Genomic DNA, 43,937 nt, shown 5'->3' with positions numbered 1-43,937 from the left:
CTACAAAATTGGAAGGAGGGGGCAACCATCGATCCCTACCTCCCACACTCCGAGAATGATTATTATTCTTGAGAATGAATAGTTTATTTTTTGGAAGTCCCTAATGAGGAAGACTGCCAATTTAGAGGCAAAAAGTTCCGGTGAAGGAAATAATCTATTCACGGATTCATTTGTCAGTTTTCCCTTCTTTTGTAAATACAAGATGCAAGCAAACTGATAGAGCGGAAAAGAGAGTTTATATCCCAAGCGAACAGCATTGATTATTAACTGATTATGCAAAATCAGTAGCCCGTCGAAATTGTCTTGAGGTTGTTCTGGTCGCGATGACCTGGCTGGGGATTCAAAATCCAACAGTGTGGCTGGCACAAATTGAAAGTCACTTTCCCAGTCAGTAATTGTCTTAATAAACTCAACAATTTCAGGATGGGTTTTGGTTTTAAGTTCTGTCCAAGTTTCTAAAGGAAAGCGCTTGCAACAATTTTCCAATAAGAATTTCAGCAGCAGCGACTTGCCATTGCCACCATCCCCATAGAAGAATAGGATTTTATGGGGGTCAAGCTCGTCATCGTTGAGATATTCTGCAAATCGCAAGGTTAACTCGTGTCGGTCGGTAAAGTGCCGGAGAGCGCGATTTAGCTGAGTTAACGAGACTTTTTGGCTAGTGGGATCGCTGATGCTCATAGCCGTACTACTTAGAAAATGTAATTGCTATTAAAGTCTAAAATCTTCTCTAATTCTAGCCTTTCCTCTTGCCATGCGGACAATAAACTGCTCTTCCACTAAACCGCCAGACTTGAGGGTGCTGATTGGGTAGTATTGCTGAACTTCCCCCCCATACATATCTACTACAATAGCCGAAAACCCTTATCCATCAATGGATAAACCCATTAACTTTTCTTTATATACCCCGTGTTTATTGTAATATTCCTTAAATAGACAAATGGGGGAAGTTTAGGCTAAAATGGCGGCCGTGTATAGTGATTCAATTAGTATTATTCGATCGAGTGAACTTAGTGGAATTTGAGAGTGAAGATTATCCATCAGAAAAGTTAATTGCTTGTCAAAATCCCTTAATCGCTGAGAAAAATCAAAAACAAACAGAAGCCTTATTCTTTACAATACAATAAAAGTGTAATTAAGCTTGTTGGGAGCCTGAGCTATGACTAACCCGAATTCGATCGAACAGCTATCGCAGGAATTACTCGATCTAGACCAAGTAGATGCCGATACCGGGGCAGATTTGCGGCAAAAAGCCCAAGAAATCCTCGCTGAAACCAGTATTGACCTACCGATTCGAGAAGCGATCGCCGATAGTCTCAGTCAAGGCAATCAACTACTTACCCTCAAAACCGTCGGCAAGGAAGAAAGTTACTAGCACATTTGGGGTCAAAAGTCAAGATGAAAGAAAAAAATTTTTTTGTCTGGCTGGGGCGATTTTTGGCCTCTTTTGGGCTGTTATCGGGGATAAGTGGCTGTAATTCTCCTCTTTTGATCACTCCTCAAGTTCCCGCTGGTGGTTTAAATAGTTTTGCTCCCGATCAATTCCCCAGTTATAGTGCTGATGGTCGCTATTTAGCCTTCGCTTCCGATCGCTCCGGTCGTCGTAGTATATATTTATTCGATCTGCAAGAAAAGCGCTTAGTTAATCTTCCTAACCTAAATCGTGGCGATTCTAGCCAAGATCAGCCATCTCTGAATGCTGACGGTCGTTTAATTGCCTATATCTCCAGCGAACGCGGTAAAAGTGATGTCATGGTTTATGATCGTTCCCAGTCCCGTGCAACCCTATTAACCGCTAACCTGCGGGGAAGCGTCCGCAATCCCACCATTAGCGGTGATGGTCGCCAAATTGCCTTTGAAACCAACCAAGACGGTCAATGGAATATTGCGATCGTTAACGCCCAATTTTAAACTTGTTCTACTCGGTCTTAATCGTTAAAACCTGCGGAGGGGTCGCATCTGGTGGATATAAAAAATTTACCTGTACTACACGCCAATCCCCCGGAGGAATAGTCAGAGTCACTAAAGATTGCCCCTCTTGTCCGCGTCTTTGGACGAGATGGAAAAATCTGCTTTGTGCCTGTCCTTGGTCATCGCTATAATTGACGGCTACTGTTCCCCGAAAAAACACCTGTGGGGCAGCCGGATCGAGAAAACGCAAACCCTGACCGATAATATTCTCTTTAATCGGTGTTTCTAGCGCAATAGTCACCGTTTTCGCCTCATCACTTCGATTAAATAGAGGTAAACTTAACCGATATTCCACACCGTAATTACCATGAGCTTGATAGGCCGTATCGGGATAGCGAACTAACATACTAGCACTTTGATTTTGTTCCGTTCCCAGTTTGCCCCCGGGTAGGGTGCTAATCCCATAGGCTATAGATTGACCAGAATCAGGAATATTTAACCATAAAGAAGCTCGATCGACCAATCGGGCTGGCCAAGCTGAACCTTGGGACACCCCCGCTACCCGTCCATAAATTATCTGTCCTTGACTATGGGGAGGAGTGGGCGCTCGATCTCGCGGAGTCGATAAATCGCCTTTTTCTAGCAAATTTTGCCACTCTGTAAGATTTGGTGGTCTTTCCTGTCCATTTTCATCTAGGGGTGCATAAAGAGCTAAACTAGCAGCGTAGAGAAGACCGTCACTTTCCAGACGGAGATAAGTGGACCTACCGTTTAAAGGGGGAGTCAAATCGCGCACGGGAATCGCCGCATTTAAGACCATAAAACTCTCCCCAGGGGGAATAATAATCCTATCGGGAAAAATATCCTGACGCTGCCCCATTAAAATATCCCCCATTACCCGACTTCCCGGCCCAGCAAAAACCGTCCCCTGATTATTTTCCACTTGTGCGGGTAAATCGATAAAAGCTGCATCGGGTTGACTCAAATAACTGGCCCCCTGCAAAATTTTAACGGTCACGGGATTAGGACTGGGATTGTGGAGTAATATACCCAGATAAAGGGTGCGTAAATTATCGGGAAAACTCCCCCTCGCTACATGGTGGGCAAAAATATCAAAGCGTCCCTGAAAAGCATAATTTAAATGGGCCGAGGGAAACCTTTTTTCTTGGGGGGGAAAAGTCGAAAGTAAAATCCCTTCTCCTAGCAATAATTCGGGACTATTACTATTAAAAACGGGAACTTGATCTAGTTGATTCGGTAAAGGACGGACCTGCACCGGTCGAATTATTTCTACAATAGGAGGAGTTTGGGCAATGGGTAGTAAAAAAGGTAACATCACAGAAATTACCATCTCAAGATAATTAATTTTTGATCATAGCATTATTGGCTCGCTCAATTTAGATAGTATTCTGTTTGTCCATATCTAGAGGATTGTTTAATATTTCTTTCTGGTGTTAGCTGACATTTTTGGTTAAGTACAATCAAGAAAAATTATCAAATTTCCCAATCGTTATTGGCTCTTGCCATTGACCAAATCTATTGTCATCATAGACTAAAATCTAGATGTAGCCGTGGTTTTCTGGAAACTTAGCCCGATGTCTAGATATCGATCGAGCCAGAATTGTTATGATAAATTCATGAAGTTTTATAACAGTATTTCCCCGTGAACATGAACCAAATTGACTATCTCAGGATTAGTTTAATCGATCGCTGTAACTTTCGCTGTCAGTATTGTCTGCCTGAAGATGCAGAATTGGCCTATGTTCGACCGCAAGACTTACTCACCCGGGAGGAAATTCTTACTTTAGTCAAAAATGTCTTTATTCCCCTTGGTTTCCGCAAATTTCGCCTTACTGGTGGGGAACCTCTCTTACATCCCGAAGTAGTGGAGATTGTGCGCGATATCGCCTCTTTATCTGCTACTAGCGATTTAGCCTTGACCACTAACGGCTATTTACTTGACAATTTAGCCGAAATGTTGTATGACGCTGGACTAAGACGGATTAATATCAGTTTAGACTCCCTCGACCCCGACACTTTCGATAAAATTATCGGTAATCGCGGCCGGAGTCGTTGGCAAAAAACTTGGGCAGGTATTCAAGCGGCCCAGAGGGTGGGTTTTGACCCCTTAAAATTGAATGTGGTGGTAATTCCGGGGATAAATGAGGCAGAAGTGGAAGATTTAGCGGCTTTGACCATCGAGAAGCGTTGGCACGTCCGTTTTATCGAGTTTATGCCCATCGGTAACGGTGATTTATTTCAAGAAAAAGCTTGGATTGCGAACGAGGAATTAAGGGGGCGAATTCGGGCAAAATGGGGTTTAAATGAGGGTCAAGTGCGGGGAAATGGCCCGGCCGATGTTTTTCAAATTCCGGGGGCTAAGGGTACAATTGGCTTTATTAGTCAGATGTCGGAATGTTTTTGCGATCGCTGTAACCGCCTACGTCTTTCGGCCGATGGTTGGTTGCGTCCCTGTCTCCTCAACGAAACCGGACAAATTGACCTAAAAACTGCCCTCCGTCAGGGAATTTCGCCGGTAGAAATCAGGGAAAGAGTGCGGGAATTAATAGAACTGAAGGCAGAAATAAACTTTAAACTGCGTGATTCCGGCACATCAAGCGGCATTTATACCCGTACTATGTCCCAAATTGGCGGCTAAAAATCTACTGTCCGAATTCTATTCTAGCCTGTTCTACCATTTCCACGGTAACTCGATCGGAACCGGCATGACGAGCTAATTCTTCTATCCTTTGACGCGCTTGGGAACGAACAAAATAGGGAATATTTTTCAGTTTTGCTTTTGCTTCTGCAGTCCATTGTAGTTGATCGGAAAAATCTAGAGCGTCCATAGATTTAACATATAATAGTCCGTCTATTATACCAAAAAAGATGAGCTATTTTGAGATAACGATTTTCTTAACAGCGAGTCTTTTTCACCTTTCTTTTAATTTTAGGTTTCTGCTAGGTCGAAATTTACTCTTTGATATAAATCTTGCAAAGAAATCTGCCAATCCACCGACACCAATTGTAAAACCGCATTTTCCCCCATGACGAAATCAATTAACCATTGATCATCTTTTTGTTTATAGTAACGTTCCACACTATAACTAGATTGTTCAATCAGAATATATTCCTGAAAAGTTGGCAAGGAACGATAGAATTTAAACTTATCCCCTCGATCATAAGCTTGGGTAGAATTAGAGAGAACTTCGACAATAATTAAAGGATTGATCACGTTAGATTGACTATTCCCTTGATAGAGAGGTTGACCTTTAATCACCATCACATCGGGATAGGTGTAAATGCTATAATCTGACAGCCATAAACGCACCGTTTCCATGTAGGTATAATAATCTTGATTATTGATAGTCAGAGGAAATCTTCGATAGAAGTTTCCAGCAATCTGATTGTGATTAGTGGTAGCTCCTACCATTGGGATAATTTCTCCTTGACGATATTCATTTTTATCCTCGGACGTTTCCTCCAGAGCTAGATATTCTTCGGGAGTATAATATTTAGTTTCGGTAGTGGTTAACATTTTTGACTCTCCTTCCTATTCTATTTTCTAGGATACAGCATTTCCCTAAAAAGAGATAAAGTTATCCTTGAGCAAGGTTATCAATTGAGTTGCTCGGAAAAGTATATTTTCAATATCTCAGAAATCCTTTGACGCGCTTGGGAACGGACAAAATAGGGAATATTTTTCAGTTTTGCTTTTGCTTCTGCAGTCCATTGTAGTTGATCGGAAAAATCTAGAGCTTCCATATATTTAACAATAGTAGTCCGTTTTGAGATAATGATTCTCTTGACAGCGACTCTTTTTCACCTTTCTTTTAATTTTAGGTTTCTGCTAGGTCGAAATTGACTCTTTGATATAAATCTTGCAAAGAAATCTGCCAATCTACCGACACCAATTGTAAAACCGCATTTTCCCCCGTGACGAAATCAATTAACCATTGATCATCCTTTTGTTTATAGTAACGTTCCACACTATAACTAGATTGTTCGATCAGAATATATTCTTGAAAAGTTGGCAAGGAACGATAGAATTTAAACTTATCCCCTCGATCATAAGCTTGGGTAGAATTAGAGAGAACTTCGACAATAATTAAAGGATTGATCACGTTAGATTGACTATTCCCTTGATAGAGAGGTTGACCTTTAATCACCATCACATCGGGATAGGTGTAAATGCTATAATCTGACAGCCATAAACGCACCGTTTCCATGTAGGTATAATAATCTTGGTTATTGATATTTAAGGGAAAATTACGGCAAAAATTTAGACAAATCTGATTGTGATTAGTTGTTGCTCCTACCATTGGGATAATTTCTCCTTGACGATATTCATTTTTATCCTCGGACGTTTCCTCCAGAGCGAGATATTCTTCGGGAGTATAATATTTAGTTTCGGTAGTGCTTAACATTTTTGATTCTCCTTCCTATTCTATTTTCTAGGATACAGCATTTCCCTAAAAAGAGATAAAGTTATCCTTGAGCAAGGTTATCATTTTTTCCTTAATCTCTAGCAAAAAATGCTGAGAAATCCACAATTAAAAATCTAACTATCAAAATTGCTCACTTCAAAGGTTAAAATAAACTAGATAAATAGTTTTATGTTTAGTTTCTCCTATGTTTAACTGGTTCCGTCGTCAGAAAGTCCAACCCGAACAAGAACAAGCACCCCCCGCACCCGTAGAGGAAACCCCCAGCGAGGCAACCAGTCAGGAAGAGTATTTAGATTGGGCCAAAAAAGCCTTTAAAAATATTCAAGAGAAAAAAGCCACGGCCGAGGCCGTCGTGAGCGAAACCCCTGAAACATCTATTGCTGAAACGGAACCTCCGCAAGAGGAAGAACCAGTTAAAGAAGAAGAAACCGAGGATAATACCCCCGCATGGCTGAAAAAATCTGATCGCCTCGAAATTCTCAAAGAAACCGCCATCGAAACTCCCACAGAACCGGATGAAGATTTTATCTGGTCGGCCAAAGTTTTAGCCAATCAGGGACGACAAGCAGAGGACGTTTCGGAAGAAGAAATCACCTGGTTAAAAAAATTGCGTCAGGGTTTAGGCAAAACGCGCCGCAGCTTGGTCAATCAGCTTAAGGCCGTGGTCGGTCAGGGTCCCCTCAATCAAGATGCGGTGGAGGAAATCGAAGCTTTATTGCTTCAGGCCGATGTGGGGGTAGATGCCACCGATTATATTATCACTACCCTCCAAAATAAGCTAAAACAGGAAGCTCTGCCCCCCGAAAAAGCGATCGAATATCTCAAAGAAATTATCCGCGAGATTTTAGATGCACCTTTAGCCAATTATAGCAACCCCGGTTTTGAGCCAGAAAAAGGTAAATTAAATATCTGGATGCTCACGGGAGTTAACGGAGTCGGTAAAACGACGACTATCGGCAAATTAGCCCATTTATCTAAACAATCTGGCTATAGCTGTATGATCGCCGCTGCCGACACCTTTCGCGCTGCTGCCGTGGAACAGGTGAAAGTTTGGGGAGAGCGATCGCAAGTCGAAGTCATTGCCAACCCGGGCAAAAATACCGACCCGGCCGCCGTGGTGTACGATGGCATCGAAGCCGCTAAATCCAGGGAGATAGAATTACTCTTAGTGGATACGGCGGGAAGATTGCAGAATAAAAAGAACTTAATGGCAGAATTAAGCAAAATTCGCCGCATTATCGACAAAAAAGCCGAGAGTGCTGTGGTGGAATCGCTTCTAGTTCTCGATGCCACTTTAGGACAAAACGGCCTGCGACAAGCAGAGGTTTTCTCGGAAGCTGCCCAATTAAGCGGCGTGATCCTGACTAAAATCGATGGTACAGCTAAAGGGGGTGTTGCCCTTGCCGTAGCGCGTCAGCTTAACCTACCGATTCGCTTTGTTGGCGCTGGGGAAGGAATCGAGGATCTGCGGCCCTTTTCCAGTTACGAATTCGTGGAAGCTTTACTGAGTGGCGATTAATCTCACCCTAGCTATCTTTCATAATCTTTTCATGGTTGCTTCATAATTGTCTCATTTTTAGCTATGCTAGAAATGGAGACTCAGGGTAACAACTATGCAAACGACAATTACAGTTAGTCATCTAGGAGTATATTATCGCGGCGTGGAAGCCCTACGGGATATCACCCTGAAAATTCATCCAGGACGATTAACCGGTATTATCGGTCCCAACGGTGCGGGCAAAAGTACCCTGATCAAAGCCATGCTAGGATTAATTCCCGTACAACAGGGAAGCGTTAACTATCAAGGGCAATCTCTACAGCAACAACTGGATAAAGTCGCTTATGTTCCCCAAAGATCTCAAATCGACTGGACCTATCCCGTCACCGCTTGGGATGTGGTAATGATGGGGAGAGTCAGAAAAACGGGTTGGTTTCGTCCTTTTTCCCATATTAGTCGTCAACAGGCTTTAAATGCCCTAGAACGGGTGGAAATGGCTGATTTACGCCATCGTCCCCTCGGTCAGTTGTCGGGAGGACAACAGCAAAGAGTCTTTTTAGCCAGATCTTTGGCCCAAGAAGCGGAGATTTTCTGTTTTGATGAACCTTTCGTTGGGGTAGATCAAAAAACCGAGGGGGTTCTTTTTAATATCTTTGGTGAGTTAGCCCAAAAAAATAAAATTGTCCTGGTGGTTAACCATGATTTAGGCGAATCTATCACCCATTTTGCTGATTTAATCCTCTTAAATAAAGAATTGATCCTCGCCGATCAACGGTCTAAGGTCTTAACTGATTTTAATCTCCGGCGTGCATATGGGGGTAAAGTCTCCTTCTATGATGCCATGACACCTCCAGATCATCCCCGCTCGAGTCTCGATTATCTCGATCGCTTCTCGAAAAACAATGCGATAAACTAGAAGCGAAGATATTTTGGCTGACTGCCGATAGGGACACCGATGACAACTATTTCCCCGCAAGAAGTAACAGGAACGATCGAACTGGCTCCTAACTATCGAATTCCCCTGTTTTTGGTAATTTTATCGCTGCCTTTACTCTTTTTACAGGTCTGGCTCGGAATAATTTTCTCCCTGTTAGGGCTATTCTTGATGTTCCAGACTACCCGCATTCGTCTCCAGTTTACCCCCACCTCCTTAGATGTCTATCTGTCCGGGCAACAAATTCGCTCCTTTCCCTACCAAGAATGGCAAAATTGGCGGATTTTCTGGAATAAAGTCCCGATACTATTTTATTTCAAAGAAATTAACAGCATTCATTTTTTGCCCATTATCTTTGACAGCGCAACCCTGAGACTGTGCCTGGAAAAATACTATCCTTTAGCAGCATCGCAAGCGATCGACTCAGAAGCGAACTAAGATTGAGATAAAATTAGATTTGGCTAATAGCTTCTTAATTGCCTGCCTTGGCCCTCTGTTCGCTCTGCATTTCTAAAGCCGATGAATTCAGAAGATTTTAATGTTTTACCCCTTGACAAAATGACAGACTTACCCAATGAATCTGTCGAAGAATTTAGTTTTGATGATCTCTGGAACGATCGCCAGGTAGAGAATCCCCTGCCATCGGAAACCGCCCCCGAAGGCGAATTAGTTCCCGCAGCGCAGGCGCAACCCCTACGAGCAGAAATCGAGGCTCTAGAACGGCAAAAACAGAGCCTAGCGGCAGAAATCTCGGCGTTAAAAGCGGAAAGAGAACGCTTGATCGCCGAGGAACTAGGGGATATCAAAGCTCAAATCGAAAGAATGCTCAAGGAAGGCGTAAAAGACCTAGAACAACGCAAACAGGCTTTAGAATTGGCGATCGAACAGTTAGAACGCCGTCGTGAGCGGATTCGGCAGGAAATGCGGAGTAATTTCGCCGGAGTCTCCCAGGATCTAGCCGTGCGGGTTCAGGGATTTAAAGACTATCTGGTGGGCAGTTTACAGGATTTGGCCGCGGCTGCCGAACAGTTGGAATTACCCCGTTTTGAAACCCCCGAAAAATCCCCCCGACCTGTGGAACCTCCCCAGCGGACCGAACGGGAGGAAAACCCCCGTCCATCCCGTGGCAGTCAAGGCCGGGATGATCGCGGAGAAATTCCCCGTCCCCCCCGTACCAGTAACCAGGGCCGGGATAATTGGCAAGAACCCCGTCGTTCTAATCGTTCGGGTTATGAATCGGAACCGGTGGGACAATCCACCCCTAGACAGGGCTTTTCTGAGCAAAATCAGCGCATACAAACTCTTTTAGAGCGTTATCGCAGTCGTCCTGACTATTACGGTCCGCCTTGGCAATTACGGCGCACTTTTGAACCAATTCACGCCGAACGGGTGCAACAGTGGTTCTTTAAACAGGGGGGCCGGGGTACGGTTCGCGGTATGGGCAGCCGTCTCCAGAATATTCTGGTGGCTTCGGCAATTATCTCGATTATGGCGGAATTACAGGGCGATCGCTTCCGTTCTCTCGTTCTGGCTAATAGTCCCGAACGTTTAGGCGAATGGCGGCGCGGTCTCCAAGATTGTCTCGGCATTTCCCGCGCCGATTTTGGACCTGACCGCGGCATCGTTCTCTTTGAGTCTCCCGAAGCTTTAATTCAAAAAGCGGAACGTTTAATCGACGATAAGTATTCACCGCTCATTATCATCGATGATACCGAAGAACGGCTGAATTTCGCTCTTTTACAATTCCCCTACTGGTTAGCTTTTGCCCCTGAACCCCAACAAAGTTCTAGTTATTGGTATTAACTAATTAGGGTGTGCTGAATAAATCTAAAAACCTTGTTGGATAAGAATTTTAGACTTTTTTCCCATCAAAAAGTGCCAGACCTTGGGGTGATCGGGGGGGAAAATTGACCCCCTGAAAATCGGTAAAACCCTACACCCCACACCCCACACCCTACCCCCACGAAAAACTTTTTCAGCAGACCCTAATTAGTCCTTGAGTAGTGCGATACATTGGGCTAAAGAAGCGTTAGTTTTCACCGCTTGCGGGTTAATATGGGTGGCAGCAGCTCGATAACCTTGTTCTAGGAGAGCCGCAATTAAATCTTCCCTTTTAGGTAGATCTAATTTGCCCCTTCTACCAATTTCCCGAAAGCTATAAAAATAGGGAGGAAAATCGTTTTCTTCCCTCATTATTTCTAACAATTTAACTACCTTTTTCCACTGCCATTGATCGGCTAAATCTGCCATTTTTTCTAGATAAAGGCGATCATGTAAACTGCCTAACCACAAAGGTCCGGTTAAGGTTAAAGGTTGTCCGTCCCCAGAACAAACTATCTTGCCTAACTTCGGCCAAGGCACTGATTGATATTCTCCGCAGCTATGACAATAACCGAGAAAACCGTAGTTATGACTATTTAATTGTCTATTAGCCGTTAACCGCACCATCACCCGATAACTTTGACCAAAAAAGAAGGAAAAAACCGGCGTAATTCCTAAACCTAACCGGGCCGATTCTAATTGCAAACTGGCGATAATTAATCTTAATCCCTGTTCGTGGGCAGCCGGATGATTGCGAGCATAGGCTCCATAATCAGCTAAACTATTTTCTAGATTATGACCCGTCAACGTCCGTCCATCAGTATTAGTCAGATAAATTAAACCCCCGATTTTAGTGGCTAAAGGAATAGCACTAAACAGGGATGCAGGGGAACCAAAAGCATCAATATCAACTAGATCATAATGGTCTTTTTTAAGATAACATTCTCGGAGAACTTCTTGAGCAGATTTATAGGTTATTTTCCCTTGTTTCTGTTGTAATAAACTCTCTAAGTTAGCGTCTAAAGTTGGCTTAATTTCTGGATTTCCATCATTAACCCACAGCCAATCCGCACCACTTTCTAACCAATACCTGAGCGCTCGCACACCAGAGCCGCTCATTACTTCTAAAACGCGCAAACTGCCCCGCTCTTTTTGGGCAATTGCCGCCCCTAAAACTCCTAAATCTCGGACGATTTTACTCTCCGGTCGATAAAAAGTATTGTTGATATTAAATATCGCTTTTTCTTCCTGCATCGCTCATCTCATAATTAGCACTCGATCGCTTCTTTTTTTCTTTTCACGATTCCCTAGTAGCGAAAAGGGTCAACCACTGCCAAAACCGATCAGACATCAAGATAGAAGATAAATCTAAAGATAGTGTGAAATTAGCAAAAATTGCCGATTTTCTTAGTATTATATCTCTGAAAAGCGGATATTTTCTCCGTGGGAAGGGCAAATTAAAGGTAAAAAAACAGTTATTTTTTTACATCTTATAAGTAGTTAGATGTTAAAAACTATCAGTTCCCTCCTTATCAAGGGGGGATTAAGGGGGGATCGAACCCAACATCTATCTTAGATGCCGAGAGTTACCGCTAAAGTTTGATTGCTTAAAGAGTCAAGTGCCGATAGCGATTCCTGTGGGGTCGCTATTTTTTTCGTCCCCACCGACAAAATTGAGCAGCGCTCGTCGTCCCTGATCGCCTCGATCGAGTAAAGTAATCTCTAGATAATTTTCCGGCAAAAAAGTTAAACGTTCTGACCATTCGATCGCCACTATCCCTAAATCTACCTCGATTCCCTGCCAATAATTTTCTAGGTACAGGGCCTCGATATCTTGACCCTGCAAACGGTACAAATCCAAATGATACAAAGGAAGGCGGCCTTCGTTATATTCGTTAACGAGGGTGAAGGTGGGACTAGCTATAGGCTCTTGAATGCCCAATCCTAAGCCAATTCCCTGTACTAAGGTGGTTTTTCCCGCTCCCAAATCGCCTTTTAATAAAATTACACTGCCAGGGGCCAGGGTTTGCCCCAGTTTTTCGCCTAAATTGACAGTAGCTTCTCGATCGGGTAAGTCGATAATCATTTTTTTCCGCTAGGATGCCAATTAACCACTGATTCTAATATAGCGATCAGAGCAGCTTTCTGACCTTCTTGGCTCTGGGGGGCCAAATTTGGTCTTTTGATCGATAAAAATAGAAGCAGTTAAACTCATCTCTTATCTCTTAGTCTTGCCTTTGGTCAAATGGTCGCCATCAAGACAGAGATAAGCGATCGGCGAAACCTTCTGGTAGATTAGACTAAATGGGAATTGGTTAACTGCTTTTATAAAATTGATTGTTCCCTAACCATCAGCATTGTCTAGGGTCGAAGGGAATAAAACAACCGAAGTTTAGGACTTTAAGCTAGAAGTTAAGAAAAACAGTGAAATTATTATTTTTGAGTAATGGCCACGGTGAAGATGAGATCGCGATCCGGATTATTAAAAGACTGCAATCATCTCCCCACTGTCCGGATATTACTGCTTTACCCCTAGTGGGTAACGGTTATGCTTATACTCGTCTGGGGATTCCCCTTCTCGATCGAGGTCAAAAAATGCCCTCTGGGGGTTTTATCACTAGCGATCCCAAACAATTATGGCGAGATCTGCGGGAGGGTTTATTAGGATTAACCTCCCGTCAATACCGTCTGGTCAGAAATTGGGGCCAAGAAGGGGGAAAAATTGTCGCGGTGGGAGATATCTTACCCCTTGCCCTTGCTTGGTTAAGCGGGACACATTATGCTTTTGTGGGAACGGCTAAATCAGAATACTATCTCCGGGATGAGCAGGGATGGTTAGATAGTAGCTCGATGATCGATCGCCTCTGGGGTTCCTACTATTATCCCTGGGAACGCTGGTTAATGGCTCATCCTCGCTGTCGGGGGGTTTTTCCCCGGGATAGTTTAACTAGCAAAATTTTACAACAGTGGTCAATTCCCGTTGTCGATGGGGGTAATCCGATGATGGATGACCTTTTACCCTCGATAACGGGCGATTTTCCCCAAGATTGCCTAACTATTCTGCTGCTACCCGGTTCGCGCTTTCCCGAATCTCTCCACAATTGGCAGCAAATTCTCGCAGCTGTGGCCGCCATTATCGGCCGTTTTCCCGATTACAAGCTGGAGTTTTTGTCGGCGATCGCTCCTTCTCTCCCCCTAGAATCTTTTACGGCTGCTTTAATTTCCCGGGGTTGGCGAGAATATAGCACAAATAAGTTTATTTGTCAAGAGGTATTTATAACTATTTCTCAAAGGGATTACGCCGAATATTTAGGCCGTTGCCATCTAGCGATCGCCATGGCGGGAACTGCCACGGAACAGTTCGTCGGTTTGGGTAAACCGGCGATCACAATTGCGGGATCTGGACCACAATTTACTCCCCATTTTGCCAAACTGCAACAGCGTTTATTAGGCTGTTCAATTCTCTTAGGCGATAGTGCCGAGTCAGTGCCAGACAAGTTAGAATATTTATTACAAAATCCCCCACAGTGGCAAGAAATCGCCTTTAATGGTCGTCAGAGAATGGGATCGGCCGGTGCCTCTGATCGCATTGCCCAATGGTTACTAGGCAATTTTTGCCCTTAAACGAAAGTATCGGTCTGATTTTCGCCGCTAGTGGTCCCCTCAAAAATAGTTTCTAGGGCGATTTTTTGGGCGCTTGGTTGTTGTCCGTAGCTGAAAAGATAGGGAATGTCTCCGCTTTGTTGACGAAACCACTGGAAAACGTAGGGACTACCATAAACAATCAATGCTTGAATTTGTCCAGTTTTCAGCAAAGCTTGATAGATAGCTTTCGTTTCGTCCCTTAATCCGGCACTACCCCGAAAAGGATTACCACGGATAAATACTTGTAGGAGAGTCGTTTCTGGGGAGACGAGGGACTGATTAAAGGTGCTACGGTCGATTATTTGGGTTTGATAACCCCATTGTCGGGGAATTGTCACCGCCGGACAAGAGCGATCAAGAAAGTCACAGTTGAGTAAATCATCGATAATGATTAAATTGCGGCCTTGAGTGGCTTGAATCGGTAAATTAGCGCTAACTGTTTGGGAATCTTTTAAAATGTCGCTGACAATCTCTAGAGCTTGCGGTGCCGCTAAACTGCTTAAGGATTCTAAGGATGGCTGTCTTTGCCCCAATTTCTCTTTTGCTCGTTGAATACGTTGCCAAGAATCATTAATTCTCGCTTCGCTAATTGTACCCGCTTGCACGGCACTATACACCGCTTCGATCGCTTCGATCGGATCGGGAGGCATTAACAGTATATCAGCCCCCGCCTGTACCGCCCTCACTGCTATGGCGGCAGCACTGGCAATTTTAGTCACTCCTCCCATAATCAGGGCATCGGTGACGATTAAACCCTGAAAACCGAGATTTTGGCGCAGTTTTTCCGCGAGAATTTTCGAGGAAAGAGTGGCGGGAAATTCGGCATCCCAAGCGGGAATTAACAGATGGCCTGACATAATACTATCAACCCCCGACTCGATCGCTGCTTGAAAGGGCGGCAATTCGATCGCTTCTAGGCGATGATGATCGTGGTTGATAATGGGAAGATCGAGATGGGAGTCATTGCTGGTGTCACCGTGGCCCGGAAAATGTTTGGCCGTGGTCAAAACTGGATAGGAATCGGCCCCTAAAATAAAAGCTTGAGCTAGATTAGCGACGATTTCGGGAGTTTCAGCGAAGGAACGAATATTAATAACCGGATTGTCGGGATTATTGTTCACATCGACAATTGGGGCTAAAATCCAGTTAATCCCGATCGCTAGTGCTTCCTTAGCGGTAATTGCTCCCATTTCCCTAGCATATTCTGTGGCTTTTGTCAAGCTTTTTTCGGCTATTTTTCCTAAAGCCATTGGGGGGGGAAACCAAGTGGCGCCGGAAAACCTTTGGCCGACTCCCTCCTCGATATCGGCAGCGATGAGGAGAGGATTATCGCCGGACCAACTTTGTAATTGTTGGCTACGGAAAGCGATTTCGGCGGCGCTACCTCCCAACAGAATCACCCCACCGAGGTGGAGGGTTTCTAACCAATGTTTCAGGGTGGCGTTGACGGGTTCCCAAGCAGGATAGCGGATTTGTTGGTCAAAGAGATAGCCGGAAGCGCGGACTACTATCATCTGACCAATACGTTCTTTTAGGGATAAAATGCGATCGCTCACTATTCAGTTATCAGTTATCAGTTATAAGTTATCAGTTATCAGTTATCAGGTTTAAGTTTTAAGTTGCCAGTTTTGTCTAAATTTAGTTATCCTCTACTGATCACTGTTCACTGGTCACTGGTCACTGATATCGGAATCGTCATCTTCTGGGGGTCGATCGCTTTTAATATGATCAAGAAGGTGTAACATTTGATCGCCGCGTTCAAGAGAAGAATCTTCTAGGAAGACCACTTCGGGGGTACGTCTGAGACGGATGCGTTGACCCAGTTCACGTCGGACGAATCCCGCAGCCGCTTTTAAACCGGCCATAGTTTCGGCCTTTGCATCTTTGTTGCCGTAGATAGACACAAAAATCCTAGCGTGTTGTAGGTCGTGGGAGAGGTCCACATCGGTAACGCTAACCATACCCGCACCGACGCGATCATCTTTAATTTCCATTAATAACATTTGGCTGACCTCGCGCTTAATTAGCGAGGACACGCGAGATACTCGACGATCATTGGCCATAATTTTCGTCCCCTAAAAACAGCGAAACCCTTACCATTGTATCAAGCTAATCCGAGCATGGCTTTGAGGGTGAAATAAAGAAAGGCGAAAGTTCCCCCCAGAAAGCCCACAAGTGCGATCGCTGTGAGGGGATTTTTTAATAAAGGGGCTAACCAGCCAAAAAAGGCGAAGAAAATCCCTAAACTAAAGCTAATCAGATAGCGGGGGTAACGGCTCACGTTATCAAAAAAGTCGCCCATAAATTTTATTTATTATCTTTGTCCGTAAGTAATTATAGCAGTAAGCTTCGATGTTCAAGGGTAATTCGATAATTTCCCCGATTGAGTTTCACTGGGATTATGGGACATCTGGCGCGAGAATCATCAATTGTCCCTCCTTATCCTCGCGAATGGCTAGAATCGCCGGACGTTCATTTTCTGCCGACTGAGGGGATAACCCGCGAAAAATATAAGTCCAATTGTTATTTTGGATTAATAACCGCCAAACTCGCGGGGGATTGACTTTACTATCATTGGTTTCTTTTCCCCGCAGCTCTTCGAGTAATTTAGTCTCACCGATAATTCGATAACCTTTGAGAGAAGGATCGGTAAAAACATCCTCTGGATTCCGACCGATCGCTATCTGTTTTTCTGGTAAAACTAAAGTGATAACTGGTAAGGTAGAAGTATCATTAACTGCATCGCGACGGGCATCGATCGATCCCTGAATTCGAGCTAACCAAAAAAGTATAATTAATAGCCAAATAACAGCGATCAAATCTTTTCGGAGAGCTTCGGGAATTCCCCGGACTAATAAACCTAAGAACTGAAATTTTTGATGAAATTTCCGTTTAGATTGACTGACAATTGAATAGGATGGCAGGGGAGACAAAATCCAGAGAGTAAATTGAATCGCAAAGGCAACGGCAACCAGCGCCAGAAACGTTCGCAGCAACGCCCCGAAATCGCCACAGAAGACCTGTATCGGCACAAAAAGGAAGGAACGCAAGGGCAAGTCCAGACGGTTAATCTCAAGGCTAAACCAGCCGAAATAGGCCCACCGATAGATCCATCCCGTAAAATAGAGAAAAATCCCCAGCAAACCGAGAAGACTGGCGAAGGTTCCTAGTATCTGTGTTCCGGGAGGGGGCGAATTCGGAGCGCTCACGGTAAAATGTCCCTGATTGGCGTTTTCGATCGCTATCCTACTCGATCGATCGGGTTCTATCGCCAGTTCTTTGTATTTTATCAAGGAGAATAACCCATGTCGATCGACGATCCCCGCCAAGTTCGTTTGTTAATTGAGAAAATGGAAGCGAGTTTACCAATCCCTGTGCGTGCAACTCCCGAAACGTTAAAACTAGCTGAAACAAAAGGCGAGCGATACAAACCCGATCACCAGTTTTCGATCGATAAAATTTTCTACACGGGAGACGAGGGGGGAATTATTTGTTTCCTAAAAAATGAATTGGGAAAACAAACGGGTCTTATCTGTTCTTTAACCCATCTACGCATCGATAACGATCATCCGTTAGCGGCGGATATTCAATCCTACCAGAAAAAGCGATCGATGCGGATCGCACTACAGGATGGCAAAACCGGAAAAGCCCTCCGTATTGCCAAACAAAACCGCCCGAAAAAAGGTTTCGGAAAGTAAAAATATATTGACAAAAACCGCAGGTTGGGTTAGGAGTAGCGCTAACCCACCGCATCCAAGATCGAAAACAGAACCAACTAAATCCCGATCATTCAGGCAAGGTAAAGATGAAAAAACTCTACCCAATAATAACCGCAACTAGCCTAGTTTTTATCGCCTCTCTTGCTGGCTATCATCTACCAGCCACCGGCGATCGATCTCCCGTCAAGAAAATCCCCGTATTCATACCGGATAATACAAAAGTATCTTTAAAAAATGGCGCTTCTCTATCTGGGAGATTAATCAAGTTCGATTCCCAAGCAAAAACGATCGCTTTAGGGAGAGAATCAAAAACAAAAGAAGTGGCAATGAAAGAGATCAAACAGATAGAGTTTCAAGGGAAGGTTATTATCAAAAGCGGAACGCTTGTTATTCGTGGGGAAGAGAAATCAAGCAATCCAAACCAGAATAGACAACGCTGGCAGGAACCTTTACAGAATTTCAAAATTATTGATGTTAATGAAGGAAAAGCGGAAGTAACTATAACCTCGCTAGATCCTCTAGAAATAAGAGGGATCGAAGGGGTGGCGAGTAAGAGTTCCTACGTTGTCGAGGAAATTAAATTTAACCCCTCGGACAAAATTGAGATTCAAGTAAACCCCCATTAAAATTCACAAAAAAGAGGTCTATTTTTTAAGCAATTAAGGAAGACTTTAAATGGGAAAGTTGGCTGATGTATTGTTCGATTGTTTTTGGTGATAGTGGATCGTTTAAGGTCGGGTTAGCGAGGTCAAAGATGATGTCATTGATGAGATTTTCCTCATCTGTTTTATAGGCGATATCTTCTCTGCATTCGATGGCATCGGCCCAGTTTTCTAGGTCGGTGGCAGATAGAGCGTTATTGAGATAGCGATCGAGAATATCGATCAGATGCTCTTTTTTTAGGGTGATAATTGCTTCGCTACTGTCCCAAGGAAAGGTTTTTAGGATAGGGAGGATAGTTGATAGGGGTTGGTCAAAGTTGACTAAAGCGTTGAGGTATTCTTGTCTAGTTTTCATGGGTATTTTTGTTTGATGTGAACAATAGAACCGTTGGGGGCGTAGGTTGTTTTGGTGTAAAAGAGAGTGATTCCTTCCGCATCAATTTGTTTTTCATAGGTTGCATAGGAACCGGAAATATTTTTGGCGGGAACGTCCGCTTGAAATGCTTTGCCACCGTTGGGAAGATTATAAATCCGAATTGGGGTGGCATGACGGAGGAGGCGTTTTTGAAAGCGGTTGAGGTTGTCTAGTTGGGCTGGGGTTAAGGATGTCACCATATAGTAATTATAATCTTTATTGTCTTGGCGGTTGCTATATGAAAATAGACTATGATCGAGCCGCTAATGCCGCTTATATTCGTCGTTGTGAGGGAAAGGTTATTGATTCTGAGGAAGTAGCGCTGGGGATTATCTATGATTACGATGAGACGGATAGGATTGTAGGGATTGAGATTTTAGGAGTCAAACAGAGAACGGCCGAACAATTCAAAAATATTGATTTTCCGTTGGAAGAGAGTGAAAAACAAGAGATTAGACAATGGTTCGGAAAGTTAATACTAAATTGTTAAGTGATGTGAGAAATTCAGGAAATATGGGAGGTGCTATAATTGACATATTTACTCAGTCAAAAAACGATGATTAAGTTAAAAGTCACAACGGTAGGGAACTCTATGGGGGTGATTTTCCCGAAAGAGTTGGTGGAGAAGCTGCGCCTTAGTAAAGGCGATATGCTCTACGTCTTGGAAACGCCGAATGGCTTTGAGCTTACACCCTACGACCCCGAATTTGTCCAGCAAATGGAAGTGGCGGAGGAAGTGATGCGCGAAGACTGGAATATTTTAAGAAAGCTGGCAACTTAGGCTCATGAACCAGCTAATCTGGATAGCTGATGGGGTAGCTCTCGCGATTCATCACCGCCAAATAGCCGAGCATGGTGGATTAGAGGGTATTCGAGATGAGGGGTTGCTAGAAAGCGCACTTTCCCGACCGCAAAATTTTCTGGCTTATTCTGAGTCGCATCCTGACATGGCTTCTTTGGCAGCAGCCTACGCTTATGGGATTGTCAAGAATCACCCTTTTGTAGATGGGAATAAGAGAACGGCCTATGTAGTGACGAGGACTTTTCTGAGGCTCAATAGCTACGATTTTCAAGCTTCTAGTCAAGAAAAATACCAGATATGGATCGATCTTGCTGTTGGTAAGCTTTCAGAGGAACAATTAGGGACTTGCGCTTTGATAATGTACCTTTTGGGCGAACGCAGTTCGCCCCTACATTGTGGACAAAATCCGTTACTGTAGGGGCGCAAAGCTTGCGCCCTCCGATCGATTGGGATATTATTCCCACGCAAGTCCCTTAGCTGATTGGATTAGGAAACATTTATTAAAGATTCCTCTAATGTCGGGTTAGCGAGGGGAAAAATTATGTCATTGATCAGATCTTCGTACTTAAATAGGACTGTTATCGCATTAAATTTAACAAGGGAGTTCAATATGATTACCTTTGAAAACGCGCTGGAGTTGGTTAGTCAATTACCCAGGGAACAGCAAGAAATGTTAATCGAGTCAGGGGAGAATATCAGGAATTGAGAGCTTGTTCCTGTAGTTATGATTGCCTCATCATTTTCTATTTAGAACGAGACGAAAAAACTCAAACAGATAGAATAGTTTTGATTAACATTGGAACTCATGATGAGGTGTATTAACTAATAACTGATAGCGGAAATAACTATGAATCCCAAATTTTACGCCTTACTTACCCTTTCCCTAGTGGCTACCGTCACCCTACCAGTTGTTAACGGGAAACTCTCCTCTCTCGTCCCTGCGGTAATAGCGCAAAATACGGATGCGAGGAAAGCGGAAGCCGATCAGCTTTTGCAGCAACGGATTCAACAGGCGATTGAATCTCTTCAGGAGTCTTTAGCTACCAATAGAATGATCCATAGTCGCGAACGGGAATCCATTGACTTAGGCAACTTAGGAATCATTTTCGAGTCTCTCGGACAGTACCAAAAGGCGATCGATTTTTATCAACAGTCTTTAGCTATTGCGAGGGAGATTCGTGATCGCAAAGGAGAAGCCATTTCTTTGGGCAATTTAGGAGCTGCTTACCAATCCCTCGGACAGTATAAAAAAGCAACTGACTATCAGCAACAGTCTTTAGCTATTATCCAGGAAATCGGCTATCGAGACATCGAGTCTTATCGAAAGTATTTAGCTTTGACGAGAGAAAACGGTTATCGAAAAGAAGAAGGCATAATACTATTTGTGTTAGGGAACACTTATAACTTCCTCGGAAACTACCAAAAAGGGATCGAGTTTTATCAACAGTCTTTAGCTATCATGAAGAATGTCGGCGATCGCGCTGGGGAAGCTAATTCTTTAGGTGGCTTAGGACTTTCTTACTACTCCCTCGGACAGTACCAGAAGGCGATCGAGTACCTTGAACAGTCTTTAGCAATCTTGAATAAATACGATTCTAATGGTGATGGCTTATTCGATGACTTTATAAACATAAGACCCATTAATTTAAAAACAATAATACTATTTAATTTAGGAAATGCTTACTACTCTCTTGGACAGTACCAAAAGGCTATTGACTATTTTAGACAATCAGAATCACTGTATACGGCGATAGGAACCGCATCTCAACGAATTGATAGGGGGAGAGAATACGCCTTTATCCCGGCAGCAATCGCTCGAACCTTTACCGACCAATTCGATCTCCGTAGAGAAACTGACCGAATATTTAATGAAGCTCTAACAGCATTGTATTCGGAACCAGCAGAATTAATAAGGCCACTTTCAATCAATGAAAAGAGCAGAATTAAATCGGCTAGTGAAAACCTAAAAAAAGCACTCATTGGTTATCAAAAATTAGGAGATAAACCAAAACAAGAATTTATCTTTTCCACATTAGGAGATATTTGTATATATTCAGTAGGAAATGCTTACTACTCTCTTGGACAGTACCAAAAGCCTATTGAATCTTATGGAAATACATTAGAATGTCTTAATTTTTACCAACAAGCACTAACTATACATCAATCTCAATATCAGCCTCTAGTAAATCGTGTAACAGAATCAGCATATCTCGTTAAGATTGGCCGTACTTACGCTGAATTAGATGATAAAAAGAATTCGATTAGTTACTTGCAGAAGGGTATTCTTATTCTTGATCAATTGGCTATGGATAAAACTCTGTCGGAATTCACAAAATCCGAATATATTCTATTCATTAAAGGCAATTCACTTCAGGCTCTCTGTCAGGTATACGTCAAGTTTGATGAAAAGCAGAAGGCACTAGATTGTTATAATCAAATGTTTTCTTTACCGGTTAGATTCGCCGAAGTTACAAGAGTTAGAGGTAATTTGGAAGTTGGTGATTTGTATATGAAGGAAGGAAATAATGAACAAGCACTTACTTACTATCTATCGGCGTTATCAGAATTTATTAAAACTTATGGACAAGAATATAAAGGCAATAAGGAGATGGTTCTGAGCAAAATTGGTATAGCTTACAAGATGCTAAATCGTCCGAGCGAAGCCTTAAGCTATTTAGAGCAAAGTGCTAATCTTATTATTGAGTCACGTCGTTCTTCACCTCGTAAAGTCCGTAAAAAGTATTGGTCGGAAAAAAATTGGTCGAGTAATATGTATTTCTCGGAAACGTTTGCTCACCTGATTGACCTCCTCATCCAGCAAAATCAACCAGAAAAAGCTTTTGAATGGCTTAAACTCGCCACTACCGCCGATCTCGCCGATTACAATCGCCTGATTAATGCCAAAGTTGCTGATCCCGATGCACAAAAAGCACTTGATAACTGGAACACCGACAATCAACAACTCGAAGGAATGCGCCGACAACTACAGGATAAATTCTCTGAAGAACTGGCACAACAAATCCGACAATTCGAGGAGAAAGTGTATAAAAATGCGGAAACTATCGGAGAGAAATATCCAGAAATTGCTGAACTTTTTGAAACAAAACCCACTGACATCGCCCAACTCCAGAAAAATATCGCTCCTGATACCCTCGTTATTCAACCCGTTCCCCTCCGCGATAAAGTCGCTCTATTTCTCGTTACTAGAGAAAAATTAATCGTTATTCAAAGTGATGCAAAAGCCGATGATTTTAATCAACTTGTCAGTCAATACCGTACCCAATTAGCCGACTATCAAAATGCCGACTACCTCGTTACCGGTAGTAAATTATACGAGATTTTAATCCGTCCCATCGAGTCCCAAATCGCCACCAGTTCCCCGAAAAATATCGCTATTATCGCCACCGGACAACTGCGCTATATTCCCTTTGAAACCCTCTACGATAAGAAAAATGACCAAGTTCTCCTAGAAAAATATCCAATTTATTATTTAACTCGCATCTCCACATCTACTCCTCCCGCGACCGAAAGAAAACCCTTACAAGGTCTAGCATTTGCTAACCCTAAACCCACCCAAGAAGAACTTAAAGGCACAGAAATAGAAGCAGAAACTATCAGCAAAATCTTTCCGGGAAGTGAAAAATATCTCGGTACAAATGCAACTCTAGATATATTCAAAAAACAAGCCTTTCGCTTCTCGATTTTACACTTAGGAACTCACGGCTGTTTTGACCTCGCTGGCTGTCCTAATTTGGGTATGCAAGCTAATACTATTCTTTTCGCAAATAATCAACAATATAACATCGCTGATGCTGCATTATTAGGCTTAAAAAATACCGAATTAATCACCCTGAGTGCCTGTCAAACCGCCAAGGAAGCCAACGCAGACGGCCAGGAAATTTCAGGACTTGCTTACGTCCTAGAAAGAGCCGGCGCTAAATCAGTAATAGCCAGTCTTTGGAATGCTGAAGATAATACCAGTGCGGAAATTATGACCCAATTTTATCAGAATCTCAAGAATGGTATGACTAAAAGTGAAGCCATGCGACAGGCCAAACTGAGTCAAATTAAAAGCCACCCTTTCTTTTGGTCGCCCTTTATTTTGATTGGGGCTGCTAATTAGACCTCTTGCATAATTTTTTTATGGTATAGTGGAAGGTCTTGCTTTTTTCTCGATTTTTAGATGGAAGTGGAAAAAAGAATAAAATGTAATCTTAGGTCAGGAAATCATCCATACTTTTGCTATGTTTATTAGCAAAAATATGGATTATCAAAACTTATCAGATGAACAGTTCAAACGCCGTTTCGGTGTGTATAAACAAACCCATAGAAAGATGGTAGGATGGTAGAATCAGTAAAAAGTGTTGAAGCCGACTCTAATTCAGTATCTAAAAGCGGACCGAAACCTAAACTATCTATAGAAGAACAAGTTTTAGTAACGTTAGAATATTGGCGAGAATATAGAACATATTTTCACATTGGTACAAGCGGTCAAATATCAGAATTAACTATAGGCTGTAAATAAGACGGAAAAAATGCTTTCACAATCGGGAAACTTCCGTTTGTTTAAAAGGAAAAAAAGCTCTACTAAATCAAGCAGAGATACCGGTCGTAAGGGTAGTGGATGTAACGGAAACTCCCATTGAACGCCCCAAAAAGAAACAGAAAAATTTTTTTTTCAGATAAATAAAAGGTTCTTCGTTACTTGTTATGGTTCGATAGTGCGGCATAAATCCACTAAATCCTTATCTGGCAAGAGATTTAATTGATTTAGTTCGCTCTAGATTGAAAACAATTGACAAAAATCGCCAAATGTTTTTCTCTATAATAGTTTCATTCCTTATAACCCTGTACGTTGCATAAGACAAACCGAAGAACCGTTTTATTTTCCCCCAATATCTTATCATCTAAAATGAAATAGCCCCGGGTGTTAGGAGGAATTTGCCCTATTTCCCAACACCCTAACAACTTAGATAATTAACCCCTTTGTCGAGTATTAATCACGTCACCAGCTGCATTAACTAACTCTAGCTGTAGCGGCATTTGTCCCATAGCGTGAGTGGAACAACTTAAACAGGGATCATAGCAACGAATACCCGCTTCTACGCGGTTTAACATCGCTTCGGGAATTTCGCCACCATGGATATAATGTTGGGCGATTTGTTTCACCGTTTGATTCATCGCCAAATTATTATTACCTGTGGCAATAATTAAATTCACCGTTTCAATCAAACCATTTTCATCCACTTTATAATCATGGAATAAAGTACCCCGGGGCGCTTCACTAACTCCCACCCCTTGCAGATTATTAATTCCTGCTTCGGCCCGGCAGCGTTGAGAAACTATATCGGGATCATCGATTAAACGTTCAATCTGTTCTAAACAAGCCAAAATCTCGACTAAACGAGCATAATGATAATAAAAAGAAGAGGTTGCTACACCACCGACCCGATGGCGATATTCGCGTAACTCGATATCCGCTCCCTCCGTGCCAAAATGGGAACAAACATTTAAGCGGGCCAAGGGACCAACTCGATAGATACCATTGGGATAACCGAGGGGTTTATAGTAGGGAAACTTCAAATAAGACCATTTTTCCACTGATTCGCCGATATAATCGCGATAATTGTCTTCGCTCAGGTTATCGGCTACGATATTGCCTTGACTATCGGTAAAACGAATATGACCACCGTAGTGTTCCCACTCGTCCCGTTTACCAACCAATCCCATAAATAGAGAAGGGAAATTACCAAAAGCGGCGATTTCTGTGGTTAAATTGTCCAGAAGTCCTTTAAATAGGTTTAAAGCCGTGTAAAGAGTCGCTTTAGACTCCGGCAGTCGTTCTTTAATCCATTGTCGCCCTTCTTCGCTTAAAGGGGAACGCACACCCCCCGGGACAGACCAAGCGGGGTGAATTTTTTTTGCTCCCAAAAGTTCAATAACTTTCTGTCCAAATTGACGTAAACGGATGCCTGCTCGCGCTAGGTCGGGATCGGCCGCAATTAAACCGAACACATTCCGTTTAGCGGGGTCACTTTCCCAACCAAGCAGAAAATCGGGACTGCTAAGATGAAAAAAGCTTAAAGCATGGGATTGGGTTAATTGTCCCAAATTCATCAAGCGCCGCAGTTTTTCCCCCGCAGGGGGGATTTGCACCGCTAGAATTTTATCGCCGGTTTTGGCGGCACAAAGTAGGTGACTAACGGGACAAATGCCGCAAATTCGGGCAGTAATTCCCGCCATCTCCCACATCGGCCGTCCCTCGCAGAATTTCTCAAAACCACGATACTCGACCACATGAAAACGCACGTCATCCACTTCCCCCCCATCGTCAAGGAAAATCGAGATCTTGGCATGGCCTTCGATCCGGGTGACGGGATCGATAACGACGGTTTTAGTCATAGTAAGTCCTCATTGTTCAGGAGTTCCACAGAACGGCATTGTGGAGACTGCGATCGAGCTTGGTTTAAACGATAATTTATCCCGATCTCCGCCCTGCTGTTTCTATGATAGTTATTACCCTCCTAGCAATCCTAATTTTTATAACAATTTTTCCCGATTCTCAATCGCGGCTAATTTGGCATTTTGTAACAAATACTACAGAAAATAGTTCGGAAATCCGCAATGATTACATCTCACTTTGCTGGTGTTGATCGGTCATTATATATATAGAAGTCGGTTCTCGGCTGTCAGTCTTCCTCTCAAAGCTGAGGGCGAAAGGGTCGGAAGTCAGCCAAATTGTTTATGACTAATCGGGAAAATCACCTTTTTGTCTTGTAATCTTACCTAACAGTATCAGCGGCACTGCCGAGGATTCGGGAAAAAGCGACCCAAAAACAAGCGATTGTAGTTGATAGTTCTAGGCTGTAATACTTTTGTTCTAAATGTTGGGGGAAAAAGGATAAACCTAACATCATACCAAAGAATGAATTAGCTTTGAACCTTTAGGGGATTGTCTGCGTCTAAAAGCACAGGATACAATCAAAGGAATTCCGAATCGAACTCATACCGACTTCAGATAAGCCAGACTCACCCGCGAGTCGGAATAGTAACAGACTTTTTCTGTGTCAAGGAGTCACCACCAAACCAATGCCCACAGCAAAAACCAACCAAACTCAACCACAGCCCACCCTCAATGCCGATATGGTGCGTACCTATCTGCACGAAATTGGGCGGGTTCCCCTCCTAACTCACGAACAAGAAATTATTTACGGCAAACAAGTCCAACGGATGATGAGCCTGTTAGAAGCGAAAGAAGCACTATCGAAACAATTAGGACGGGAACCACAGCGCTTGGAGTGGGCGGATTCGGTGAATTTAAGCGAAAATGAACTGGATCGCGCCTTGAAAACTGGCGATCGAGCTAAACGGAAAATGATTGAAGCTAACCTCCGCTTGGTAGTTGCGATCGCAAAGAAATATCAAAAGCGGAACATGGAATTCCTCGATCTAATTCAAGAGGGTAGTCTGGGATTAGAAAGAGGTGTAGAGAAATTTGATCCCACCAAAGGTTATAAATTTTCTACCTATGCTTACTGGTGGATTCGACAAGCGATTACCCGTGCGATCGCTCAACAGGCCCGCACCATTCGTTTACCCATCCATATCACCGAAAAACTGAATAAAATCAAAAGAACCCAGCGCGAACTCGCCCAAAAACTGGGCAGAAGTGCCACCCCTGCCGAGATTGCCCTGGAATTAGAGCTAGAACCCGCTCAAATCCGCGAATATCTCAGTATGGCCCGTCAACCCATCTCCCTTGATGTGCGCGTCGGCGATAACCAAGATACGGAATTGTCGGAATTATTGGAAGATAGCGGAGTTTCTCCCGATACCTTCATCACCCAAGAGTTATTACGGCAAGACTTAGCCAATCTCCTGGCCGAATTAACCCCCCAACAACGGGAAGTGATTACTCTCCGTTTCGGTTTAACCGATGGCAAGGAGTTATCCCTAGCCAAAATCGGTCAGAGAATGAACATCAGTCGGGAACGGGTGCGACAATTAGAACACCAGGCCCTGGCTCATTTACGCCGTCGCCGGGCCAACGTCAAGGAATATATTGTCGCTAGTTAGTAAGATTAGCAAATAACCAAGAAGGAGAGTTCAAGCTCTCTTTTTTTTGGGTTTAATTAATATAGAATCCCGATTAGTTTTCACCTGTGGCAGTTCCGTCATGACTAGATCAACAGAAACAGCGACCCCAACACTATACGAAGAAGATTTTTATCTCTGGCTAAAAACCACGGCAGAACAATTAAAAAAAGGCCAGTTTGCCGAGGTGGATTTAGACAACTTAATTGAGGAGATTGAATCGATGGGGAGAAGTGAAAGACACGCGCTCAAAAGTCTTTTAACTCGTCTCCTAGAACATTTACTCAAATTAACTTACTGGCAATCGGAAAGAGACCGGAATGGTAATCATTGGAATGGAGAAATCAATAATTTTCGGGCAGAAATTCAAGATTTACTGGAGGATAGCCCTAGTTTAAAGCCCTATCTTCGGGAGATTTTTGAGCCATCCTACCATACAGCTTTAGAGGCCGTCCGGAAAAAAATGGGTTTATCCCCCGGCGGTTTACCCAGTCAGATAATTTTTAATCTCGAACAGGTTTTAGATCATCAATGGCTGCCGATCAATTGGGAATAAACTATTGACTATCTAATACTAAATCTGGTTATTAAAGACTGATTATTTATTCCCCCTTTTGCCTCTTGCCTATTGCATGAGTGCCTGTCCTGATAAGTAGCCTATATTCAACGGATTTAGTATAAATTACTCCTTGATCGCTAAACAGTCATCAGTGAACTGAAAACTCAAATCTGATAACTGATAACTGATAACTGATAACTGATAACTGATCTGGTTTTACTCAAGCAATTTCTTCAGCAGGGCATCCACTTCCTCCAGGCCAGATTGATTATTTTTCAGCACATAAACCGCTCGCGCTTGCTTAAAAGCTTCCTCCGCCTCTCTTTTTCGTCCTCGGCCCGCGTAGGCCCGACCGAGATTAAGATAGACATCGGCGTTATTGGGGGCGATTTCGGCCAAATCTTGATAGGCGATAATTGCTGCAAGATAATCTTTTCTGGCCAGATGGATGCGACCGATTCCCGCTTGTGCTTCCAACGATTGGGGTTCTAGGAAAACAGCCCGACGATAAAAGGGGAGAGCCTCGTCAAAACGCTCTTGTTTTTCGAGTAAAATCCCTATTTTTAGCTGAATTAAAAAATTTCCTGCACTTTGTCGCTCTATTTCCTTTAAAATTTGGGTTCCACCATTTAAATCGCCCTGTTTGAGCAAAAGGCTGGCCAGTTGCAATCTTAATTCACTATTGTTAGGGAATCTTTGCAGGGATTTTTGGAGAAAATCGAAGGCTTCGCTGCTTTTATTCTGTTCGATCAAGGCTTTACCCATGATTTCGTGGGCTTGCTGATTATTGGGGTCGAGAGCTAAAATCCATTGGTAAACTTCGCCCGCTTTTGCATAGTTTTTTTGCCGTAATAATACCACCCCTAAACCGAGGTAGTGTTGGACGTTTTTCGGTTCTATTTGGATAGCGTAGTAGTAAGCGGTGGCTGCATTGTCGTAATCGCCGATATTAGCCAAACTATAACCGAGAGCATGGAAAAAGTCGGGATTACTCGGATCGAGACTTAAAGCTTTTTGGTATGCTTGGGCGGCGGCGTTATAATCCCCCTGCCGCGTTTGTAAAAAGCCGATCCCAGAGAAAATTTTGGCATTATTGCCATCAAGGGCGGCGGCCTGCTCGTAAATGGCTATAGCTTCCCCATAATTGCCATTTTTGACCAATTGCCGCGCTTGACGCAGTAGTTCGTTAACCTGTGAATCCTTGCTCACGATTGCCCCCGCCGGATTATCAGCGATCGCAATTGAGGCAGAGAAACAGCCCCCCGCAAGGAGACTGACGAGCAAGATTAAACGGGTAAATTGTTTCATCGCTTTACCTTTGTTAACGATTCTTAATTAAAGTTTATTGTAAATGGTATTGACAAAAATCAACTATTCTGCATCACCCTTGGACGAGATTATTGCGGGCCTCTTGGGCGACTTGGGCGCTTTTATCGCTGGTTAACTGGGTCAAAACAGCGATCGCCTCTTCCCCCCCTAAGCGGCCTAAAGCTTGAGCAAGACGATAGCGCAGTTGCCAGTCATCATCATTAGCCAAGGGAACAAGTAAAGAGACGGCGCGAGGGTCGCCTAGTTCCCCGAAAGCACTAACAGCGGCCGTTTTTACCAATTCATTATCGGAGTTTAGGGCGATTTCGAGCAGTTCAAAGCCCCGGGGTTCCCCCAATTCGCCCAAAGCGGCCACAATGCTAAATTGAATTAACCAGTCGCTGGATTGTTCATAGACGGCCACCAGATCATCGTAGGCTGCCGTTAATTTTAACCCCCCGATCGCATCGGCCGCGGCTGCTTTCACGTCCGCTTCGGGATCATTTAACAAGCGATCGCGTAGAATAGTTAAGGCCAGATCGAGATTCTGACGACCGAGGATATCTAGCTGACTTACCGCCGAATAACGCACCCTAGCGTTACTATCGTTAATTACAGGCTGTAACATCTCGAAGGCGATTTCTGGGGCTAAATAACGCAGTTGATTAACTCCCGATAAGCGATCGCCATAATCATTGGAATCGAGCAGCCGTTGCACGGATTCGGGGGAATAATTCATAATTTGATGACACCCTTAACAATTGGACTGGTATTAATTGTCCCATGAATAGTTATCGAATCCTGACTATCTTGATCATGTTTAGTTCCCCGGTTTTTTGGGGCTGTAGTCCCCCCTCTCCCCCTAAAAAAGAACCGACGGCTAAGATAATCATTTCTCCTTCTCCCAGTCCGATTATTCCCCCATCAGACATTAAGGCTGCTAATCGTTATCGTCAATTGGGATTACAGTATCGTCAACAGGGAGATTTTATCAAAAGTATTGAGGCTTTAAAAAAATCGGTACAGTTAAACCCCAATCATCTAGACGGGAGAGTAATTTTAGGCTGGACACAACACCTAGCTAAACAACCTTTAGCGGCACAAACAACTCTCGAAGAAACGATTAAAATTGCTCCCGATCATGTGGCTGCTTATAATGCTTTGGGTATTGTTTATCTTGTCGGTGGTCATCTTGAAAAAGCCGTAGTCACTCATACTAAAGCCGCTAGTTTAAAACCCGATAATGAAATCGCCTACTATAATTTATCCCTCGCCTATCATCGCCTAAAAGATTTTGATTCAGCTATTACTAACGCTAAAAAAGCAGTTAAATTAGAGCCAAATAATCCCCATCCTCTTGTGGCTTTGGCAATGATTTATTTAGATCAAGGTGATAGTAAAAAAGCGCGGGATACCTACAAAAAGGCTAGGGATTTAGACGGTCGTTATCGACAAAAATGGTTTCTGGCACACCTGAAGGAAGCGGGTTTTAGTCAGGAGCAAATTAAATTAGTCGAAAAGTTACTATCTGGTTAGATTTAAAAATTATTATTTCCCCTTAAGATGCCTGTCGATGTCCCAGTTTTAGGAAAATAGTTTCTAAATCTTCGCGGCAAGTATAAAACTCGCTTAAGGTCAGGCCAGAAACGACTAAAGATTTCAACAATTCGGCACTATCTTCTAGGGTTCCCGTAAATTTAACTCGGAGAGTATTAGTATTAATAATTCTTTGCCAACTTTCCACAAAAACACATTGTTCAAGAGCGGTTTCTAAGGCTTCTAGATTGCCTAGAGTCGTAATCTGCAAGTATTGACCAGCTAGACGTTGATTTAATTCCTCTAAAGAGGTACTTTCCACTAGATAACCTAATTCCATTATACCCACAGAAGTACAAAGTTCCGCTAAATCACTAAGGACATGGGAGGAAATTAAAATAGTCATACCTGCCGATTGTAAGACTTTAATAATCTCACGAAATTGTAGGCGAGCGATCGGGTCTAATCCAGAAACCGGTTCATCGAGAAGTAAAATTAAAGGTTCATGGATAATCGTTCGGGCTAAACTTAAACGTTGTTTCATCCCCCGGGATAAAGTAGCGATCAAATTATGACTTTTATTGGTTAATTGTACCAGTTCTAGAACCTCATAAATGCGGCGATGACGTTGGGAGCGAGGGATATGATAAAGACGGGCAAAATAATCAAGATAATTCCAGACATTTAGGTCATCGTAGAGGGGAAAATTATCGGGTAGATAACCTAAGTTTCTTTTGAGACGGGGATTACTCTCATCTCTTAAAAGACGTTCTCCGTGCAGATATATTTCTCCGGTTGTCGGTTCTTCCGCTGCCGCTAACATCCTAATTAAAGTGGTTTTTCCCGCTCCATTTGGACCGATTAACCCGTAAACTTCCCCTGCTTCAATCTGTAAATCTACTTGATTAACAGCCCCATGGCGGTCAAATTGTTTGGTTAAACCAACGGTAGCAATGGCTAATTCGGGTGCGTTCATAAAGTTTTTTAGTTAGGTTCTGAGGGTGACTCGCTAACCAAGAATACAGGGTTTATCTCCCATGACTTCCGCTGGTTGTTGTTAAATTGTTTAAGTCTTAATATCTTCTCAATTTTTTGATAATTGACCACTGTTACATTTGGTAAATCGAGGAGTTGATTAAAATTTATCCAGATAACCCACCTCCTATTCTGTATTGATATTATAACATCCTCACACAGAACCTAGAAGAGCCGCCTTATCTTCTGAGTATTCACAATTGATCGGTAAATACCTTGTATAAGAAGGGTCCAGGCGAAAAAAAGCCAAAAAGTAGCGGAATGTATAGCGCGGCACTACATCTCAGAAAAAACATCCTACAATGGAGACAAGAATAATCGGAGATCAATGGGGGTGAACGTCATGTTAGTGATTTTAACCGACGAACACATTCTCGATACGGGTTCTGTGTGTCAGGGCTGTCTTTTAGCCAACCAGCAGGGGCAACCCCGGTGGCGAGAGGGTAAACTAGGCTGTGGTCATTCCCTAGGCAAAGGGGGCAGCCAACAGCCCAATCTCTACGAGTGTCAGATGGGCTTTACAATTGCTAATATTGAAGGCTAATCGAACCTACTAAAGGATCAACCTAGAGTTGAATTAGGGGGGTTTGCTTGGGACTCCGAGGAGAGAATCAAGGCTATTGCTCATCCCCAATTCAGCTTAGATACAATGACAATAATGGCTAAGGTTTTTGTAGCATTGATCGTAGGCTTTTTGGGCTTGGGTTAAAACATCGTCGGAAATTTCTATATCTAATTTTCTGGCTTGTTTAATAATTTTACCCGCTCTGATATTCTCGGAAGAATCGCCTAGCCCACGAATGCCAGTAGTGTTTAAAACTCGATATTCTTCAGAAAATCCCGTTTTAGTATCGAGATGACTCTGTAAACTATTAAAGACCAATTGACTTTGGTTTAATAGTTGATCGTGGGTGATAAGTAAACTCTTTTCTTGACTGTTAATTAATCGGGCATAACTTTCTAAGGTGGCTAAACGACCAGTATAATAACCCAGGGCTTGCTGCTCATTGTGATGGGGTTTAATATCTAGAATACTAGCTAAAGTGCGCTTCGGTTCTCGTAGTAAAAATATGGTCTTAACCGCATCAGATTGCAAAAAACTATGATCTAAAAACTTCTCATCGTGAAGAACTTTATCTAAAATATATTTATGATTCATGTTTAAATCTTTCAAACGCCAGTGGAGTCTAAACATTAAAGTTTTAAAATCCTGTTCACTCTCATAAACCAGATGAGTTTCGCCAAAACCGATAATTTCAGGATTAGAATTGAGGATATGGGTCAATAAAGACGAACCCGATCGCATATGGCTAAGAATAAATAAAACCTGATAGGGTTGGGGACGAAAGAGAATTTTATAAGGGTCTTTGGGTATATCAATGCGTGCCTGAAAATACTTATAAGTTAAACGATGGGCTAAACCCTGCCAAGATTGGGGTAAGCGATCGAGGGCTATAGTCATAGGTTAATCAGGAATTGCGTCAACTTGTCGCTAAGATTCCCCTATAATGTATCCCATTTAAGACCCAAATAAAAGTGAGGTTTATACAAAATGAGATTGCCAAGTTGTTAGCTCTGGTTTTTTACGGCGCGAACCGATGTCTGGTTTATGATGAACACTATTCCCCATTTAGTCAAAATGAGTCAGTTTCCCTTCGAGGAAAAGGTACTCGCTATTGACACGGCCCCTTTAAGCGGGGAAAAGGTTAATCGCCCCGGACTGGGTACAATGGAGGAATTAAGAGCCTGTGGTGAAAAATTAGTTGAACATGGCATAATTGATCGCCTAGTGGATTTTAACTACGGTCCCAGCTATCGTCAGCGTATCTATCAAAAGCATTTCGGCAGTCCCCTCCGTTCCACCCATAACTACAAAGGTTATCCGATTTTTGGCTCGATCTTCAAAATCGAGTCATGTCGCAGCGACTATATGGTTCATTATGACAGTGACATGATGCTCTACCAAGAACCAGATTACAGTTGGATCCGCGAAGGGATCGAGTTAATGGAAACCCATCCAGAAATGATGTTTGTGCGTCCTTTGTCCGGTCCACCGCGGCCTGATGGTACGATTTATTCTCAGCATCCTTACACAAAAAATCCCGATGGATTCTATCAATTTAAATTTTTTGGCAGCCGTGCCTATCTACTTAATTGTCGTCGCTACGATCGCCTTTTACCGATGACCCCCCTCTGGCGCTCTTATAAAAATACCTTTCTCGATCACTTACCCGATGGTTTAAAAGCTTGGGGCAATATTTTGACCGGCAAAGGAAAACTCGACTCTTGGGAAATTATGGTTTCTCGCTCCCTAGAACAAAGCAACTATTATCGCGCCACTCTCACCAATGCCAAGGGTTGGACTCTGCACCCCAACGAGCGCTCTGCCGCTTTTAGGCAAGCTTGGCCGACTATTATCGAAAAAATCGAAGCGGGTGTTTACCCACCGCCCCAAGCTGGTTATTATGACCTGATCCCCGAATTATGGTACTAAGAGAGCCTTAGTTCTCTAGATCTGAGGTGAGGCGATCATCGCTTAGATTTCATAGCACCGGCTGTAAGCGCCTGTTGTTTTCGTTAAACGATGTAATATTTTGTGTACACCGCAACTCATTGACGATTGCGTAATGTAGAAAGTGAGTGCGGCGACAATTGTACTTGTCAAACAATGATATAGTACAAGTAAATTGCTAATTATCGGCAGGTAGCGTCTGTCATAGATATAGATTGTGGAGTTAAAATATGTCTAGTATAAACACTGGTATTGAGTGGACTGATAAAACGTGGAATCCAACAACCGGGTGCGATAAAATTAGCACCGGCTGTCTGCATTGTTATGCCGAAGCTATTACACAGCGTTTTCCCAAAAACTTTCCCAATGGATTCAGCTTAACTTTGCATCCAGAAAGATTGGAAGAACCCTTACGTTGGCGCACTCCCAGTCGAGTTTTTGTCAACTCAATGAGTGACCTTTTTCATGATGATGTGCCTCTCGACTTTATCAGACAAGTTTTCTCAGTTATTCATTTAACACCTTGGCATATATATCAGATTTTAACAAAGCGACAAAGCCGTTTAGGTGATTTAGCGTCTAAATTAGATTTTCCAGAAAACATTTGGCTAGGTGTATCTGTCGAGAACCAAAACCACATAGATCGGATTGAATATCTTCGGACAGTTCCTGTTTCAGTGCGTTTCATTTCATGTGAGCCACTTTTAGGACCCCTAGAACTTAATTTAACTGGCATTGATTGGGTTATTGTCGGCGGAGAATCCGGGCAAAAACATCGCCAGATGAAACTTGACTGGGCAAGGGATATCCGCAATCAATGTCAAAATTCAGGGGTAGCATTTTTTTTCAAACAAGTTGGGGGAAGGACACCGAAAGCAGGGGGTAGATTACTTGATGATAAAATCTGGGACGAGATGCCTAATGCCTGGAATCAGCATATCCAAACATGGGGAAGTGTCCCACTTAAATCAGCGAGGCGTTCAGAAAAATTAGAGCTTATTGCTTAACTGGAAATGTAACCTTTAAATCATCCGCAAACGTTCCTTTTCGCCGTTTTTTGTCCTCGGGTGAATGTACTGTGACTTTTCCTTGAGATTCAAGATTGCTAAGGGCAGTTTTGTAATTCTTTTTAATGTACGGTTTTCCCACATGATGCTGGTCGTAAATCTCTGCCATCGTCATAGTTTTACCTGAAAAATTGTCCAACAACATAGATTCCAGTTGATCAAGAGGACTGGTTAGCTCAAAGAGTAATGGTTGTTGAAGAGTTGCAGGATTATACTCAAAAGATGGTACGCCCTGCGTCTGTTCAGAACTCTCTTTAGCCATTATCTCTTTCATAATTTCATAGCCTTTAGGATGCTTGCTTACAAAAATTAGGTGATGGCTAGTACGATTTCCCATTTCATGTCTGAAACGAAATGGAAGAACATATTTACCCCCCATTTCTTTCAAGGCTTCACAGATATATTCTACAACGGTTAACTCACGCTCTTGTGGAGTAAGTGTAAATGTTTTCAATCGTTTGCGGAGTTGATCTGCTCCTACTTGTCCGAATAGCGCATTTATGTGTTCTTTGACTGCATCATTATTTAAACCCATGTTGATGCGATTGTAATTGAAGAAGAAGATGCAATCACAACCCCAATCTTTGACGACCGAATTAACAAGTTGAAGAGATAGTCCCTTGTAACCCCAAGGATCAACAAAAAATAAAGTGGGAACTAATTTCATGCTTTGGAAGGTTTTAACTATGTCCTCTCCAACCTCATATTTTGATATTTGAGGGCGGTATTTTAAATTTTCTATGCCCGGAATTGAATCTATAGCTTGTTGAAGAGAATTAACTTTTTCGACATCGGCATCGTTAAAGATCGACACCAGCATATTTCGCATATCTGGATCTGCGATGGCAGTTTCTAGAACTTTTACTGGGGTTGATTTTGAGCCATCTTTATATCGTCCTGCACCAGCAAAAAGGTCAACATAAGCGATTTTCTGGACTGAAGACGATCCCTTAACTTTTGAAATTATAACTTTTGCCCAAGCCCAGAAATATTTCTCAACAATCCTAGCTTTGATCAAGGACTGTTCTTTTTGCTCATTGAAGAAGGAATTTTTAGTCATATCCTAATATGTAGCCTATAATCAACGGATTTAGTATAACATACCTTATTTTTTTTTAAATTAGAGAAGATAGGAGATGAAACAACCCAAAAGAAAACCCAACCACCGCCATGGGGAGATTGGGTTTTCTGGTTATCAATTGATTTTAAGGAGCTAAAGCGTTACCGCGCAGGAGAGAACCGATGGTTTTAACAGTAATCTTCATCTGTACGAGAGGATTAGCGGGAACAACGGTTTTATAGAACCCATTTGGTATCTTTTATAATGTAGATGCTAGGCTGAAAAGGTGAAGCGAAAACCTTGTCCACTATAGGTTTCAGGGAAGAGAGTCTGTAGCCTGTTTAACGGCAATACTTTGGTCTGAACCCCGTCAGTGAATGCGCCACCGTCTAGTCGTCCCCGAAAATCGATACTTTGGAGTAAGCCAAAATGTACTCAAGTAGTATGACGAATGAAGAGTGGTCTATCGTAGAACCGCTATTGCCAAAGAAGAAATTGACTGGCCCCCCGAAATGGACAAAACGACAGATTTTAGATGGGATTTTCTATCAACTCAAAAATGGCGGTAATTGGCGGGACCTCACGAAAGATTTCCCTCCCTACTCCACCGTGTTCTGGCATTATAAACAGTGGAGAAGTCAGGGAATCATCCAAAAAATAATGGAAGAATTACATCGCAGATTACGACAACAAGAAAAAAAACTTGTGGACGAATCTAATTATGATTGATTCTCAAGCCGTCAAAAATACCTGTAATGCGAGTGTTGAGACGAAAGGATTTTGTTTCTACAAGTGCACCAATGGAATTAAACGTCATCTAGGGACGGATAGTCTTGGTTTTCCCTTTTTCGCTCATTGTACTCCCGCCAACCTATCTGATGACCAGGGATTGATTGAGTTGTTAACTCGAGGTATTGACTATTTCAAGTTAAAACCGTCGGAACTGTCTAAGACGACTATTCTTCTAGATAATGGTTATCATCCTGACAAAATAGAGAAAGAGTTGGTTAAGGTCTATCCAGAGATAATGACTAAAATTCAGTTTGAACTGTCTCCAAAACCGTCAAAAACCGAAAAAGCGGAGAAGGGTTTATCAGGATTCGTACCTGTAAAAACTCGATGGGTGATTGAAAGAAGTAATTCTTGGATGGAACGCTGCAAATCTTTAGTCAAAAATTTTGAGCGCACTTTAGAACACTCCACTACCAAAATTCATCTCTGTTTTCTTCGACTTCTACTACGACAATTAGCTGTATCCGGCTCTTCTAGGTTCTGTGTGATAAGTTTAACTTACATAGGATCGATCGATCTTTGTGTCCTCTGTGTCTCTGTGGTTCCCTCCACTCCCTCGCCAGCAATACTGTATCTTAAAATACATTTTACCCACCAAACCTAAGAGAGCCTGTATCCTAAGATACCAAATGGATTCTATAATGACTCTACTAGCCTCAAGATAGCAAAAAACCCGGCGGGAAAATCTCCCCACCGGGTCAAAAAGGCAAAAGTAAAGAATTATTTCTGATCAGCCTTTTTGCTTGACTTATCACCCATTTTGTACTTACGCAAGAAGCGATCGACCCGGCCTTCCGTATCGATCATCTTCTGGGTTCCCGTATAAAAAGGATGATTACCCGACCAAACCTCCACATGAATTTCTGGTTTGGTCGAACCCACCGTCATCACCACTTCACCATTACAGATCACCTTAGCTTCCGGATACCAAGTAGGATGAATTTTTTTCGGCATAATAAACCTCTCTATTAACCTAACGTTTCGAGTATTGAGGCGCTTTACGCGCTTTGTGAAGACCGTATTTTTTCCGTTCCTTCGCCCGGGGATCCCGAGTCAGATAACCTTCACTCTTGAGGGGAGGACGATTTTCCGGGGTTAATTGACATAAAGCTCTAGCGACACCCAATTTCACTGCGTCCGCTTGGCCAGTCAAACCACCGCCCTCGGCCTTAACGATGATATCATACTCGTTTTCCAGTCCCAAAGTCTCCAGAGGAGCCTTGATCGTCTGGATATAGGTGGGAATGCGGTTAAAGTGGGTTTCCCCATCGCGACCGTTAACGGTAATTGCCCCCGTCCCCGGCACGAGACGCACGGAAGCGACCGCCGATTTGCGTCGTCCCGTTCCCCAATAAACTACCTTATTTTTACTGTCCGTGGCTTGCATTGACTTAATTTCCTCCTGCGGGAATCGTATTAATCGCTAAAACTTCCGGTTGTTGTGCCTGATGGGGATGTTCCGCACCGGCATAAACTTTCAGTTTCGTGAACAATTTCCGACCTAAGCTATTTTTCGGGAGCATTCCCTTAACAGCGTGTTCGATAATCCGTTCGGGAATGCGTTTTTGCAGTTTATCGAAGCTTTCTACCTTCATACCACCCGGTCTGCCGGAGTCGCGGCGATAAACTTTCTGTTGGCGTTTTTTGCCCGTTACCGTCACTTTTTCGGCGTTAATAACAATGACAAAATCCCCCGTATCCAGATGGGGGGTGAAGGTGGCCTTATTTTTGCCCCGTAGAATCATCGCGATTTCGGTGGCCAGACGACCTAGACGCTGATCGGCCGCATCAATGACGTACCATTTCTGCTCTAGAGTCTCTAAATTTGGTAGCGGTGTTTTGTTCATGGTCAGTTTGCCTTGCTTTACAAAAATAAACTTTGAATCTCTATGCTCGGAAATAATAAAGAGGCTGAGTCTCGCACCAGACGCTATCGGCAAAGGGAAAATCGGCGTAACCCACCCGCAGTAAACATAGTCCTTTAGCTGGTGCGGCGTATTTGACCAATTCTCGGCGCTGATTGACCCAGATGTCGGTAAAGTTTTCTAGCGATCGCTCACCAGTTCCCACCTCTACCAACATTCCCACCAATAGCCGCACCATCCCGTACAAAAAGCCATTGGCTTGAATTTCCATCTGTATAAACGGCCCTTGACGGTAGCATTCCACCCCCTGTACTTCTACCCAAGAATGGTCACGGCTAGAGTTGGCACGGTGAAAGGCGGCCAGATGGTGCTTTCCCAATAGGGGGGCCAGGGCCCTGGCCATCAAATCGGCATCGAGGGGACGATGGTAGTAGTGCCAACTAAAGGGGCTAACAAAGAGATTGGGGATGGGGTCGGTATAGAGGGTGTAACGATAACGTCGCCAGAGGGCTGAGAAACGGGCGTGCCAGCGATCGGGAACCTGAGCCGAAGCCCGAATGACGATATCGTCATCTAGCCGAGCATTGAGAACCTTGGCCCAATGGGCAGGTGGGATCGGACTCTGCTGCTGGAAATGGGCAACCTGGGCGGCGGCGTGAACACCGCTATCCGTACGTCCGGCCCCGTGCAGAGTGACGACATAACCGAGAATATCGGCCAGAGCCTTCTCGATTTCTTCCTGCACGCTCCTGTGATGGGGTTGCCGTTGCCAGCCGTGGAAATTAGTTCCCACATACTGGATAACTAGGGCGATCCGCGACTGGGGGCAAGCTGTCATCGTTACATCAGTTCGATAATCGCCATGGGGGCATTATCCCCGCGACGGCGCAGGGTACGCACGACCCGGGTATAACCGCCGTTACGGTTGCCATAACGGGCTTGTGCGCCTTCAAAGAGGGCGTGAACCAGTTGTTTGTCGTAGATGTAGCCCATGGCTTGGCGACGGGCGCTCAGGGAACCGTCTTTAGCTAGGGTGATAATGTGGTCTACCTCTGCTCGCACCGCTTTCGCTTTCGCTAGGGTGGTGGTGATCTGACCATGTAGAATTAGCTGGGTGGCTAAGCTGCGCAGCAGTGCCTTTCTTTGGTCAGCTGGCAGACCCAATTGAGGCACTTTACACCGATGTCTCATGGTATTTTCCTGGAATTGGGTTTACTTGCTTTTTTCTTGGGGTAGGGTGATGCCTAACCGTTTTTGTAGGGCTTCAATGACTTCTTCCGCCGATTTCTGCCCAAAGTTTTTGATTTCTAAGAGATCTTCTTGGCTGTAATCGAGGAGGTCGGCTACGGTGTTGATCTGCGCTCGCTTCAGGCAATTGTAGGCGCGCACGGATAATTGTAGTTCCTCGATCGGAATTTGGTTTTCTTGGTTGATCTCTTGGTCGTCAAAGTTACCGGAGGATTCGAGGGCGTTGAGATCCTTGAGCGGGTTAAAGAGATTAACCAGCATATCGGCCGCTTGGGAAAGGGCTTCTTTGGGGTTAATGCTCCCGTTTGTCCAAATTTCTAAGAGCAGACGATCTCTAGCTTGACCGCTTTCGGAACGGATATCTTCGACGCTGTAGTTGACTTTGGTTACGGGCATAAAGATAGAGTCGATTTGCAGAAAGTCGAGCGAAGTGGCTTCTTCTTTACTGCGATCAATTGCCCGGTAGCCTTTGCCTTTTTCCACGCGAAATTCCATCTCTAGCTTGGCCCCTTCGGCTAGGGTGGCGACGTACTGATTGCGATCAACTATCTCGATTTCTGAGGGTAAATCGAATTGTGCCGCCACTACTGTCGCCGGCCCAGTTGCCACTAAACGCCCGATCTGGGTTTGATTGGTGTAGCTTTTCAGAATGATTTCTTTCATGTTGAGCATGAGTTCCATCACGTCCTCGCGTACCCCCTCGACGGTGGCAAATTCGTGATTGACTCCCGCGATCCGCAGGGCCGTCACGGCCGCCCCTTCCAGATTGGAAATGAGAATCCGTCTCAGGGCATTACCTACGGTTGTACCCTGGCCTCTTTCCAGAGGCTCTAGTACAAATTTACTGTACTGACTCTGATTCTTGTAAGTTTTTGCTTCTACACACTCGATTTGAAATTGCGCCACCGATTGACCTCCCTTGTTCAGTTATCAGTTATCAGTTATCAGTTATCAGTTTTCTTTGGCTTTCAGCCTTTAGCTTTTTGCTCAGATGGTCTTTGACGACCCGATTCTGCTGCTGATGCGCTCAAAGCTAACGGCTGTCGGCCTCAAGATCCCTGTCACCTGAAAAAGCTGTTCACTGTTTACACTCTCCGGCGTTTGGGAGGACGACAACCATTGTGGGGGATGGGAGTCACGTCCCGGATCAGGGTGATTTCTAATCCTGCTCCTTGCAGGGCCCGGATTGCGGTTTCCCGTCCTGCCCCGGGGCCACTAACCATCACTTCTAGTTGACGCATTCCCTGTTCGATCGCTCGGCGGGCGGCGTTATCGGCGGCGGTTTGGGCGGCGAAGGGGGTTCCTTTTTTGGCTCCTTTAAAACCACTCGATCCCGCCGATGCCCAAGAGATCACATCGCCTTTGGTATCGGCGATCGTGACAATGGTATTGTTGAAGGTCGATTGAATGTGAGCGACTCCGGTAGGAATATTTTTTTTCTGTTTTTTCGGTCCGGTTTTTTTGGTTGGTCGCGCCATAGTTTTTCTTGATTGGGGGATATCGCAATGAATAAAAAATTATTTCTTGGAGGGGGCTTTTTTCTTCCCTGCCACTGTCACCCGACGACCTCGACGGGTCCGCGCATTGGTTCGCGTCCGTTGCCCGCGCACGGGTAATCCTAGCCGATGCCGACGACCTCGATAGGTGCCGATATCGGCGAGGCGTTTGATGTTCATCGCCTCCCAGCGTCTCAAATCCCCCTCGATTTGATAATTTGTCTCGATATAAGTCCGTAGCGCCGCCACGTCTTCATCGCTGAGATCCTTGACCCGAGTGTCAGGGTTAACACCCGTCGCGGATAAGACTTCTTGGGAACGCGATAGACCCACTCCGTAGAGGTAGGTCAGGGCGATTTCCACACGCTTATCGCGAGGTAGGTCTACACCAGCTATCCTTGCCACGCTTTTTTTTTCTCCCTATGAACGATTTTTTTTCCAAAAACGACTACAATTAACGGTAACGATTCTCTGCCCCAAGACAGTGACTTTGGTGGATTAACCTTGTCTCTGCTTGTGTTTGGGGTTAGAACAAATTACCATGACTCGACCGCGCCGACGGATGACGCGGCACTTTTCGCACATTTTTTTGACAGACGCTCTAACTTTCATGCCTAACTATTTTGGCAACACTGCAAGCTTATTATTATATCAGATTTCTTTTACTCGTGTCACCTATTTTTTTTAAATAAATTTGGCTGCTTATTAGGCTTTTTGGCTTCTCTGCCCCTATTTATCGCTATTTTTTTTGATTTTTCAGGCGATAGGTAATTCTGCCTTTGGTTAGGTCGTAGGGTGTGAGTTCCACTTTTACTCGATCGCCAGGGAGGATTTTGATATAATTACGGCGGATTTTGCCGGATATGTGAGCTAAGACGTTGAAACCGTTATCTAAATCCACCCTAAACATGGCGTTAGGCAAAGATTCGGTGACGGTTCCTTCCATTTCGATGAGATCTTGTTTAGACAAAGTTAATTCCTCAATTTCACTGGGGACAATTTATTTAATGATTCGGGGCTCTCTTGGGTTTGGTGGTTAAAATGTATTCTAAGATACATTCCTCCCAGCGGGGGGGTGGAACGAACCACAAAGACACAAAGGACACAAAGATTGATCGATCATATAGTAAGTTAAACTTATCACACAGAACCTAGTAGGAGAGCCGATTCGGCAGCAGCAACCGTGCTGTCACCACAGTTCCCCCAGTATAGCTTATCAGTGATCAGTGATCAGTGATCAGATGTGAGTTTTCAGTTCACAGCAAAAAAGCGCCCCATCTTCCCTCTCCCATCTCCTGACTCCAGTCTCCACCCCCATCTCCCCACTACTAGGCAGTATTGTAAAGTTTTGTAAAAAATATATGCAAATGACTGCAAACAACTGCTAATATGGTTAGTACAAGTTTACATTGCAGTTCACATGAAACTATCAGATTATGCTAAGAAAAAAGGGATCAGTTATGACACTGCTTGGAGAATGTGGAATCGAGGGCAGTTACAAGGAGAACGT

52 protein-coding genes and 3 pseudogenes are annotated in these 43,937 nt (G+C 43.6%); 25 read left to right on the top strand and 30 right to left on the bottom strand.

From position 1 onward, the window contains the following. Positions 1-591, bottom strand: coding sequence for a hypothetical protein (locus H6G40_RS14505; protein ID WP_242028761.1), 591 nt, complete (start codon positions 589-591; stop codon positions 1-3). Between the two features lie 386 nt (positions 592-977). Between H6G40_RS14505 and H6G40_RS14500 the strand changes: the two genes are divergently transcribed. Genes H6G40_RS14500 through H6G40_RS14490 form a run of 3 tightly spaced genes read left to right on the top strand, consistent with a single transcriptional unit; the run spans position 978 to position 1,911 of the window. Then, positions 978-1,127 (top strand): hypothetical protein, encoded by a 150-nt coding sequence (locus tag H6G40_RS14500; RefSeq protein WP_002748420.1) that lies wholly within the window; start codon positions 978-980, stop codon positions 1,125-1,127. Positions 1,128-1,159: 32 nt separating this feature from the next. Beyond that, positions 1,160-1,375, top strand: a complete 216-nt coding sequence (locus H6G40_RS14495) for a hypothetical protein (protein WP_002737387.1) — start codon at positions 1,160-1,162, stop codon at positions 1,373-1,375. Between the two features lie 23 nt (positions 1,376-1,398). After that, a complete protein-coding gene (locus tag H6G40_RS14490) occupies positions 1,399-1,911 on the top strand; it encodes a TolB family protein (RefSeq protein WP_069475067.1) in 513 nt (170 codons plus the stop codon). Positions 1,912-1,918: 7 nt separating this feature from the next. Here H6G40_RS14490 and H6G40_RS14485 read toward each other — a convergent pair whose 3' ends face one another. Beyond that, entirely contained in the window at positions 1,919-3,262 is a 1,344-nt protein-coding gene (locus H6G40_RS14485) for a DUF3370 domain-containing protein (protein WP_069475068.1), read from the bottom strand. Positions 3,263-3,580: 318 nt separating this feature from the next. Here H6G40_RS14485 and moaA point away from each other — a divergent pair, with 318 nt between their 5' ends. Beyond that, on the top strand, positions 3,581-4,570 hold the full coding sequence (gene moaA, locus H6G40_RS14480) for a GTP 3',8-cyclase MoaA (RefSeq protein WP_069475069.1): 990 nt from the start codon (positions 3,581-3,583) through the stop codon (positions 4,568-4,570). A 4-nt stretch (positions 4,571-4,574) separates the two neighbouring features. Here moaA and H6G40_RS14475 read toward each other — a convergent pair whose 3' ends face one another. The 4 genes from H6G40_RS14475 to H6G40_RS14460 all read right to left on the bottom strand — a co-directional run bounded on the left by H6G40_RS14475 (position 4,575) and on the right by H6G40_RS14460 (position 6,338). Further along, positions 4,575-4,760, bottom strand: a complete 186-nt coding sequence (locus tag H6G40_RS14475; protein ID WP_002737708.1) for a PCP reductase family protein — start codon at positions 4,758-4,760, stop codon at positions 4,575-4,577. A gap of 101 nt (positions 4,761-4,861) precedes the next feature. Beyond that, positions 4,862-5,449, bottom strand: a complete 588-nt coding sequence (locus tag H6G40_RS14470; protein WP_002737801.1) for a Uma2 family endonuclease — start codon at positions 5,447-5,449, stop codon at positions 4,862-4,864. An 80-nt stretch (positions 5,450-5,529) separates the two neighbouring features. Then, positions 5,530-5,676 (bottom strand): PCP reductase family protein, encoded by a 147-nt coding sequence (locus tag H6G40_RS14465; RefSeq protein WP_002777859.1) that lies wholly within the window; start codon positions 5,674-5,676, stop codon positions 5,530-5,532. 74 nt (positions 5,677-5,750) lie between these two features. Next, positions 5,751-6,338 (bottom strand): Uma2 family endonuclease, encoded by a 588-nt coding sequence (locus tag H6G40_RS14460; RefSeq protein WP_002737441.1) that lies wholly within the window; start codon positions 6,336-6,338, stop codon positions 5,751-5,753. 205 nt (positions 6,339-6,543) lie between these two features. On the opposite strand from H6G40_RS14460, the gene ftsY reads away from it, so the two are divergent. The 4 genes from ftsY (at position 6,544) to H6G40_RS14440 (ending at position 10,594) form a co-directional block, all read left to right on the top strand. Continuing rightward, positions 6,544-7,878 carry a signal recognition particle-docking protein FtsY gene (gene ftsY, locus H6G40_RS14455; RefSeq protein WP_002751781.1) on the top strand — a complete coding sequence of 445 codons (1,335 nt, stop codon included), beginning with the start codon at positions 6,544-6,546 and terminating at the stop codon, positions 7,876-7,878. Positions 7,879-7,972: 94 nt separating this feature from the next. Further along, positions 7,973-8,773 carry a metal ABC transporter ATP-binding protein gene (locus H6G40_RS14450; protein ID WP_069475070.1) on the top strand — a complete coding sequence of 267 codons (801 nt, stop codon included), beginning with the start codon at positions 7,973-7,975 and terminating at the stop codon, positions 8,771-8,773. Between the two features lie 39 nt (positions 8,774-8,812). Beyond that, positions 8,813-9,229, top strand: a complete 417-nt coding sequence (locus H6G40_RS14445) for a DUF3119 family protein (RefSeq protein ID WP_002751775.1) — start codon at positions 8,813-8,815, stop codon at positions 9,227-9,229. Between the two features lie 81 nt (positions 9,230-9,310). Then, entirely contained in the window at positions 9,311-10,594 is a 1,284-nt protein-coding gene (locus H6G40_RS14440; RefSeq protein ID WP_190537872.1) for a DUF3086 domain-containing protein, read from the top strand. A gap of 186 nt (positions 10,595-10,780) precedes the next feature. Here the strand turns inward: H6G40_RS14440 and H6G40_RS14435 are convergent, their stop codons facing one another. Together H6G40_RS14435 and tsaE are read right to left on the bottom strand one after the other, a co-directional pair. Next, on the bottom strand, positions 10,781-11,866 hold the full coding sequence (locus H6G40_RS14435; protein ID WP_069475072.1) for a class I SAM-dependent methyltransferase: 1,086 nt from the start codon (positions 11,864-11,866) through the stop codon (positions 10,781-10,783). Between the two features lie 361 nt (positions 11,867-12,227). Further along, positions 12,228-12,698 carry a tRNA (adenosine(37)-N6)-threonylcarbamoyltransferase complex ATPase subunit type 1 TsaE gene (gene tsaE, locus H6G40_RS14430; RefSeq protein WP_069475073.1) on the bottom strand — a complete coding sequence of 157 codons (471 nt, stop codon included), beginning with the start codon at positions 12,696-12,698 and terminating at the stop codon, positions 12,228-12,230. Positions 12,699-13,036: 338 nt separating this feature from the next. Here tsaE and H6G40_RS14425 point away from each other — a divergent pair, with 338 nt between their 5' ends. Further along, the gene (locus H6G40_RS14425) at positions 13,037-14,236 is read left to right on the top strand and encodes a lipid-A-disaccharide synthase-related protein (RefSeq protein WP_069475074.1); all 1,200 of its coding nucleotides are present in this window, start codon (positions 13,037-13,039) and stop codon (positions 14,234-14,236) included. On the opposite strand, the gene H6G40_RS14420 is transcribed toward H6G40_RS14425, so the two are convergent. The 4 genes from H6G40_RS14420 to H6G40_RS14405 all read right to left on the bottom strand — a co-directional run bounded on the left by H6G40_RS14420 (position 14,233) and on the right by H6G40_RS14405 (position 17,550). After that, on the bottom strand, positions 14,233-15,813 hold the full coding sequence (locus tag H6G40_RS14420) for a glycoside hydrolase family 3 N-terminal domain-containing protein (RefSeq protein ID WP_081330884.1): 1,581 nt from the start codon (positions 15,811-15,813) through the stop codon (positions 14,233-14,235). The two genes, H6G40_RS14425 and H6G40_RS14420, sit on opposite strands and share 4 nt — an antisense overlap. A gap of 114 nt (positions 15,814-15,927) precedes the next feature. Further along, positions 15,928-16,320 carry a 30S ribosome-binding factor RbfA gene (gene rbfA, locus H6G40_RS14415; RefSeq protein WP_190537870.1) on the bottom strand — a complete coding sequence of 131 codons (393 nt, stop codon included), beginning with the start codon at positions 16,318-16,320 and terminating at the stop codon, positions 15,928-15,930. Between the two features lie 41 nt (positions 16,321-16,361). Beyond that, entirely contained in the window at positions 16,362-16,559 is a 198-nt protein-coding gene (locus tag H6G40_RS14410; RefSeq protein WP_002737592.1) for a DUF751 family protein, read from the bottom strand. Between the two features lie 97 nt (positions 16,560-16,656). Beyond that, positions 16,657-17,550, bottom strand: a complete 894-nt coding sequence (locus tag H6G40_RS14405) for a hypothetical protein (RefSeq protein ID WP_002736452.1) — start codon at positions 17,548-17,550, stop codon at positions 16,657-16,659. A 12-nt stretch (positions 17,551-17,562) separates the two neighbouring features. On the opposite strand from H6G40_RS14405, the gene H6G40_RS14400 reads away from it, so the two are divergent. After that, a complete protein-coding gene (locus H6G40_RS14400) occupies positions 17,563-17,955 on the top strand; it encodes a hypothetical protein (protein WP_002737311.1) in 393 nt (130 codons plus the stop codon). Between the two features lie 107 nt (positions 17,956-18,062). Then, positions 18,063-18,602 (top strand): hypothetical protein, encoded by a 540-nt coding sequence (locus tag H6G40_RS14395; RefSeq protein ID WP_190537868.1) that lies wholly within the window; start codon positions 18,063-18,065, stop codon positions 18,600-18,602. A 25-nt stretch (positions 18,603-18,627) separates the two neighbouring features. Here H6G40_RS14395 and H6G40_RS14390 read toward each other — a convergent pair whose 3' ends face one another. Together H6G40_RS14390 and H6G40_RS14385 are read right to left on the bottom strand one after the other, a co-directional pair. Next, positions 18,628-18,993, bottom strand: a complete 366-nt coding sequence (locus tag H6G40_RS14390) for a hypothetical protein (RefSeq protein WP_002738073.1) — start codon at positions 18,991-18,993, stop codon at positions 18,628-18,630. Beyond that, positions 18,990-19,253, bottom strand: coding sequence for a hypothetical protein (locus tag H6G40_RS14385; RefSeq protein ID WP_069475076.1), 264 nt, complete (start codon positions 19,251-19,253; stop codon positions 18,990-18,992). The genes H6G40_RS14390 and H6G40_RS14385 overlap by 4 nt, the downstream gene beginning before the upstream one ends. 38 nt (positions 19,254-19,291) lie before the next feature. Here H6G40_RS14385 and H6G40_RS14380 point away from each other — a divergent pair, with 38 nt between their 5' ends. The 5 genes and pseudogenes from H6G40_RS14380 to H6G40_RS14360 form a co-directional block, all read left to right on the top strand. Continuing rightward, positions 19,292-19,543, top strand: coding sequence for a DUF2283 domain-containing protein (locus H6G40_RS14380; RefSeq protein ID WP_069475088.1), 252 nt, complete (start codon positions 19,292-19,294; stop codon positions 19,541-19,543). A gap of 66 nt (positions 19,544-19,609) precedes the next feature. Then, positions 19,610-19,834 (top strand): AbrB/MazE/SpoVT family DNA-binding domain-containing protein, encoded by a 225-nt coding sequence (locus H6G40_RS14375; protein ID WP_080603334.1) that lies wholly within the window; start codon positions 19,610-19,612, stop codon positions 19,832-19,834. A 4-nt stretch (positions 19,835-19,838) separates the two neighbouring features. Beyond that, positions 19,839-20,273 carry a type II toxin-antitoxin system death-on-curing family toxin gene (locus tag H6G40_RS14370; protein ID WP_190537866.1) on the top strand — a complete coding sequence of 145 codons (435 nt, stop codon included), beginning with the start codon at positions 19,839-19,841 and terminating at the stop codon, positions 20,271-20,273. 429 nt (positions 20,274-20,702) lie between these two features. Next, positions 20,703-23,978, top strand: coding sequence for a CHAT domain-containing protein (locus tag H6G40_RS14365; RefSeq protein ID WP_190537864.1), 3,276 nt, complete (start codon positions 20,703-20,705; stop codon positions 23,976-23,978). A gap of 121 nt (positions 23,979-24,099) precedes the next feature. Beyond that, positions 24,100-24,532, top strand: a pseudogene (locus H6G40_RS14360) (helix-turn-helix domain-containing protein); the annotation flags it as partial. A 300-nt stretch (positions 24,533-24,832) separates the two neighbouring features. Here H6G40_RS14360 and H6G40_RS14355 read toward each other — a convergent pair. Next, a complete protein-coding gene (locus H6G40_RS14355; RefSeq protein ID WP_016514321.1) occupies positions 24,833-26,257 on the bottom strand; it encodes a Ni/Fe hydrogenase subunit alpha in 1,425 nt (474 codons plus the stop codon). A 687-nt stretch (positions 26,258-26,944) separates the two neighbouring features. Here H6G40_RS14355 and H6G40_RS14350 point away from each other — a divergent pair. Together H6G40_RS14350 and H6G40_RS14345 are read left to right on the top strand one after the other, a co-directional pair. Beyond that, on the top strand, positions 26,945-27,931 hold the full coding sequence (locus H6G40_RS14350; protein WP_002737778.1) for an RNA polymerase sigma factor, RpoD/SigA family: 987 nt from the start codon (positions 26,945-26,947) through the stop codon (positions 27,929-27,931). Between the two features lie 100 nt (positions 27,932-28,031). Then, positions 28,032-28,505 carry a DUF29 domain-containing protein gene (locus tag H6G40_RS14345; protein WP_069475089.1) on the top strand — a complete coding sequence of 158 codons (474 nt, stop codon included), beginning with the start codon at positions 28,032-28,034 and terminating at the stop codon, positions 28,503-28,505. A 219-nt stretch (positions 28,506-28,724) separates the two neighbouring features. Here the strand turns inward: H6G40_RS14345 and H6G40_RS14340 are convergent, their stop codons facing one another. Next, on the bottom strand, positions 28,725-29,816 hold the full coding sequence (locus H6G40_RS14340; RefSeq protein ID WP_002736040.1) for a tetratricopeptide repeat protein: 1,092 nt from the start codon (positions 29,814-29,816) through the stop codon (positions 28,725-28,727). A 73-nt stretch (positions 29,817-29,889) separates the two neighbouring features. After that, complete coding sequence (gene nblB, locus H6G40_RS14335) at positions 29,890-30,555, bottom strand: phycobilisome degradation protein NblB (RefSeq protein ID WP_069475078.1); 666 nt, start codon at positions 30,553-30,555, stop codon at positions 29,890-29,892. Between the two features lie 44 nt (positions 30,556-30,599). Between nblB and H6G40_RS14330 the strand changes: the two genes are divergently transcribed. Continuing rightward, complete coding sequence (locus H6G40_RS14330) at positions 30,600-31,352, top strand: tetratricopeptide repeat protein (protein ID WP_002735496.1); 753 nt, start codon at positions 30,600-30,602, stop codon at positions 31,350-31,352. 22 nt (positions 31,353-31,374) lie between these two features. Here the strand turns inward: H6G40_RS14330 and H6G40_RS14325 are convergent, their stop codons facing one another. Next, positions 31,375-32,328: an ABC transporter ATP-binding protein gene (locus H6G40_RS14325; protein WP_002737726.1), complete on the bottom strand. Its 954-nt coding sequence runs from the start codon at positions 32,326-32,328 to the stop codon at positions 31,375-31,377. Between the two features lie 402 nt (positions 32,329-32,730). Between H6G40_RS14325 and H6G40_RS14320 the strand changes: the two genes are divergently transcribed. After that, a complete protein-coding gene (locus H6G40_RS14320; RefSeq protein WP_002735656.1) occupies positions 32,731-32,931 on the top strand; it encodes a hypothetical protein in 201 nt (66 codons plus the stop codon). Between the two features lie 96 nt (positions 32,932-33,027). Here the strand turns inward: H6G40_RS14320 and H6G40_RS14315 are convergent, their stop codons facing one another. Continuing rightward, entirely contained in the window at positions 33,028-33,849 is an 822-nt protein-coding gene (locus H6G40_RS14315) for a sulfotransferase family protein (protein ID WP_069475079.1), read from the bottom strand. A 147-nt stretch (positions 33,850-33,996) separates the two neighbouring features. On the opposite strand from H6G40_RS14315, the gene H6G40_RS14310 reads away from it, so the two are divergent. Both H6G40_RS14310 and H6G40_RS14305 read left to right on the top strand, forming a co-directional pair. Beyond that, complete coding sequence (locus tag H6G40_RS14310; RefSeq protein ID WP_069475080.1) at positions 33,997-34,881, top strand: hypothetical protein; 885 nt, start codon at positions 33,997-33,999, stop codon at positions 34,879-34,881. A 248-nt stretch (positions 34,882-35,129) separates the two neighbouring features. Next, a complete protein-coding gene (locus H6G40_RS14305) occupies positions 35,130-35,906 on the top strand; it encodes a DUF5131 family protein (protein WP_069475081.1) in 777 nt (258 codons plus the stop codon). On the opposite strand, the gene H6G40_RS14300 is transcribed toward H6G40_RS14305, so the two are convergent. Continuing rightward, complete coding sequence (locus tag H6G40_RS14300) at positions 35,896-37,026, bottom strand: three-Cys-motif partner protein TcmP (RefSeq protein ID WP_069475082.1); 1,131 nt, start codon at positions 37,024-37,026, stop codon at positions 35,896-35,898. The two genes, H6G40_RS14305 and H6G40_RS14300, sit on opposite strands and share 11 nt — an antisense overlap. A 444-nt stretch (positions 37,027-37,470) precedes the next feature. Between H6G40_RS14300 and H6G40_RS14295 the strand changes: the two genes are divergently transcribed. After that, complete coding sequence (locus H6G40_RS14295; RefSeq protein WP_199309427.1) at positions 37,471-37,755, top strand: transposase; 285 nt, start codon at positions 37,471-37,473, stop codon at positions 37,753-37,755. After that, a pseudogene (locus H6G40_RS14290) lies at positions 37,748-38,197 on the top strand (transposase); the annotation flags it as partial. The gene H6G40_RS14295 and the pseudogene H6G40_RS14290, both read left to right, overlap by 8 nt. Positions 38,198-38,538: 341 nt before the next feature. Here the strand turns inward: H6G40_RS14290 and rpmE are convergent. From rpmE to infA, 10 genes are all read right to left on the bottom strand, one after another. Then, the gene (gene rpmE, locus H6G40_RS14285; protein WP_002735793.1) at positions 38,539-38,772 is read right to left on the bottom strand and encodes a 50S ribosomal protein L31; all 234 of its coding nucleotides are present in this window, start codon (positions 38,770-38,772) and stop codon (positions 38,539-38,541) included. Positions 38,773-38,791: 19 nt separating this feature from the next. Next, positions 38,792-39,205 (bottom strand): 30S ribosomal protein S9, encoded by a 414-nt coding sequence (rpsI, locus tag H6G40_RS14280; protein WP_069475084.1) that lies wholly within the window; start codon positions 39,203-39,205, stop codon positions 38,792-38,794. A 4-nt stretch (positions 39,206-39,209) separates the two neighbouring features. After that, positions 39,210-39,665 (bottom strand): 50S ribosomal protein L13, encoded by a 456-nt coding sequence (gene rplM / locus H6G40_RS14275; RefSeq protein ID WP_002735375.1) that lies wholly within the window; start codon positions 39,663-39,665, stop codon positions 39,210-39,212. 40 nt (positions 39,666-39,705) lie between these two features. Next, positions 39,706-40,521: a tRNA pseudouridine(38-40) synthase TruA gene (gene truA / locus H6G40_RS14270; RefSeq protein ID WP_069475085.1), complete on the bottom strand. Its 816-nt coding sequence runs from the start codon at positions 40,519-40,521 to the stop codon at positions 39,706-39,708. A gap of 2 nt (positions 40,522-40,523) precedes the next feature. Continuing rightward, complete coding sequence (gene rplQ / locus H6G40_RS14265; protein ID WP_002760055.1) at positions 40,524-40,874, bottom strand: 50S ribosomal protein L17; 351 nt, start codon at positions 40,872-40,874, stop codon at positions 40,524-40,526. Positions 40,875-40,895: 21 nt separating this feature from the next. Beyond that, the gene (locus H6G40_RS14260) at positions 40,896-41,837 is read right to left on the bottom strand and encodes a DNA-directed RNA polymerase subunit alpha (protein WP_002737965.1); all 942 of its coding nucleotides are present in this window, start codon (positions 41,835-41,837) and stop codon (positions 40,896-40,898) included. Between the two features lie 179 nt (positions 41,838-42,016). Further along, positions 42,017-42,409 (bottom strand): 30S ribosomal protein S11, encoded by a 393-nt coding sequence (gene rpsK / locus H6G40_RS14255; RefSeq protein WP_002735413.1) that lies wholly within the window; start codon positions 42,407-42,409, stop codon positions 42,017-42,019. Between the two features lie 39 nt (positions 42,410-42,448). Then, positions 42,449-42,832, bottom strand: coding sequence for a 30S ribosomal protein S13 (gene rpsM, locus H6G40_RS14250; RefSeq protein WP_002735415.1), 384 nt, complete (start codon positions 42,830-42,832; stop codon positions 42,449-42,451). A 93-nt stretch (positions 42,833-42,925) separates the two neighbouring features. Then, a complete protein-coding gene (gene rpmJ / locus H6G40_RS14245; protein ID WP_012593611.1) occupies positions 42,926-43,039 on the bottom strand; it encodes a 50S ribosomal protein L36 in 114 nt (37 codons plus the stop codon). Positions 43,040-43,166: 127 nt separating this feature from the next. After that, positions 43,167-43,397: a translation initiation factor IF-1 gene (gene infA, locus H6G40_RS14240; RefSeq protein WP_002737109.1), complete on the bottom strand. Its 231-nt coding sequence runs from the start codon at positions 43,395-43,397 to the stop codon at positions 43,167-43,169. Between the two features lie 450 nt (positions 43,398-43,847). Between infA and H6G40_RS23335 the strand changes: the two are divergent. Further along, positions 43,848-43,937, top strand: a pseudogene (locus H6G40_RS23335) (IS607 family transposase); the annotation flags it as partial.

Origin of the sequence: Microcystis viridis FACHB-1342, from assembly GCF_014698335.1 — a bacterium.
GTDB lineage: Bacteria > Cyanobacteriota > Cyanobacteriia > Cyanobacteriales > Microcystaceae > Microcystis > Microcystis ichthyoblabe_A.
Note: the sequence above shows the minus strand (reverse complement) of the source record. Positions and strands in the feature narration are given on the sequence as shown.

What these genes read in the sequence shown, in the direction of transcription:
- H6G40_RS14495 (WP_002737387.1), top strand. Translation starts at nt 1,160, where the DNA reads ATGACTAACCCGAATTCGATCGAACAGCTATCGCAGGAATTACTCGAT.
- H6G40_RS14490 (WP_069475067.1), top strand. Translation starts at nt 1,399, where the DNA reads ATGAAAGAAAAAAATTTTTTTGTCTGGCTGGGGCGATTTTTGGCCTCT.
- H6G40_RS14485 (WP_069475068.1), bottom strand. Translation starts at nt 3,262, where the DNA reads ATGGTAATTTCTGTGATGTTACCTTTTTTACTACCCATTGCCCAAACT.
- moaA (WP_069475069.1), top strand. Translation starts at nt 3,581, where the DNA reads ATGAACCAAATTGACTATCTCAGGATTAGTTTAATCGATCGCTGTAAC.
- H6G40_RS14475 (WP_002737708.1), bottom strand. Translation starts at nt 4,760, where the DNA reads ATGGACGCTCTAGATTTTTCCGATCAACTACAATGGACTGCAGAAGCA.
- H6G40_RS14470 (WP_002737801.1), bottom strand. Translation starts at nt 5,449, where the DNA reads ATGTTAACCACTACCGAAACTAAATATTATACTCCCGAAGAATATCTA.
- H6G40_RS14465 (WP_002777859.1), bottom strand. Translation starts at nt 5,676, where the DNA reads ATGGAAGCTCTAGATTTTTCCGATCAACTACAATGGACTGCAGAAGCA.
- H6G40_RS14460 (WP_002737441.1), bottom strand. Translation starts at nt 6,338, where the DNA reads ATGTTAAGCACTACCGAAACTAAATATTATACTCCCGAAGAATATCTC.
- ftsY (WP_002751781.1), top strand. Translation starts at nt 6,544, where the DNA reads ATGTTTAACTGGTTCCGTCGTCAGAAAGTCCAACCCGAACAAGAACAA.
- H6G40_RS14450 (WP_069475070.1), top strand. Translation starts at nt 7,973, where the DNA reads ATGCAAACGACAATTACAGTTAGTCATCTAGGAGTATATTATCGCGGC.
- H6G40_RS14445 (WP_002751775.1), top strand. Translation starts at nt 8,813, where the DNA reads ATGACAACTATTTCCCCGCAAGAAGTAACAGGAACGATCGAACTGGCT.
- H6G40_RS14440 (WP_190537872.1), top strand. Translation starts at nt 9,311, where the DNA reads ATGAATTCAGAAGATTTTAATGTTTTACCCCTTGACAAAATGACAGAC.
- H6G40_RS14435 (WP_069475072.1), bottom strand. Translation starts at nt 11,866, where the DNA reads ATGCAGGAAGAAAAAGCGATATTTAATATCAACAATACTTTTTATCGA.
- tsaE (WP_069475073.1), bottom strand. Translation starts at nt 12,698, where the DNA reads ATGATTATCGACTTACCCGATCGAGAAGCTACTGTCAATTTAGGCGAA.
- rbfA (WP_190537870.1), bottom strand. Translation starts at nt 16,320, where the DNA reads ATGGCCAATGATCGTCGAGTATCTCGCGTGTCCTCGCTAATTAAGCGC.
- H6G40_RS14410 (WP_002737592.1), bottom strand. Translation starts at nt 16,559, where the DNA reads ATGGGCGACTTTTTTGATAACGTGAGCCGTTACCCCCGCTATCTGATT.
- H6G40_RS14400 (WP_002737311.1), top strand. Translation starts at nt 17,563, where the DNA reads ATGTCGATCGACGATCCCCGCCAAGTTCGTTTGTTAATTGAGAAAATG.
- H6G40_RS14395 (WP_190537868.1), top strand. Translation starts at nt 18,063, where the DNA reads ATGAAAAAACTCTACCCAATAATAACCGCAACTAGCCTAGTTTTTATC.
- H6G40_RS14390 (WP_002738073.1), bottom strand. Translation starts at nt 18,993, where the DNA reads ATGAAAACTAGACAAGAATACCTCAACGCTTTAGTCAACTTTGACCAA.
- H6G40_RS14385 (WP_069475076.1), bottom strand. Translation starts at nt 19,253, where the DNA reads ATGGTGACATCCTTAACCCCAGCCCAACTAGACAACCTCAACCGCTTT.
- H6G40_RS14380 (WP_069475088.1), top strand. Translation starts at nt 19,292, where the DNA reads ATGAAAATAGACTATGATCGAGCCGCTAATGCCGCTTATATTCGTCGT.
- H6G40_RS14375 (WP_080603334.1), top strand. Translation starts at nt 19,610, where the DNA reads ATGATTAAGTTAAAAGTCACAACGGTAGGGAACTCTATGGGGGTGATT.
- H6G40_RS14370 (WP_190537866.1), top strand. Translation starts at nt 19,839, where the DNA reads ATGAACCAGCTAATCTGGATAGCTGATGGGGTAGCTCTCGCGATTCAT.
- H6G40_RS14365 (WP_190537864.1), top strand. Translation starts at nt 20,703, where the DNA reads ATGAATCCCAAATTTTACGCCTTACTTACCCTTTCCCTAGTGGCTACC.
- H6G40_RS14355 (WP_016514321.1), bottom strand. Translation starts at nt 26,257, where the DNA reads ATGACTAAAACCGTCGTTATCGATCCCGTCACCCGGATCGAAGGCCAT.
- H6G40_RS14350 (WP_002737778.1), top strand. Translation starts at nt 26,945, where the DNA reads ATGCCCACAGCAAAAACCAACCAAACTCAACCACAGCCCACCCTCAAT.
- H6G40_RS14345 (WP_069475089.1), top strand. Translation starts at nt 28,032, where the DNA reads ATGACTAGATCAACAGAAACAGCGACCCCAACACTATACGAAGAAGAT.
- H6G40_RS14340 (WP_002736040.1), bottom strand. Translation starts at nt 29,816, where the DNA reads ATGAAACAATTTACCCGTTTAATCTTGCTCGTCAGTCTCCTTGCGGGG.
- nblB (WP_069475078.1), bottom strand. Translation starts at nt 30,555, where the DNA reads ATGAATTATTCCCCCGAATCCGTGCAACGGCTGCTCGATTCCAATGAT.
- H6G40_RS14330 (WP_002735496.1), top strand. Translation starts at nt 30,600, where the DNA reads ATGAATAGTTATCGAATCCTGACTATCTTGATCATGTTTAGTTCCCCG.
- H6G40_RS14325 (WP_002737726.1), bottom strand. Translation starts at nt 32,328, where the DNA reads ATGAACGCACCCGAATTAGCCATTGCTACCGTTGGTTTAACCAAACAA.
- H6G40_RS14320 (WP_002735656.1), top strand. Translation starts at nt 32,731, where the DNA reads ATGTTAGTGATTTTAACCGACGAACACATTCTCGATACGGGTTCTGTG.
- H6G40_RS14315 (WP_069475079.1), bottom strand. Translation starts at nt 33,849, where the DNA reads ATGACTATAGCCCTCGATCGCTTACCCCAATCTTGGCAGGGTTTAGCC.
- H6G40_RS14310 (WP_069475080.1), top strand. Translation starts at nt 33,997, where the DNA reads ATGATGAACACTATTCCCCATTTAGTCAAAATGAGTCAGTTTCCCTTC.
- H6G40_RS14305 (WP_069475081.1), top strand. Translation starts at nt 35,130, where the DNA reads ATGTCTAGTATAAACACTGGTATTGAGTGGACTGATAAAACGTGGAAT.
- H6G40_RS14300 (WP_069475082.1), bottom strand. Translation starts at nt 37,026, where the DNA reads ATGACTAAAAATTCCTTCTTCAATGAGCAAAAAGAACAGTCCTTGATC.
- H6G40_RS14295 (WP_199309427.1), top strand. Translation starts at nt 37,471, where the DNA reads ATGACGAATGAAGAGTGGTCTATCGTAGAACCGCTATTGCCAAAGAAG.
- rpmE (WP_002735793.1), bottom strand. Translation starts at nt 38,772, where the DNA reads ATGCCGAAAAAAATTCATCCTACTTGGTATCCGGAAGCTAAGGTGATC.
- rpsI (WP_069475084.1), bottom strand. Translation starts at nt 39,205, where the DNA reads ATGCAAGCCACGGACAGTAAAAATAAGGTAGTTTATTGGGGAACGGGA.
- rplM (WP_002735375.1), bottom strand. Translation starts at nt 39,665, where the DNA reads ATGAACAAAACACCGCTACCAAATTTAGAGACTCTAGAGCAGAAATGG.
- truA (WP_069475085.1), bottom strand. Translation starts at nt 40,521, where the DNA reads ATGACAGCTTGCCCCCAGTCGCGGATCGCCCTAGTTATCCAGTATGTG.
- rplQ (WP_002760055.1), bottom strand. Translation starts at nt 40,874, where the DNA reads ATGAGACATCGGTGTAAAGTGCCTCAATTGGGTCTGCCAGCTGACCAA.
- rpsK (WP_002735413.1), bottom strand. Translation starts at nt 42,409, where the DNA reads ATGGCGCGACCAACCAAAAAAACCGGACCGAAAAAACAGAAAAAAAAT.
- rpmJ (WP_012593611.1), bottom strand. Translation starts at nt 43,039, where the DNA reads ATGAAAGTTAGAGCGTCTGTCAAAAAAATGTGCGAAAAGTGCCGCGTC.